We start from the raw sequence: 55,828 nt of genomic DNA, 5'->3' as shown, positions 1-55,828 counted from the left end.
CAAGTCGACCTGCAGGCTGGCGGCCCAGCCGTCCTCGTCATCGGCCATGCCGTAGCCGGTGGCGTTGTTGACCAGCACATCGATGCCGCCGAGCGCGTCGGCGGCGGCCTGCAGCCACGCCTGGATCTGGCCGGGATCGGCCAGATCGGCGGAAAACGTGTGCAGTTCGAAGCCCTGCGCCCGTGCATCGGCGCGCAGGCCATCCAGGCCCACCTGGCCGCGCGCGCAGACCGAGACCTGCGCACCGGCGCCGGCAAACGCCAGTGCCATTTCACGGCCAATACCCTTGCTGCCGCCGGCGATCAACACGCGGCGGCCGGCGAAATCGAGGGTCGGAGCCCCTGCGGGCGGCCGACCCTTTTCTGGGATCAGATCCCCGGAGGGGCTCTGACCCATGGACGTGGCCGGATCCGTTGCCATCACAGATCGAACTTGATGCCCTGGGCCAGCGGCAGCGAGTCCGAATAGTTGATGGTGTTGGTCTGGCGGCGCATGTAGACCTTCCATGCATCCGAACCGGACTCGCGACCACCGCCGGTGTCCTTCTCGCCACCGAAGGCACCGCCGATCTCCGCACCGGACGTGCCGATGTTGATGTTGGCGATGCCGCAGTCGCTGCCGGCCGCCGACAGGAACTTCTCGGCGGTCTTAAGGTTCTGGGTGAAGATCGAGGACGACAGGCCCTGCGGCACGCCGTTCTGCATGTCGATGGCTTCGTCGATGCTGTCGTACGGCATCACGTACAGGATCGGCGCGAAGGTCTCGTGCTGGACCACGGCGTCGCTGTTCTTCAGGCCCGAGACGATCGCCGGCAGCACGAAGTTGCCTGCGCGATCGATGCGGGTGCCGCCGGTTTCGATGGTGCCGCCGGCGGCCTTGGCCTGGGCGATGGCATCGAGGAACTGCTGCACGGCGCCATCGCTGTTCAGCGGGCCCATCAGGTTGGCGGCATCAGTCGGGTCGCCGATCTTGCCTTCGACCTGCTTGTATGCCTTGACCAGCGTGGCCAGCACGTCGGCATAGATCGAGCTGTGCACGATCAGGCGGCGGGTGGTGGTGCAGCGCTGGCCGGCGGTGCCGACGGCGCCGAACACGATGCCCGGCACGGCCAGCTTCAGGTCGGCGGTTTCGTCCAGGATGATGGCGTTGTTGCCACCCAGCTCCAGCAGGCAGCGGCCGAGGCGGCGCGCGACCTTCTCGTTGACGGTGCGGCCGACCTGGGTCGAGCCGGTGAAGCTGATCAGCGGCACGCGACGGTCATCGACCAACTTCTCCGACAGCGCGGTGCCGGCATCGTTGATCAGGAAGAAGATGTCCGGGAAGCCGGCTTCGCGCAGGGCGTCGTTGCAGATCTTCAGCGAGGCGATGGCGGTCAGCGGCGTCTTGTTGGACGGCTTCCAGATGCACACGTCGCCACAGATGGCGGCCAGGAACGAATTCCAGCTCCACACCGCGACCGGGAAGTTGAAGGCCGAGATGATGCCGACCAGGCCCAGCGGGTGGTACTGCTCATACATGCGGTGGCCGGGGCGCTCGGAATGCATGGTGTAGCCGTACAGCATGCGGCTCTGGCCGACGGCGAAATCGGCGATGTCGATCATCTCCTGCACTTCGCCATCGCCTTCCGGCTTGCTCTTGCCCATTTCCAGCGCAACCAGCGAGCCCAGGGCGTCCTTGTGCTTGCGCAGCGCTTCACCGCACAGGCGCACGGCTTCACCGCGGCGCGGGGCCGGCGTGGTGCGCCAGACCTTGAAGGCTTCCTGGGCGCGGGCGACGACGGTCTCGTACTCGGCCTCGGTGGTCGCGCGGACCTGTGCGATCGGCTCGCCGGTGGTCGGGTTGACCGGGGTGATCAGCTCACCAGCGGTCGCGCTCGACCACTCCCCGTTGCCCAGGTACGTGCCAGCGTTGATCGCGTCCAGGCCAAGGGACTTGAGCAGCTCGGAAGACATGCAGACTCCTGTGTTTCGTTACGTTGTTTGGCGCCATCGCGGGCAGGTGGGGGACGCGATGAACAGAACCGCCGATGGTAGCAGAGGGGGGGGATGGGGCTTTGGTGCGGTGCGGGGTGAGATCACGCCGAGACGCCATCCCAGTGCGGGATGCCTCATCAGGCAGGCAGGGCTTCCTGCGGGCTGCGTGCGGTGTCAGGAACGGCTGGCTGTGGCGACCACGCGGGCGGGTTGCGATGCCATTGCCAGGCACTGGCGATGATCGGCGCCAGCTCGGTCCAGCGCGGCTGCCAGCCGAGGACATCGCGAGCGCTTGTGGAGGATGCGACCAGACTGGCTGGATCGCCCGGCCGACGGTCCGCCATTTCAAATGGAATCTCGCGCCCGCTCACCGCGGCAGCGGCGGCGATTACTTCGCGGACTGAGAATCCTTGGCCATTGCCGAGATTGAAGGCGTGCGCACCGGGCGCGTGCTCCATGTACTCCAGTGCCAGCGCGTGGGCCTGGGCCAGGTCCTGCACGTGTACATAGTCGCGCACGCAGGTGCCATCGGGCGTTGCGTAGTCATCGCCGAACACCTTCATGGCCTTTCCGATGCCCAGTGCGGCACGCAGGACATTGGGAATCAAGTGGGTTTCGCAGGCATGGGCCTCGCCGATGCCGTGGTCGGGCAGGGCGCCTGCTGCATTGAAGTAGCGCAGGCAGGTCGAACGCAGGCCATAGGCTGTGGCTGCGTCGGCGAGGATCCGCTCTGCCATCAGCTTGCTGGCGCCATAGGGGTTGATGGGCGCCTTGGGGTGGTCTTCATCGATCACATCCGACTGTGGATTGCCGAAAACCGCAGCGGTGGAGGAGAACACGATGCGATCGATGTCGTGGCGGCGCATGGCCTCCAGCAGGTTCAATGTGCCGGTGACGTTGTTCGCGTAGTAGGTATAAGGAGCGGAAACCGATTCGCCCACCAGCGAACGTGCGGCGAAGTGCATGACGGCGTCGAAATGGCGGCCCTGGAGGGCGCGCTCGAGCGCCTCGGGGTCCAGCAGGTCAGCTTCCAGCAGTTCGCCCCAGCGGACCGCGTCGCGATGGCCGGTGGACAGGTTGTCGAGCACGGCTACGGAGTGGCCGGCCTCGGCCAGGTACTGGGCCATGTGGCTGCCGATGTAGCCGGCGCCGCCGCAGATGAGGATATCCGACACGCATCTTCCTTGTTGCAGAACTGGTCACGAGTCTATCAGTGGTGATGAATCCGGGGCGGGTCCTAGCGGCGGACGGATGCTGCTTCTGACGCAAAATGACGTAATTGGATACAATTGGACATATTTAAAATTCGTAATATTTTCAATGGTTTGCGTTTAATTGTGTGGATGGGTGGGGGTTCTCCCGACTTGAGGTTCCTATCTTTTGCTGCAGACATCATTCACAATTCAGTCACGCCTGATTGACAAACCTCTGACAATCGCGTGCTGGCTGGGGAGTCCATGCACGTGAAGACGAACAATTCAGCGTTCGGTCGAGTCGTGAATGGAGAAGTGCTTTGCTACATGGATCAGTAGAAGACCTCCCCGCAGCGCGGGCCCGGTCGGGCCGACGCCGCGTAGAAGCGCGGGCTGCCCTCGAGTTGGGCTTGCGGCTGGGCGATCTGTTGCTGCTGCCGGGCATGGCAGTGCTTTCCCATACCCTGTTGTACGGTGCAGCTGCGCCGGACTCTTCCCAGCGAATCGTCTTTGGCGCGGTGATTCTCAGCGCCATCGTGTGCTTCTCCGTTGCGCCCCTGTATCGGAACTGGCGGATGCGCGGGTTGCTGGCCGACCTCTGGTTGCTGCTGCTGGCCTGGTCCGCCACCTTCGCGTTGTTCTCGCTCTACGCCGTCGTGGTCGGGCTTGCCGATGCGGTACCGTCGACCTGGCTGATTGGCTGGTATGCCTTTGGCCTGGGGGCGATGGCGGCGCTGCGTGTGCTCCTGAGGGTGCAGCTGCACCGGCTGCGTTCGCGCGGCATGGATCATGAGCGGATCCTGCTGGTGGGGCTGCGGGCCCCGGCATTGCGGCTGCATCGCCTGCTGCGCGGGAAGCCGGAACTCGGCAAGGACGTCATCGGCTACTTTGCCAGCGCGGGTGATATCGCGACCCGCCGTGGCGGGGGCGCCCCGTGCCGGCTGGGGGGGCTGGAAGATGTCCCGCAGTACATGGATCAGCACCGCGGCGAATTCGATCAGGTGTGGGTGTCGCTGCCAATGGGGCATGCTGGCGCCATCAAGGACATGCTCAAGCAGATCGAGCGTTTTCCGGTGCCTGTACGCCTGATTCCCGATACCACGGGCCTGGGTGCGCTCAATCCCGGCGTGCACCAGGTGGGGGATGTGCCGATGATCGGCGTCCGCCAAGGCCTGGCGGATCATCGTTTCCGGCTGTTCAAGCGGGTCGAGGACATCATCGTTGCCGGCACAGCGGTGGTCCTGCTGGCGCCGTTGTTCGCCGTGCTCGCCATTGGCGTGAAGCTGAGCTCGCCGGGGCCGGTGTTGTTCCGCCAGAAGCGCCATGGGCTGGGCGGCAAGGAGTTCTGGATGCTCAAGTTCCGCTCCATGCGCGTGCACGCGGAGGGGGAGGGGCAGATCACCCAGGCAACGCGGGGTGACCCGCGCGTCACCCGGTTTGGCGCCTTCCTGCGCCGCAGCAGCCTGGATGAACTGCCGCAGTTCTTCAATGTGCTGGGCGGGAACATGTCGGTGGTCGGGCCGCGCCCACACGCGATCCAGCACAACAACCACTACGAGCGCGTGATCGAGCGCTACATGCATCGTCACTACGTCAAGCCCGGGATCACCGGCTGGGCGCAGGTGCACGGCCTGCGTGGCGAGACGCCGGAGCTGCGCTCGATGAAGAAGCGCGTGCAGTACGACATCGATTACATCCGGCGCTGGAGCCCGACGCTGGATGTGCGGATCATCGTGCTGACGGCACTGAAGGTGCTGGGGCAGAAATCGGCGTACTGAGGTGGCCGATTTCTGGAACTGAGACGTAATCCCATGAATCTGTTGGCGATTTCATCGCCTGTAGTGCGCTTGTAAGGTATGCTGTGCGGCTGCCGCCGGCCTTGGGTGTTCTGGTCGCGTGCGCCGCAGGGAATGCCACAGGATCCAGGTCAGTGTTCAAGAACGTTCTTTTTGTATGTGTCGGCAACATCTGCCGCAGTCCGTCCGCAGAAGTGATGCTGCGGCAGGCGGTCGAGGGTAGGGGCATCCAGGTGTCCTCCGCGGGTCTCGGTGCGCTGGTTGGGCACGGCATTGATGCCACGGCGCAGGAGCTGCTGGTCGAGCAGGGCATGGATGGCCTGGCCCATCGCGCGCGCCAGATCGATGACGCCATCCTGGGAGCCGCTGACCTGGTGCTGACCATGGAGCGCAAGCACGTGCGCCGCATCGCCGAGATCGCGCCGCAGGCGTCGGGAAAGACCTTCCTGCTTGGCAAATGGCAGCAGGATCGGGAGATTCCCGATCCGTACCGCCAGCAGCGCCCGGCGTTCGAGCATGTCTACAAGTTGATGGCCGAGGGTGTGGAGAGCTGGGCGCGGCACCTCTGAAGTCCGCTGCGAACTCCTGTCCTGCAACTCTTTTCCCGCATTGAAGATTCCCAATCCATGACCACTGAAGCCCGTACCTCCGCACCGGAAGACAGCGACGAGATCGATCTGCGCCAGCTGCTTGGAACCTTGATCGACTACAAGTGGTGGATCGTCGGCATTACCGGGCTCTTCTTCGTGGTTGCGGTGGCCTATGCGTTGCTGGCCACGCCGATCTATCGCGCGGATGCAATCGTCCAGGTTGAATCGAAGGTGCCTTCGTTGCCAGGCCTGTCGGATATCAGTCAGTCGCTGGGCATGGGCACCGGATCTGCAGAGGCAACCACCGAGATCGCACTGATTACTTCACGTGCGGTGGTCGGCAGCGCAGTCGATGCGTTGAAGCTGGATATCACCATCGAGCCCAATCGCTTCCCGCTGCTGGGCGGCTATGTCGCGCGCAAGGCGGAGCGTGCCGATCCGGACGCTCTGGCTGATGTTCGCTTTGGCATGAGCCGTTTCGGCTGGGGCGGCGAGAGGCTGGAGATCTTCCAGCTGGACGTGCCGCGCGCGCTGCTGGCACGACCGATGACTCTGGTGGTCGGCGAGAACAGCAGCTATGAACTGTTCGACGAAGACGACAATCTTCTGTTGAAGGGACAGGTCGGCAAGGTCGCCAGCGGAAAGGGGGTGACCGCGCAGGTTGCCGAGATGCGGGCGCATCCGGGCATGCGCTTCGAAGTGTCGCGCCAGCGCCATCTGACGGTCATCAACGACCTGCAGAAGGACATTGCCGTGAGCGAGTCCGGCAAGGACTCTGGCATCCTCACCCTGGCCTATGAGAGTGCCGACCCGGTCCTGGCGCAGAACTTCCTGCAGCAGGTGGCGCAGGCTTACGTCCGCCAGAACGTCGAGCGCAATTCGGCCGAGGCCTCTGCGCAGTTGACCTTCGTCAAGGAGCAGCTGCCCAATGTCCGCAACCAGGTGGATGCGGCGCAGAAGGCGCTGAGTGCCTACCAGACACGTGCCAACTCCGTGGATCTGACCCTGCAGACCAAGGGCCTGCTGGATCAGGAAGTGGCCGTGGAAACCAGCATCCAGCAACTTCGCCTGCAGCAGGCGGAGATGGACCGCAAGTTCACCCGCGACCACCCGGCCTACCAGGCGCTGATGCGCCAGATCGGCGAGCTTGAGGGGCGCAAGAGCAACTTCCAGGGGCAGGTCAAGCAGCTTCCGGAAGCGCAGCAGGAGTTGCTGCGCCTGACCCGCGACCTCCAGGTCAGCAATGAGATGTATACCGGCATGCTGAATCAGGCGCAGCAGCTGGACGTGGCTCGTGCCGGCACCGTCGGCAATGTGCGCATCGTCGATGCTGCCGAAGTCGATGCCACTACGCCGGTCAAGCCGCGCAAGGCGGTGGTGGTGCTGATCGGTACCGTTCTGGGCGCGTTCCTGTCGGTGGCGCTGGTACTGCTGAAGCAGCTGCTCAATCGCGGCGTGGAAGACCCCGCGCAGATCGAAGAGCTGGGTCTCCCGGTATATGCCTCGATTCCGGTGAGTACGCAGCAGCAGACCGATTCGGTCCGGGGCAAGTTCCGCGCCGACGGCAAGTTGCATCTGCTGGCGGTGAAAGACCCGGCCGACCTGGCCATCGAAGCGGTGCGCAGCCTGCGCACGAGCCTGCACTTCGCGCGTCTGGAAGCCAAGAACAACATCGTGCTGATCTCTGGCGCGAGCCCCAACGCCGGCAAGACATTCGTGTCCTCCAACCTCGCGGCGGTGATCGCGCAGGCCGGGCAGCGCGTGCTGATCATCGACGCCGACATGCGCAAGGGAACCCTGCACAAGGCGTTGGGTGCAGCGCAGACCCCGGGCCTGTCTGACCTTCTGGTGGGCAAGGTTGATCGTTCTCAGGTGGTGCGAAGCCTTCCGGGTTTGGACAATCTGAGCTTCATCACGCGTGGCGACGTTCCGCCGAATCCGTCGGAACTGCTGATGCACGCCAACTTCACTGCGTTGCTGGAAGAGCTGGCACCGCAGTACGACCTGGTCATTGTGGATACGCCGCCGATCCTGGCCGTTACCGATGCTGCGATCATTGCCCATCACGCCGGTACCTGCCTGATGGTGGCGCGCTTTGGCCTCAACCAGGCGAAGGAGCTGGCGCTCGCCAAGCGCCGCTTTGAGCAGAACAACGTGCGCATCAAGGGTGCGATCTTCAACGCGGTACAGCGTCGCGCTACGGGCTATTACAGCTACGGGTACTACGAGTACAAGTCGACCGCATCCTGAGGCCGGGAACGCGGGTTGGCACCATGAATCGTTCCGTCAAGCACGCCTCAGTGATCGGCCTCTTTACTCTTGCAGGGGCCGGTCTTGCGTTTTTCACCCAGATGCTGGCTGCACGCGTCCTGGGGCCGCGTGAATACGGGATCTTCATGGCAGCCTTCACGACGATCAACATCGTCTCGCCACTGACTGCTTTTGGCTTGCAGGCATTCTGGCTTAAGGCCTTTGGGCGGGAAGGCTGGCATGCCATGCGCTGGATCCGGCCAACCTTCGTGTTCTGCCTGCTCAGCACCGTGCTGACCATGCTTGGCGTGGTGGCTTGGGCATTGTTGGGCCTGGGCATGGAAGACCGTGTGGCGTGGTGCCTTTTGATCCTGTCCACCAACCTGCTTTCCGTTGCGAGCATCGAGGTGGTGACCACCCGTTTCCTGCTGGAGGAAAAGCCATTGCCATTGATGGTCTGGCAGACCTTGCCGCAGGTGGTGCGCTTTCTTGTCGTAGTTGGTGTGCTGATGGCGACTACGGCGCCTGACGCCGTGACTGTCGCTTGGCTCTACGCATTTGTGGGCGGAGGTCTCGCACTCGCGAGCGTTCCCAGCATGATGACGTTGGCGAGGGGGCGAATGCACATGGTTGGACACCAGAAGCCTGGTGCCATCTCCCTGGATGTCCGCCCAGGTGTTCTGGCCGTCGCCAAAGAGACCTGGGCATTTGGCCTCGGGAACCTGTTCTTTCTCGTCTACTTCCAGAGTAGCGTCATTTTCATCAGTCACTATCTGGGAGCGGAGTCTACCGGCACGTTTGGTGTTGCAGTGACGCTGTTGGCAGCGTTGTATCTGCTGCCTACTACCATCTACCAGAAGCTGCTGATGCCTCGGCTTCACCGTTGGGCCTATCAGGACCCAGTCGCGTTTCGCGGTGCCTATCACGCCGGCAACAAGTACATGTTGTTGCTGGGCCTGGCAGCCGCCGTCTGTACGGCGCTACTTGCTCAGTTCCTTGTGCCGCTGCTGTTCGGGAAGCTCTATGAGCAAGCTGCTTGGCTGCTGGCCTGGCTGGCTCCCTGTATTCCCATGCGATTCGTTTCGACGAGTGCAGGTGCAGTTCTGAGCACGGGTGACCGGATGCGGATAAAGATCCGCATCATGGGGCTGGTCGCGGTTCTCAATCTGGTCATGAACTTCCTGTTCATTGGTTGGGCCGGTCTACGAGGCGCCGTGGTTGCGGCTATCGCGACCGAAGCACTCTTGATGGGGCTGTACCTCTTTACCGCCAAACGCTCTCTCCGCATGGACGCTCAGGCATGAATAAGGCTGTAACTATCGGAAAGGTCGTTCGTGGCGGCTACTGCGTTGGCTGTGGTGGATGCGCCTCTGGGAAGTCGGGTGTCACGATGCGCATCAATGACATCGGCATGCCAGAGCCCGTGCATCCGAAGCTGGACGACATTGCGGCTGATTCCTGCCCGTTTGGCGATGCGCCGGACGAGACGCGATTGGCCAATGCACTGTTCGCGGGGATTCCTGGAATCGAGCATCACCCCTCCACCGGATTCCATTCATCACTCTATGCAGGGCACGCCGTGGTTGGCCCGCACCGTACTGCGGGAAGTTCCGGCGGGCTGACGTCCTGGGTCCTGGAAGAACTGTTGACCCGCGGTGAGGTGGATGCAGTCATTCATGTCGGTCGTGGGCCCGGCGATGGCATTTTTGAATATTTGATCTCCAATTCAGTCGAGGAGATGCGGCCGCGGGTGAAGTCGCTCTACTACCCGACCGGGTTCCATGATGTTCTGGAACAGGTACGTAGAGAGCAGGGCCGAACTTTCGCAATCACCGGTGTTCCTTGTCACATCAAGGCGCTGCGCCTGGTCGTCGAATCAGATCCGCTCCTGCGCGGCAAGATCAAGTTCTTCGTCGGGATCTTCTGCGGCCACATGAAGTCGCGTGGTTTCGTCGAGTCCTTTGGCTGGCAGTTGGGAATCGAGCCGGATCAGGTCACAGACGTGGACTTCCGCGTGAAGGACGAGACGCGGCCAGCCAATGACTATTCCATTCAGGTGAGCTCGGCGACACGGGTCGAACGCACAGAGAATTTTCGCCTGTATGGATCGGACTGGGGGCTGGGGCTGTTCAAGCCTTTGGCATGCGATTTCTGTGATGATGTCGCCTGTGAAACGGCCGATGTCGTGATGGGTGATGCCTGGCTGCCCGAGTACGTGAAGGACAGTCTGGGAACGAACGTGGTTATCGTGCGCCATCCGTTGATCGCGCGTCTTCTCAGCGAAGCGCGTGACCGCGGTGATATCGCTTTGGATCCGATCGAACCGGCGAAGATCCATCAATCCCAGGCCGCTACCTTCCGCCATCGTGGCGAGGGCCTCCAGGTCAGGCTCGCGCACATGGACGCCATGGGCATCTGGCGCCCGAGCAAGCGTGTGCAGCCGGGAGATGCGGGGCTCCCCCGCCTGCGGCAGCGTCTTTACATAACCCGCATGCGTCTATCGCAGGCTTCCCATCGTGCCTTGCGCGATGCAAAGAAGCGCGGTGGGTTGGCGTGGTACTTCCTGCGTCTATTGCCCTATGACGTGCTCTACAACTACCAGAATCGCCAGCTCCTGCGTAGGACCTACCGTACATTGAGGGCGATGCTGCAATCGCTCGTCCTCCGCCCCTTGGGAAGGAAACCATGACTCAACGAATCGGGCTGCTGACACTGCCCCTGCATTCCAATTACGGCGGCATCATCCAGATTGCAGCGCTCAGTGCTTTCGTACGCGCGCTTGGCTTGCAGCCGGTTTTGCTCCGCAAGGAGCACCAGAAGGCGGGCTGGAAGCGAATGGTCATCGAGGTGCTCAAGCGGCTCCCGGGACAGAACATTGCGAACTATCGCAACCAGTATCTCAAGCTGCAACGGCACGCCGCGTTCATGGAGGCGTTCCTACCTGAGCAATCCAGGGTCAGCCGCTCGCCTGCAGAGCTTCGCATGGAGTGTGATCGACTCGGCCTGGATGCAGTCGTGGTGGGAAGCGATCAGGTCTGGCGCCTGGACTATATTGACGATGGTGCTTACGACGCCTATTTCCTCTCGTTCCTGGTGGGGTCTCCGATTCGCCGCGTGTCCTACGCTGCGTCGTTCGGAACCGACCGGTGGCCCGATGCGTCCAGGGTGGAAGATGTGTCTCGCCTGTTGGCCGGATTCCAGGCGGTGTCGGTCCGTGAAGACAGCGGCCAGAAGTTGTGCGCCGATCGCTTCGGTCGCAGTGACGCTGTACACGTGCTTGATCCTACTTTGCTGGTCGATCGCAGCTTCCATGAGGAAGTGATCGCAACGTTGGCCCCCGGGCGCGGGGAGGGTGGGTTGTATGCGTACGTGCTGGATCGTTCTGCGGCCAAGAAGGCGATCATCGACGCTGCCGGGCAGTCGGAGAATCTCTCGAAGATCACCATTGCCGAACCGGAGAATGATCTGGCAGGGTACGTGGACCTCGGCGAGTGGGTGCGGCGCTTCCGTGACGCGGAATTCGTGGTTACCGACTCCTATCACGGAATGATCTTCTCGATCATCTTCGAGAAGCAGTTCGTGGCTATAGGCAATGCGGGGCGCGGCCTGACCCGGTTCAAGTCCCTGCTGGCCCAGTTGGGTCTGGAGGATCGATTGGTTGAGGTGGGTGATGAGCGGGTGCAGCTGCCCGGTGCGCAGATCGACTATAGCCGGGTCAATCGACGCATCGCAGAGCTGAGGATGAAGTCACGTGCCTTCCTGTCCGATGCGCTCGACGTGGAGGCTCGCTCATGATCCCCAAGACCATTCATTACTGCTGGTTTGGTGGAAAGCCGCTACCACCTCTCTATCAGCGCTGCGTCGATAGCTGGGCCGAGAAGCTCCCAGACTATAGGGTTGTTCGCTGGGATGAAACGAACACGAAGTTCGATACGCCTTTCCTGCAGGATTGCCTGCGAAAGCAGCAATGGGCGTTTCTCTCCGACTACATCCGGCTGCGTGCAATCGCCGACGAGGGCGGCATCTACCTGGATGCCGATATCGAAGTGGTGAAATCATTCGATCCTCTGCTGGCGAATCAGTGTTTCCTGGGAATGGAAGCTCCGGCCCGCCCGACCACGGGTGTTATCGGCTCGGTTGCCGATCACTGGTTCCCGCGCGCCTGCATGCGTCTGATCGACGAACGCCACGCAGCTCGCAAGCCGTATCTGATTGCTCCGGAAGTGGCCATGGCGTGTGTCGAAGCTGGGGAGGCCGGCAGCATCGCGGTTCTGTCCGAAGAGCACTTCTATCCCTACAACCCGTACGATGCGTCGCGTCCGGTAAAGGAACTCATGTTCAGCAGCATTACGCAGGACACCTTCGCGATCCACCATTGGGGGAAGTCCTGGCGACAGGGTCTCGTCTCCCGCATTTTGAAGAAGCTCGGTTTCTGACCATGCCAGCCAATGCCATCGCCACCCTGTACGAGCTCGCAGGACTGTTGGGCCGCTCAGCGCCGGACTGGCGTGAATTCCGTGCGGGCCAGCCCGAAGCGTGGCTGGTAACGTTCGCCAATCCCCATTCGGTGCGGTTGATGATGGACCGGCAGGACTACTCCTCGACGCTGGCACAGTTCGATGTGGTGCTTCCTGATGGAAACCTGCTCGCTCAAAGTGCGACCCGGCAGCTGGGTCGCACGATTGAACGGAAGTCGTTCGATGGCAACTCCCTGGCGCCGGAGGTACTGTCCTTCTGCCAGCGCAATGGGCTCCGTGTTGCGCTGGTGGGTGGAGTTGAAGGCGTCGCGAGTGCGGCTGCATCGTTGTTCCGAAAGGAATTCGGCGTAGAGGTGGTGTTCACTCGATCTGGCTTCTTCGCCAACGCGGAGCAGCGGAATCAGTGCTTCCAGGCATTGCGTGAGCAGAACGTCGACGTGGTCATCTGTGGGATGGGGGCGCCGCACCAGGATCGGTTCCTGTTGGAGCTAAAGGCCTCGGGTTGGAGGGGGCTTGGCTTCACCTGCGGCGGGTATCTGGACCAGGCGCTTGCATCCGGCGTGAAGTACTACCCGGACTGGGTGAATCGCTTCAACCTGCGCGCGCCCTATCGGCTGCTGCGCGAGCCGCGGCGGCTGTGGCGTCGCTATCTGATCGAGTACCAGCCCTTCTTGCTCGCCGATGTTCGCCTTCGTCTGCGCAATGTTCGTCATCAGCAGGAACAGCGCTCATGACAACACTGTCAATCGTCGTACCGGTCTACAACGGTGCCGCATTCCTACCGCCATTCATGGCCTCGGTCCAGGGGCTGTTGGATGAGGGGGACGTGGAACTTGTCATGGTCAATGACGGCTCCACTGATGGCACTGCAGAGATGCTGGATGCGATTTCCTCGGCGAACCCGTCGATCCGTGCCTTGCATGTGGAGAATGGAGGGCAGGGGCGTGCCAAGAATCTGGGTGCTGCGGCTGCCAGTGGCCGGTACCTGTGGTTTGTGGATGTGGATGATGTCTTTGAGACCTGCGCTCCTTCAAGATTGTTGAGGCGGTTGCGGGACGGGAGCTGTGATCTGGTTGTCACGGGCTTTCGCCGTGTGAACGTGGAGATGGGTATCGAGCTGGACCGCTATCAGCCGGCGCGAACCTCACATGATGTCACCTCTGACTCAGTACAGCAGCTTGAGGCAATGGGGCATAGCGCTTGGAACAAGATCGTCAGTCGTGAACTGTTCCTGCGCAGCGGCATGCAGTTCCTCGAGGGTGTTATTCATGAGGACCTGGCGGTAGTGCCGCTCTGGATTGTCGCATCTCGGTGCATTCATCTTGATGCGGACGTTCGCTATTGCTATGGCGTCCGAGGAAACTCAAGTATCCACGGCAACTTCAGCCGTGGTTCGGACCTACTGGTCGCGCTGTCTCATCTGGGGCGATACGGAGCGGGAGACGGCGATCGGATCGGGCGTTGCATTGCGAAGGAGGTCTACTTCTACACTTTGCCACGTTGGGCAAGTGGAATGCGGGCCGGCAGGATTGCACGAGCCTCGTATCGTGACTACTACGCGCGGCTGACATGTTTTTGTGAGCAGCTCCCTGCTGCTTTCCGGGACCGCCGGGCGCAGGGCTTTGGACTCATGGCCCGCTTCTACATGGAGATGGTCCAGCGTGGAGTGGTCGGGCTGCCACTTGTCTACTACAAAGCGCGCGGAAAGTTTCAGGAAATTCGCGGTAGGAAGGTTCCTGCATGAGCAATGTGATCAAGGCAAAGCTGTCGGATCGGATCCTTCTATACGCGTGGATTCCACTGTCGATCGGGCCGATGCTATGGGGAATCGAAGGCGTTGGCGGGATGCAGCTGCACCATGTGGCGGTACTTCTCGTGTATGGGTACGCGTTCATTCTCTCTTGCATGCGCGGAACGATCTTGACGGTTAACAGGTACCTTCTGTTCCTTCTTGCCTACATTCTCGTTCTCGGGCTGGCGCTCAACGCGGAGTCGCTGGATTTCTGGCTCAAGTATGCGTCCTACATCGGCGTCATCGTTGTTGCGAATCACCTAGTAAAGGTGATGCCGTTCGAGGTTTTTGTCGGGCAAGTGACTATTGCCATGAAGTCGATTCTGGCGATGTGCCTTGTCCTCGCCCTGATTGCACCAGTGGTGGCATTTCATGTCATCGATGGACAGAATTCTCTCAATGGCATCTATGCGCAAAAGAACACGTTCGGACGCCTGATCTACTTTCTGTTGTTCTTCGTGGGTTTGCAGGCAGTCATGCAGTCGCGTCGATTGACCACGCGCGACATGATGTGGATGGCGCTTTGTGCCGTCAGCCTTTTTTTGTCCAACTCACGAACTGCTCAGGCGATGGGGTTGATTCTGGCATTCGTGCCATTTGCCTTCCAATGGAAGATCATTCGCCTGTCTCTGGTCCCGTTCCTGGTATCTATCGTGGGCCTGATTGTTCTGGGCTTTGCAACCAGCCAGATCTCGTTCGGCGAAGTAGGCAGTAATCACGACTACATCCGGGTTCTTGGCATGGAAGTGCCGTTGACCGGTCGGGCAACCATCTGGCAGGGCGCTCTGGATGGAATCAACAAGGAAGGACGTTGGCTGTTCGGATTTGGGCTGGACGGCTTCTACGGGAGTAGCTACAGATCCTACGTATCCAATATCGGGCTTGGAGTTTTCGTGCCCGAAGATTCTCACAACGGCTACGTTGACCTGCTGCTGAATCTCGGTCTGGTTGGGGCGATCATCTACTTCATCATCGGCACCAAGCTCTATGTCAATGCTTCCCGGTTCCCGGTCAGCGGGGAGAAGATTGCGATCCTCTCCTTTCTGATCCTCTATCTCGGATCGAACCTGACCGAGTCCTACTTCGTGAAGACATCGAACATCACATCATTCATGTTTATGGTGATGTTCATGTACTCCTATTCCTATCGACGGTTTCAGAAACAGTCATAGTGATTCTGGTCGCCGAGGGTTTGAACGGGCAAGACGGGGCCAGCCGCGTTCGCCTTAGGCGGCATCCCTGGGCTTCCAGGCACTCTCGGAGCCTGCCCGCAGGGCAAGCAGGGGGTTGCCGGAGCATCCGGTGACCCCCTGTGCGCGTGGGGCTTCAGTCAGATATCGATCTGATGTTGTTGTAGAACGAGCGTTCGTCACGTTCCCCCGTGATGCTGTAGAGCGGGTACTTGCGGCCGAGCATCGCACCACCGTCGCGGATCAGTGGAGCCCAGTTGATGGTAGCGCTGCCACGGGTGGATCGGGGCAGGACACTGTCGAAGGGGATGCTGAAGTAGATCCCCTTGTCAAAACTACCTTCGCCGAAGTCCTTGGCCGACATGTCGGTCTTGGTGACATATGCGCCCATGCTCATGCCATTGTCGAACACGCGTGCGACATTGATGGTTGCGCCATAGTCGCCTGCGAGGTAACGGCCGACGGAAAGAGAGCCGACGATACGTTCTTGTGCATCAAAAGAGTAGTAGAACGAGGCGTGCCCGGTCGTGATCCGGTAGTCGCGGAGACCGAAGTGTTGATCGAAGTCGCGCTGCCGCACGTGATTGAGATTTGCGCCAAGGGCCCATGCTTGCCCCATGGGGCGATAGAGAAGCTCTCCGCCAACGCCGGCATACATCCATTCCAGATAGCCGGCGTACGCAATGCCATACAGATCCTTACCAAGCTTTCCCGCCACATTGACCTGTAGGTTCGGCATGGTGACTTCTGATGTGTCCAGGTACTTGCGGATGTCCGTGCGGACCCTCTGCACCCTGCTCGGTGCATCGTACCGGAACTTGTCGTAGTTGTTGATGATGTCTGCGCTGAGCGCACCGGTAAGCCAGATGTTCGGGCGCAGAAAGACGCTGCCGCTCGCGTTGGCGGATACTTGGTAGAGGATGAACCCATCGGGGCCGCCGAGGTTCTGACGATAGCCGAAACTGAATCCGCCACCCCAGGGGCGATAGGTAGCGCGATAGAGGTTGTCCGCCCGGATATCTGCAGGTGCGCTGATCTGAGTGCCGCGCCGCATGTCGTCCTCGCTTACACGCCCCTCTAGATAGCTTTCAAATGTCTCACGCTTGAGCGACATGTCTACAGTGGGCATGCCCAAGCGCGTCGTCCGGAACGTGTACCAGTCGTAGCTGTCGTCCAGGTTATTGCCCAGAATGCGAGCTGCCCGTCCTATTCCCTTTGGGGCGCTGGCATAGAGATTCTGATAGCCATCAATGATCAGCTCATTGCCGCGACGAGAGATGCTGTCGACTCGGAAGCCTGCATTGTGGCCCAGCTCTCCAGCAATGTGCGCCCAATCCGGCTCCACATCTGCTGATGGAGCGTGGAGATTGGCAGCACTGCGCTCGATCTTGATCGGTGGTGGGTCGAAGGGCTTTGGCGCAGCCGGTGCATGACCCGGATTGCCACGCAGCGTGAGCGAGAACATCGCGGCTTCGCCTCGTTCCCAAGCCGCTGTCAGTTCAACGTTGCGGTTGGGGGCATAGACCAGGCCCACATTGACTGGCGAGCTCTGCTCAAGATGATTCCAGCGCGGTTCGCGCTTGTAGTCATTGCCGTCGTATTCAACTTTGAGCAGCAGCGCGTCCCAGGGGGTCTGGTAGGTGATGCCACCAAAGATGCCAACCGGACCCTTGAACATATTGCTGAGTCCAAACTTGCCTGCCTGATTGATGTCGCTGCCAGGAATTGGGCGACGGTCCTTGAAGCGATCGTCGACTGCACCCAGTGGGTTCGAGAAATCACCTCGATTGCCAATGTAACCGGTCGCAAGACCGATCGACGCGTCGACCGGTCCAAATGTCTTGCTGGCAACAAGATACTCGCTTGAGAAAAATCCCGTGCCACCGAGATCTCGAACACCGAACGCAAGATCAGGTGCCCAGCGGGTTTCACGCCACAGGCGGACCTTGAAGTCGATCGACTTGTCCTTGTAGTTCTGGTTCCCGCTGAAGTCAGAGGCACCGTAGCGGATGTTGGAGACGTTGATGTATCGGAACGAGCTCTCGAGCCAGGAAAACGGCTGCAGCGTCAGGTTGTATCGACTGTACGGAGAATTGTGTGATGCAGTGAACGCGATATCCCCATCCTCGGCCATGCGTGCTGTCGGTGTCTGCAGCAAGCCGATGCCACCCCATTCGCTGGCAGTCGGGGGCGGAGCCTGTTGTGCATGCAGTTCGGCTGCCAGCGACAGGGCGAGCAGCGACAGGGCGAAGGCGGTAGGGCGCGTAGTGCCGGCGGATGAGAGGGTGGAGCGAATCACGGTTGCAGGGCCTGGGTAGCGATGAACGCCGCGAACTCGGCATTGAAGGTGCTGTCGACTGCAGCGACGGCGTGCTGGCGCAGTGGCACGAAGATGACGCCGCCGGGGGCGACTGGCTGCGGATCGGCGCGGTTCCATAGCGCGATGCCGATCTTCTGGACAGTCATGTCTGGCTGTACCACATAGAGTTCATCAGGGTCTGCGGCAGGTGTGGCAGCACATTCGCGCAGGTATTCATGCGCATCACGCAGCGGCTGATGAGTCAGCTCACAGGTTGATTCCACCGCACCCACTACGGTGATCGTGGCAGGTCGGCGAGGAGCGATCAGCACATCTCCCTGTTCCAGCACTGGGTCGCTGCCTGCCTGAACCTGCATCAGTCGCATGTCGTTGACGGGCAGTCGTATGCGACCCGATGCCGGATGGTCCTGCAGCCAACGAGAAAGCCCGGCGGCTGCGTCTGCGATCTGCGGATCCTGATGCTCCTCAAGTAAGTCGAGGTCGTGTTGCAGGCCCGCACGCAGTCGAACCTGCTGCAGGCGTGCATGCGGCCGATACAGCGCCAATGCGGGCAGATAGGCGTCTGCAGTGGGTTGCGTGGTTGCGAGAAGCCGGGAAAGCCGGGTGCCGACAGCCACCGTGTAGCTTCCCGGTGCAGACAGCGCTCCATCAGCGACGACCTCAAGATTGCCGGGCGCCGGCGATTTGTTGGCCAGGGCAGGACCAGCAGCCAGCAACGCTGCCAGCAGCGGCAAGAATCGAAATCCCATGGTCAGTCCTTTGCGGCGCGGTAAGGTTTGAGCTGCACCAGCTCCACGGTGTAGGAGGGTCCCAGCTGCTGCCGGCTCTTCCAGATAAAGCCTGTGCTGGGATCCGCCCAGTAGATGTTGTGGGCATGGAAGCCGCCTTCGATTCGCTCATCGAAGCGAATCAACGACCGTTCCTTGCCGAGGATGCTCACCGACTCGATACCGCCACGCGTGAGGGTGCCGGTGGCCCTGACCCCCATACGGTAGCCAGGAATCCAGTCGTACTCGCGCTGTACAGTGGTGGTGCTGTTGAGCGTATGCAATCTGGTAAAAGGCGAGGCTCCTGCGATGCGCGCCTGAATCTGCCGGTCTGAGCTCGAAACGCCCGTTACCAGGCCTGTGTCGTCGAGTTGGAATACCGCGTTGCTTCCGGCGTACCAGCTCTGGCGCCCCCCGTCGACGTAACCCAACACCATCACGGCACTCAGGTCGGGGGCTTTCAACTGCGCCTGTGGGAAGCGGTTCGCGGCGACCTGTTCAGGAGTAGCTGTCACCTGTCGCTTCAGCAGCAGGCGAAAGGAATCGCTGGTCGCACGGCTGGCCGTTGTGCAGCCTGCCAGCAGAGCCAGCATGGAGAGGGTCATCATCCAATGGAGGGCGCGCCGCAATCTGCGGCGCGCCAAGAGCACATCCATGCGCATCATGTCACTTGTTCCCGACTTCGTTCTCCGTGCGGGCGGCGGTGTACAGGATGTTCGTGAATGGCAACAGCTGGTTCACGAAGCGGTTCCAGCGCGTGACGCCGGCCGCGCCAACAAAAACCACATCTCCAGGCTGCAGCATGAACTGGCTGCCAATGGCGAAGGCAGCCGGTGAACGAGCTTCGAGCTGATAGACAGTGGAAGGCACTGACTCCAGATCCCTGCTGCCGCGGATCACATAGACTGCATTACCCGCTGAGGTTTCCTGGGTCAGTCCGCGGGCGCGGCCGAGTGCTTGGTTCAGTGACACGTCGCCGGTGCGGAAGCTGTAGGCGCCAGGAAGATTGACTTCACCGACTACGAAAATTTCCTTTCGATCCAAGTAGGGGATGAAGATTGAATCCCCGTCCTTCAGGAACAACTGGCGGCCGCCATGCTGGGTGGCCAGTGTTTCCAGATTGATCGTATAGGTGGCACCGGCGCGGCTGAGGCGGACGCCGGACAGGTCAGCTTGATTGACGTTCAAGCCACCCTGACTGATGGCGTCAGCCAAAGTCAGCGGCGAGGTACCAAGTGCAATCGGGGCTGAGCGCTCGGCAGCACCCGTGACCCAAACGCGCTGGCTACCGTAGGTAAGGATGGAAACGTCGACCTGGGGCGATTCGATGTACTGCGCCAGTCGTCGGCTGATTTCCTCGCGCAGGGCAACCGGAGTCTTGCCCTTGGCCTGAACCTTACCGATGTAGGGGTAGAACAGTGAGCCGTCGCTCTGCACCAGTCGTCCGGCAAGATTGCCCTGCTGCTGCGAGCCGGCGGGAACAGTCAGTTCCGGATGATCCCAGACGGTGATATACAGAATGTCGCCAATACCAACCGTGTATTCCGGTGGCTGGTAGTCAAACAGTTCCGAGGGAAGGACCTGCTCACTCTGCGTTGCTCGATCCATGGCGATGAGCTTGGGCGTGATGGTGATCAGCTCAAGCTGGCGATCGTCGCTCTGGCGGCCGCGCGAGACATCGCTATGGCGCAGGTGCTGGCCGGGGGCCAGCAGGCAGCCGGACAGGGTGGCGGTTGCCAGTAGAGCAGCCGCGAGACAGGTCAACTTCTTGGTCATGGGAGTAAGAAAATTCGACAGGCATAAAAAACCCTCGCCAAGCAGTTGCCCGGCGAGGGCTTGAAACCGGAAACGGTTGGATCAGCGGCCAGTGCCGCCAGTGCCGCCAGTACCACCCGTGCCGCCGGTGCCACCGGTGCCCGGCTCTTCCGGATTACCCGGGTCGCCGCCCGGATCGCTTGGGCCACTGGTGCTGTCACCGGCGACGCTGTACAGCACAGCGCCAGCAGCAACGGCGATGACGCTGGTGCCGACAATGGCGGCGGTCGACAGGCCTGCGGCCTCGGTGCCCGCTACAGCGGCGGTGGTGCCTTCTGCGGCGGCTTCCGTTGCCGGAACCTCCTGAGCGAACACCGGGGAGGACAGACCCAGCAGGGCCAGGGCGGCAATCATCTTCTTCATCTACGGGGTCTCCTACTCCGTGAGGTAAATTTTTCCACGCGTATGGTGGCGAATAGTCATCTGCCCTGTCAAGGAAGGTGAAGGGATTGTGCAAGCAAATCGACGGCCTTCAACTTCAGTGGTTGGTCTCGAGGCAGCCCTCCAGGGCCTCGGCAAGCGCTGTGACCAGCTGATGTGTGCGTAGATCTGGAAGGCCGAGTGGAAGGATGAGGCCGATGAGCAGGGCAGAGGCCAGGATCCGCGCGCTGGGGCGGTTGCACGGAGTTCTGGTGGAAAGCGCCCAGGCGCCGCTGCCCAGCCCAAGCGCCAGCCCGGCAATGACCTCCGAAAGGCTGTGCGCATGCAGCGGGATTCGTGACCAGGCAATGGCGGTGGCCAGCAGCACACCGATGACCAGGCCGAACGACCGAGCGCGACTGCCGGGGCCGGCAAGCAGCACGCCAACAACTGGGTAGATGGCGCTGGACATTGCCGCATGCCCGGAGAATCCAGTGAAGTGCACGCTCTTGATGCCAATCCCCCAGCCCATGAAGGCCAGCTTTGAGGCAAGCGTGACGCCGGCGGTGACGGCGATGGCCAGCAGCCATCGCCATTTCAGGCGTACGTCTGCGCGGGGCAGGGTGATCAGCAGCACCAGGGCCACCGGCAGCAGCCAGCGGCTGTCGCCAAGGGCGGAGAGGGTTCGCCAGACGTCGGACATCCAGTTCACAACGGGTCGCGGCGGGTCAGCATATCGAGTCCGGGCGCTTCGCAGAACGACGCGCGCTTGGTCCATTCAACTGAACGCGGTATCCTGTGGCGCTGCCAATGGCCCCGTAGCTCAGCTGGATAGAGCGTCCCCCTCCTAAGGGGAAGGTCGCCCGTTCGAATCGGGCCGGGGTCACCATGAATCAGCGACTTACGCGCGCCCCGTGGTTGCTTGACTGCTTTATTTCGCCCCATTCAGGACGAAAAATGGCACAGGTGGCACAGCGATATAGCCACCGCCGGTGCCTCGCCCAAAGGGGCGCACTCAACAGTGGCTTGCGGTGGATCGCGAGCGCCGATGCCCTGTTGCTGCACTCAGATGATTGATCTAGTTTCTTGATCACAATAGTTAAAATACTTTAGTACGGGGGCAGAACGCGTGGTGGATCAGCATGGAATCAAGCCGGAGCGGATAACGAAGCCGATTCAGTTGCTTGCCGCCTGGCTCGTTGGGCTTTTCGTTACCAATGCGTCGTTTTTGCTTGCAGCCAAGCAGATTGGCAATCCGAGTTGGGGGGCTGCGATGCTGCTGATCGCTTCAGTCGTCAATGTGCCAGTTTTCATTGTTGCCCTCTTTTTGCTGCAGACGAAATTTCGCCCGCAGATGCAGGAAGATCAGTACTACTCCAAGTACCTGGACGATGAAAGAAAAAGTAAAGGTAGTAAGGATCCCGAGCGCGACATTGAGCGAGAAATTGCCCGGACCGTAGAAAGAATCGTTGCTAGCATTGGCGCTCCCGCTAAGGGAAAAGAGGCGCCTATCAGCGATATTCTTCACCAAACTCAGGTGGAGATGCTTGCTGGCAAACATGGTGACACTAGGGCGCTTTCCCAGTTGTATTCGTCTCCATCAACGTGGGGGGAATTTTCTAGGAGTTTTCGGAAGAGCATTGCATTTCGAAGGGAGCTTGATGGCCTTGTTCAGGACGGGCTGGTAGTCCTTCAGGACCAGGATACGGAATCTGCAGAGCTCACGAAGTTGGGCGAATCTGTGGCTGCCTTCGCTAAAAAATCTAACTCGCTTTTCTCGCAGAAAAATGCAGCCCTGTGGAGGCGTATGCAGAGTCGGCTCCACGGCGATATTGGGTCCGTTAGTTCGGAATAAGCAGCCGGCGTCGTATGGCTACGCTGGTGCTGTACTACCTGCTAGAACTTCAAGTTCGCGACCGCCGAGACGTCGCCCGCGGGTGTGAGGTGGGCGTAGTACTTCTCAGTGGTGGCGTAGTCGGCGTGGCCGGCTAGGGCTTGCACGCGCCTTAGCGGTACACCTGCCATCACCATGTGTGCGCAGAAGGTATGTCTCAGACGATGCAGATGGCCGCCGATCTCCGCTTCAGCCGCGTCCTTGGCAAACCAGTCCGAGACCGTATCCTTGTGGACTGTAACGATCGGATCGGGCAGGTGCCGCAATGCCCAACGCGCGTAGCGGTTGAGTGGCACCTCACGCCACTTACCTGACTTTGTCCGGCCTTCGCCACTTTCGTCTGGATCGCTCTCCACCAAAAGGCGGCCGGCCACGACTGAGCTTTTCTCCAAGCCGATGATCTCGCCCCGCCGCAGCCCGGTGTGGGCCATGAAGAGCCACAAAGGCGCCCGCCCAGGGTTCGCCCGATACAGCCGGCGCATTGCCGCCCGGTCATAGAACTTGACTGCCACGCTCCGCACGCCGCGAGGCGCCTTCACCGAGGACAGCGGGTTCACGTCCAGCTCTTTCCATTCGACGCCGCGGTTGAACGCCGCCTTCAGCCGTCGAATCTCCTTCCCTACAGTTTCCTTTGCAGCCTTGTCGTCCAGCAGCCTGGCGCGTTTGTACTGCTCCACCTCGACCGCTCGGATGCTGTCGATCGGCCGGTGGCCGAAGCGCTCGATAAAGCGCTTCACCTCGCTCCTGGCCTTCGAAATCGTGGTCGGGTGCTCGGCCTCGTACCAGTCCAGATACCACTCCAGGTAGTCGCGGACCTTGGGCAGGCGCGCCAAGATCCGGACCCCGTGGGTCAGTTCTGCTTCTTTCGCGGCACGTATTCTCTCCGCCTCACGGGCGTCAGGTTCCCCAATGGACCTGCGAAAGCGCTCGCCGCCTTCCGCCCAGTCGAGGTAGGCCTTGCTGCCGCGCCAGTAGAGCCGAACCTTTGCCATTCCTCTGCACCTTCGATCGCGGCATAGTGCGCCGCCTTTTCGTACAACCGCTTCCCATGAACCGGCGAGGCGTCAGCCCGTAGCCCATGGCGTTCTTCCTGAACTGGCTGTTGGAGACGCCGCAGTAGTGGGCGGCTTCCTCGACGGTGAGCCAGTCTTTCCCTGATAGGTCGAGCCTTTCAGCGGCGCCCATTGGCGCCTCCCGCGGCTATTCTCCTGGCCGGCGCCTGCTCAGCGAGGCCGAGGTTGAATTGCACGACGTTGTCGGCGACAGCCGGCAGGGCGGGCGCTCGCGCGCTGCGGGTGGGGCGGTTGAGTCGGCGCCGCGCTGCGATGGCCATGTCGGGATCGGCATGCTTGCTGGTCAACCTGCAGGCGCACGCGACCAGGTGGCCACCGCCGACGGACGCACAGCGCTTGTCGTGGATGTCGCGCGCTCGGTGGAGCAACCCATGCAAGCCCTCAACACGGTTCTGCCGACCGCACCGAGCAGCTCGAACAGCAGTACTACGCCCAACGCCGAGGCGGTGGCCACGGTAGCGGTGCTGGGTTCGAACTAGGCGATGTGGTCGACGCCGAGTTTGCCGTCGTCGGCTGAAGGCTCAATGCTGGCCGATCAGCACCTTGGAGTCGCTGCCGACCCAACGGTGGCTACGGAATCTTCTTCTCGCACGATGCTTTCGGGTTCAGAGCAAATGGTTGCACAGTGCTTGTTCCAAATCGAGCAGGATCCGGCGAGGTCGCACCGGTAGGGAAGCTGGTGGCTTTTCAGGTTGCTCAGTCCGGCTCATGCACGGACTGCGAGGTTCAAGATCAGACGAATAGCGCTATTCTGCAGCGCTTCGGCGGGCCCAACATCAGCACGAGCAACATCACAGGTAGGCGTGAGTCCTACACGTACTCTCAGGCCCAGCCAATCCACAACAGGAAGCCATTCTTAGCCAAAGGCATTTAGTTCGGTACTAAGGATTCAAATCCCGATGAGCAGCTTGAAACGTTCGGTGCCGTCGGCTTCTCTGTCCCCAATCGCGCCAGATTTAGAATTCTGAGCAACTACGAAGGTGACAAGCAGTCAATACTGGTGGAGCGGCTGCAACGGGGCGATACCCAGTTTCGGAACTCCACAATCTCGCCCATCCTCGGGACGATCGACGCCGGTTACAGGTTCTGGGACACATCCTTGGGTAAGCCGGTGTTCTGGAGTGGATCGCGATGGGTAGACGCTATGAGGGCACCGGTCTGAAGAGCGGCCCTTCTGGCAATCCGCCTGCGGCGTGCTATAAATGCGCGCCGCTGAGAATTCAAGGGATGTAATGAGGAATCTGTACTGGGACGTTTGGAAAGGCATTGCCATCGTGGCTGTTGTAGCCATCCATGCCTGCGGTAGCGCATTGGCCTTTCCGGATGGAAGCGCGAACCAGACATTCGCCGTAGTTCTCCGGCAGTTCATCAACTTCCCGGTCGCCCTCTTCGTGTTCCTCTCGGGCATGTTTGCATTGCAGGGCCGTCCGGCCAATTCGTACGTCTCCGCCGTGAGGAGTAGGGCATCTCGGCTGCTTGTCCCGTACCTGGTATGGGCGGCGGTGTACTCAGCTGCGAAAGCGATCACTGGCAAGCTGGTACTTGCTGAGCTACCGGAGATGTTGGCCACAGGGACTGTTATATCGGTGGGCTATTACGTGATCGTGATGCTCCAGATCGCCGTTCTCTCGCCGGCTCTTGAGCGCTTGTCGAGCAGGGCGTTGAAGGTAGCCATCCCGGTGTCGATCGCGGCCTCCTGCGCCTTCACCTATGGGATACGCGCCGGTGGTCTCGACGGAACGTGGTCACACTTCCCGTACAGCGCGCTGCCGTTCTTCCTATGGCTTCCCTTCTACTTGGCCGGCTTGGTTGCAGGTAAGAGCGATTCGGCCTTGAATGTCGGCCGCTGGCAGATTGCAGTGGGCTTGGCGTCTGTTGCGGTTGCCTGTGCTGTTGTCGAAGCGTTCTATTGGATTCCAAGCTCAATGGAGCTGGCGATCTCGCAGCTGAAGCTGTCTTCGATGATTACGTCGTTGCTGGTGTGTGCCTTGACGGTCTGTGTCGCGCGCACATGGGTCACAGCGAGCGGCTGGCGCTGGGTTCTTGCCTGGCTCGGTGCGCGAAGCTTCTATTTCTATCTCTCTCACATGCTGGTGCTCGGGGTTGTTCAGGCGGCCCTGCGTAGTGTGCCGGGCCTCGACGCTCTGCAGCCCGCGTTTGTGCTTCTGGCCGTGATTGCCACGCTCGCCGTGTGCGCTGCTGGCGCCTTCGTGTTTGAGCGGCTGGTGAAGGGGAACAGGTCGATACTTCGCTGGGTCGGGATTGCGTGACCCCATGCCGCCTTACCGGCTCTCGATGGGAGCCGCTCAAGCTACCTGCGTCAGCAGGTCCTCGCGGTTGTTCCGCAGCGTGTTCACTGCCTGGCTGACGCGGAACGCCTCAATGGACCTGAGAGGCTGCTCGCAGTAAGAGCGTTGCTCCAGTTCGTGCTGCAACGCTCTAATCAAAGAGAAAGGCCGTTACATGCCTATTTCAATCTTCCCCAGGTCTTCAGAGTTCTGGCACATGAACTTGAATCGAATTCCCGTTCCAGGGTTCATCGTTCGGTCTGGGAATCGACCGCTTCCAGGTGCGCGAAGGATGTTTCCTTCTTTGTCGAAGCAGGTGTAGCTAAAAGAGCGTTCCGGAACGATCAGGTTGGAATCGTTCTTCACTGTGCATACCGGTGATGCGGCGCTGTGGTCGCGTTTGCACTTGCCGATCTGTAGGCCTGCTTTTGAGATGCCCTCTGGCACCGAAAGCTCAAAGTTGCCTCCACATCCAGTGAGTACGGCAACGACAAAGGCGCTGAGTGCGAGTACTTTTTTCATCCTTAATCCCCCTTCCATTTTGGAGGCGAGATGATAGCCGTTCCCGCGTTCAGGTTCCATCCGAGAGCATGCCCTTTACGGCGCTTGCGCCCCCCGGACGCGCATAATCTTGCACAGCATTGGCACAGATCGCACTAAGAGCATTGGCGGATATAGCCGGATCGCCCCCCTCCTAAGGGGAAGATCGCCCGTTCGAATCGGGCCGGGGTCACCATCCACCACTGCTGCACGGCAGCCGTCGCCTGGGGCTTCACAACAACCCCAGGCCACCGAGCACCGCCGCCACGTCCTCCCGCTCGCCATCCCGCAGCCCCTGCAGCGGCAGTGGCAGGCAGTCTTCGCCGCACAGCCCCAGCAGGGCCGCTGCGCAGGCCATGACGCGAATCCCGCCAAAGCGGTCATACAGCGACCACAGCGGCGCCAGTCGTACGGACAGGGCAATCGCACCCGCTTCATCGCCGTTTCCCACGGCCCGCACGATCTGCAGTGCAACCTCTGGGAACAGCCCTGCTGTCACCGAGTACCAGCCATCACATCCCGCCAGCAGACCATGCACCGCAGAGGCGTCGCCACTGACGCCCAGCGTCACATGCGAAGGGACGCTGGCGCGCAGTGCCGCGACACGTGTGGCAGCCTCAACCGGATCATCAGCGAGGCGCGGAATCTTGATCGAAGCGATGTTGGGCAGCGCGGCAATCCGGCCATGCAGTGCATCGGTGAAGCGGAAGTGCGTGGTGCCCGGGTTGTCGTAGACGCAGATCGGTGCACGCACCGCTGCACAAACCGTCTCAAACAGCGCCTGCACCTCATGGTCCTTCAGGGGCTGGTAGGACACGGGTGCGAGTAGCAGACCCGCTACACCGGCATCTTCGGCATCCAGGGCCAACTCCAGCACATCCCGGGTGCGTAATGCACCGATGCCGGCGATGACCGGTACGCCTCCGGCGTGTGCCAGGGCTTCGCGCAACACGCGCTTGCGTTCATGCGTCTGCAGATAGGCATAGCTGCCGGTGGAACCAAGGACGCCCATCGAATCAACACCGGAATCGACCAGGCGCTCGACCAGGCCGGTAAACGCACGAAAGTCGATACCTGCTTCAGAGAGCGGGGTCAGTGGAAACGCGCTGAGGCCTTTGAACATGGAATCTCCCGGGAGGGGAAGGGGCTGGACGCCTGGCATTGTTTATTGTCCTATGACAAAACTCAAGTGCCGTCCTGCAGCGTGTCTGCCCAGTGCAAATGGCGCACCATGAGCGTCATGGAACCGAACCTTTACGCTGTCCAGCCTTCCCACTACGCCACCATTGCCGGCTGGCTTGATTCCGCCGAGGCCACCCAGCGCTGGGCGGGCCCCGGCGTGCCGTTTCCCTTGCCGCCGGAACGGTTCGCGCAGGTGCTCGAGCTTGGGGCGCGGCCAGGCTGGGCGCTGCTGGACGAGAAGGGCCAGTGCCTGGGATTTGGCCAGTACTGGATGACCGACGCCGGCACCGCGCACCTGGGCCGCATCATTGTTTCCCCGCTGGCACGCGGGCGCGGCCTTGGCCGGCTGCTCATGCAGGCCTTGAGTGCACAGGCCATGCACGGAGCCGGTGTGCAGCGCCTCACGTTGCGCGTCTATCGTGACAACGCAGCTGCCGTGGCCCTGTACCGCGATCTCGGTTTCCAGCAGGTTGATGCGTCCTCGACGCCAGAACTTCTGTTCATGCAGCGCACGTCGGCCTGAACTCCGCTCATGCTGGCAAGGTGGCCTGCAGGGCAAACCATTGCTCGCGGGTGATGCGGCTGATGTGCTCGGTGCGGTAGTCGCCGAGGAAGCTGTTGAACTTGTTGATTTCGGTGTGGTGATGCTGGAAACCGCATTTGCTCTGCGCGCTGAGCGATTGCAGGTTGTCAGCGAAGTAGCCGCACCACAGTGCGTCCAGTTCCAGCTGCATGAAGGCGTGCCGCATCACTTCGTGCACCGCTTCGGGCACCAGTCCGCGGCCCCAGTACGGAACGCCGATCCAGTAGGCGATCTCACCCTCTCGATCGCTGATCTCGAAGTTGCTGTCGGTGCCGATCAGGATGCCGACACAGCCGATCGCGTGGCCGTCCTCGCGGCTCTGCAGCGCGTAGACCTCTGGCCGGTTGAAGACGGTGCGGATGATTTCGGTACTTTCCTCAACGCTGGTGTGCACCGGCCAGCCGGCGATGGGGCCCACGCGCGGGTCGCGGGCGTACTCGTACAGATCGGCAGCGTCGGTGTCGCGCCAGGGGCGAAGGATCAAGCGTTCGGTGTGCAGCTGCATGTCAATTCCACGGGAACAAAGAGAGTGCACAGGCTAGGTCGAAAGGCGCGATCGGCCCAGAGCGGGACCTTGATGGTTTCGGTACTTTTCACAACGGGTGGCCGAGCCCGGGTATGCTGGGGCCCGGAATACAGCCGGATCGGCCCATGGATCGCGTACCCCAGCTCCTGGACCAGGACGAATCCATGCGCCTGGAGGTCAGTACGCTGGCCGAAGGGCAGGGCGTCCCGTTGTCGTTCGGCCGCGCTTATCTGGCGGTGCTGGTATGCGTATCGGGGCGCGCACGCTTTGCACTGAACTTCCGCGAGGTAGCGGTGCAGCGGCACGATGTGCTGGTGCTGGCAGAGGACACGCTGGCGCTGCTGCGGCAGCGCTCACGCGGCTTTCTGGCGGTGGTCTGCCTGATGCCCAAGGCGCTGGCATCGGAGGTGGCCTATGTGCTTCCCAATGCACTGTTCAAGTTCCTGCACGATCAGCCCCACTGCGTGCCGTCGCCGCTGGACGTGCCGCTGCTGCAGGGCTGGCTGCAGCAGTTGATGGATGCACAGCACAATGGCGGCCGCTATCGTCACGTGATGCTGCGCAACCTGCTGCAGACGTTCTTCCTCAAATTCGCAACGCTGTTGCCGGCGCGCAGTGTGGCCGTGGCGCAGGTCAGCCGACGCGAGCGCTTGGCCTGGAATTTCTGGGAACTGGTCGGTGAGCGCAGCACGCGCCAGCGCGACGTGCAGTCCTATGCCGACGCGCTGTGCATCACCCCGTTCTATCTTTCGCAGCTGACCCGCGAGTGCTTCAACGAAACGCCAAAGGCGTTGATTGATCGCCAGGTGGTGCTGGAAATCAAGGCGCTGCTGACCTACAGCGAATTGCCGATCGGTCGCATCGCCGAGCGACTGTGCTTCGAGGATGCGTCCTACCTGTGCCGCTACTTCCGGCGGCACTCCGGGCAGTCGCTGACCGGCTATCGCCGGGCAGGGCAGGGCGGTACTAGTGCGACACGAACAAGGGCGCCGGTACTTCAGCCAGCAGATCCTCGGTGACCCCGCCGAGCACACGCTCGACCACCCGGCTGCGGCTGTAGGGGCCCAGCACCAGCAGGTCGGCGTCGGCATCGAGCACGTGCTGGCGGATGGTCGCGGCAACGCCGCCCTGGCTTGAACTGATCGCCTGGATCTCTACTTCGACGCCGTGCCGCGCCAGGTGCTGGGCCATCTCGGCGCCGGGTGTGGCCTCGGCCTTGGGCGTGTCGACCATCAGCAGGTGCACCGCTTTTGCACGTGCGAGCAGCGGCAACGCATCGGCTACCGCACGACGTGCCTGCTTGCTGGCATTCCAGGCCACCACGATGCGATGGCCGACCTGGTCGCCTTGCCAATGTGGTGGTACCAGCAGCATCGGCACGCCGGTCTGGCGCAGCGTTCCCAGCGGGTGCCAGCCAGAAGGGGCGCCGGGAGTACGCGGATAGCCGGCGATGATCAGGTCGCAGTACAGCGACTGCAGGGCCAGGTCGGCGCCGCCGAGATAGTCCGAGACGATGCGCAGTTCGGTGCTGATCTGCAGCGGCTCGGACACGGCACGCAGGTTCTGCATCAGCTGCGCGGTGCAGGCGGCATCCGCGCGCGCCTCATGGTCGAGCGCGGCGGCAATGCCGGCACCGCGTGCGAAACCGTTGGCGATGTCGGTGGGATGCTGGGCGGTGGAGACCGCGACCAGATGGGCCTGCTGTGCCTGCGACAGATGGGCGGCGATGTTGAGAACGCGGTCCCCGGTGTCGCTGGCGTCGAACAGCACAGCGATATCGCGTAGTGGATGCAGCATGGCGTTGTCTCCTTCGATGCCTGTGACGCGTTCCCTGCCGTGCACCGACCCGGGTGCACCGGACGCATCCCTGTTTTAGCGCATCGGTGATCCGAATGAATCATCTTTGATTCAGTTTATTAATTGGTGATTCATGCTAGCGTGAGGGCGAACCCACACCTCAGCGCTTTCATGCGACCTGCTGCAGCACGCACCCGCCGCGACCTGCCCCACGCGCTGGCGGCCACCCTGGTCAGCCATCCACGCTGCACCCTCAGCGAACTCGCGCGCGGGGCCGGTATCAGCCGCGCGACTCTGTACCGGTTTGCGCCCACCCGGGAGGCGATCGACGAGGCACTGTTCGGGGCCGGCTTCGAGCGCGTGGAAGCGGCGGCGGTCTGGTTCGATGAGGGCGGTGATGCACACCACGTGCTGGAGCAGGTCACCGCCACGCTGCTGGCGGACTGGGAACTGGTAACGCTGCTGTTCGCGCGGATGATGGAAGAGCAGCAGCGCCAGGGTGACCTGCATCTGCTGCCGGAGCGCTGGGCGCCGATCGGCGAGCGCTTCGAGGCCTTCTTCCTGCGTGGTCAGGCGGCCGGAGAGTTCAATGTTGGTTTCACCGCAGTGTGGCTCGCGGACTTCTACTGGACCTGCTTCTACGGCATCACCTGGTCACTGGCGCGCGGTCGGCTGGCGCCGGCAGCGGCAGCCTCTACGCTGCTGGCTTCGTTCCAGCGGGGAGCGATGAAGGGTTGACCGCAGGGCCCTGCTGCCGGGGCACCGTGCCTTACGCTTGCTTCAACAACTGCACCAACTGGCGCAGCCGATACGGCTTGGGCAGGAATTCCACCTGTTCCGGCAGGGGCGGCAGTTGCGAGCGCGCATAACCGGACGACAGGATCATCCGCGCCTGCGGCTGTTCGCGCGCCACATGCTCGCTCAGTTCGATGCCGGACATGCCGTTGGGCATGCTGACGTCACTGAACACCACGTCGAAACGCGCTTCGCCCTTCAGCAGGGCGGCGGCCTCATGCGCATCGGCGGTCGTGGCCACGTCGATGCCGAGGTCGCGCAGGGCCAGGCCGATCATTTCACGCAGATCGGTCTGGTCTTCCACCATCAATACGCGGATCGGGTCATCGGTCATCGGCAGGGTCCTCCATTGCGGGGAGCAGCAGGCTGACCGTGGTGCCGACACCGGGCGTGGTGGACACGTCGACGAAGCCGCCGCTCTGGGTAGTGAATCCGAACACCTGGCTCAGGCCCAGGCCGCTGCCTTTGCCGATGTCCTTGGTGGTGAAGAACGGCTCGGTCGCCCGTTCGGCGATGTCGGCCGCCATCCCGTGGCCCTCATCGCAGACGCTGAGGGTGACATAGCCACGTTGCAGCGTGGAGTCCGCATCCGGGTCGAGGCGATGCTCCAGCGCGGTGCCGATCAGGATGCGGCCGCCTTCAAGGGTAGCATCCGCGGCATTGGCGACCAGATTGGCCAGCGCCGTCTGCAGCTGCAGCGCATCGGTGTTGATCGCAGGCAGGTCGGGCGCCAGCTGGGCATCCAGCACCACCGTGGGCGGGCAGGCGCGTTGCAGGTCCGGCAGCCACTGCCGTATCAGCGCATTGATATCCAGTGGTTCGCGGATCAGGGTCTGGCCGGTGCTGAAGGCCAGCAGCTGGCGGGTCAGCAGCGCACCACGATCGGTCGCGGTCTGCGCCGCATCAAGCAGCTCGGCGGCGCGTGCATCGTCACCGTTCACGCGCAGGGACAGCAGGTCCAGGGCGTTGCCGATGGTGGTCAACAGATTGTTGAACTCGTGCGACAGCCCGCGGCTGAGGCGGCCGACGGTCTCGAACTGTTGGGTATTGCGCAGCGCACGCTGGGCATCACGCAGCAGCCGCTGTGCCTGCCACTGCTCGGTGATGTCGCGGGTGATCTTGACGAAGCCGAGCAGCTCGCCTGCTTCGACGACCGGCTCGATGACCACGCTGGCACGGAAAGACGAGCCATCGCGGCGCACCCGCCAGCCTTCACTGGCGACGTGACCGTGCTGCGCTGCGAGGCGGAGCAGGCGCTGCGGTTCCCCGGCTTCGCGATCGGCAGCCAGATAGAAACGGCCAAAGTGCGTGCCGACCACTTCATCGGCTGAATAGCCCTTGATGCGCTCGGCGCCCGGGTTCCAGCTGCAGACGATGCCTTCGGGATCAAGCAGGTACAGCGCATGGTCGCGCACGCTGTCGATCAGCAGTCGCAGTTGTCGGGAAGGGTCCGTCAGCACGGACGTCGTAGAAGCGGCAGCGTCCACGTGGAAATAAGTGTTACCCCTGAGAGGGACGTGAAGCTAGGCAGTGCAGCGTGAAGGATGCGTGCACGACGAGCACGTGCCATAGGTCCTGTGCGGCTGAATGCGACACGGAGTACCATCACCCACCCTTTGCCTCTGGAACCGACCTGCATGCGTCCTGGTGCGACCACGCGTGACCGCTGGATCTGGATGACCTCCGCCGTACTGCTGGCGGCGACCATCGCGCTGGAGCTGGTGGTGCCGTTGGGCTACGCGGTGTGGCTGGCCTATTTCCTGGCCGTGGGCGTGACGGTGTTCCAGCGCAGTGCGCGGGCGCCGTTCATCGTAGCTATCGTCGCCTGCATTCTTCTGATCGTTGGCTACAACGTTGCACCGGCCAGCTCCAATTCGGCGTTCTCGTTCGTCAATCGCAGCATCGGTGGCTGCGCCTTCCTGATGATCGCGCTGATCGTTTCCCGTGCCATCCAGGCACGGCGTGAGGCAATGCGTGCACTGTGGCTGCAGGAAGCCGAGAACGCGGTGGCGATGAGCCTGCGGGGCGACCTGGGCCCGGAGCAGATCGCCGAGGCGGCCGCGACCAGCCTGGGCGCACAGCTGGAGGCTGAGGTCGGTGCCATCTACCGCCTGGAAGGGGGGCGGCTGCAGCTGACCGGCGGTCTGGCGTTGCCAGCCGGCATGCCGGCGTCGCTGGCGTTGCAGGAGGGGTTGGCCGGGCAGGTGGCCCGTGATGAACGCGTGCGTCACCTGCACGGGGATGATGCAGTGATGCTTGAACTGCAGACCAGCCTGGGCCGGCTGCCGGTGCGCGAACGTATCCTGGCGCCGATCAGCAGTGATGGCGCCGTGGTTGGTGTGATTGAACTGGGCCGTGCGCGGGTGGGCGAGCAGCGCGAGCTGGATCGTGAGTTGCTGGAGCGTTGCGCCGAGACCATCGGCATGGCCCTGAGGGCCTCGTTGCTGCGTGCACAGCTGGTGGTGCTGCTGGAGGAATCGCAGCGCCAGGGCGAGGAGCTGCAGGCCCAGCAGGAAGAGCTGCGCGTGGCCAACGAGGAGCTGGAAGAGCAGAGCCGCAGCCTGCAGCACTCGCAGGCCCATCTGGAAGAACAGCAGGCCGAGCTGGAACAGAGCAACGTCCAGCTGGAGGAGCGTACCCACGAGCTGGAGGCGCAGAAGCAGGCGCTGCTGGTCGCGCAGGGCCAGTTGGTGCGCAACAGCAACGAACTGGCCGCCACCTCGCGCTACAAGTCCGAGTTCCTGGCCAACATGTCGCATGAACTGCGCACGCCGCTGAACAGCTCGCTGATCCTGGCCAAGCTGCTGGCCGACAACAAGGACGGCACGCTCACCGAAGAACAGGTGAAGTATGCGCGCGCAATCCTGTCGTCCAACAACGATCTGCTGGCGCTGATCAACGACATCCTGGACCTGTCGCGCATCGAGGCCGGCCACGTCGAGCTGGCCGATGAAGTGGTGGTGACGGGCAGCGTACTGCAGCGCCTGCGCGAGACCTTCGAGCCGATGGCGCGGCAGAAGGGCCTGGCCCTGCAGATCGAGGCCGATGCGCTGGCCCCCAGCCAGCTGGTGGTCGACAGCCAGCGCCTGCAGCAGATCCTGAAGAACCTGCTGGCCAATGCGGTGAAGTTCACCGAGCATGGCAAGGTCAGCCTGCACGTGCGTGCGGGCGGTCAAGGACGCATCCGTTTCGAGGTCTGCGACAGCGGTATCGGCATTGCCCGCGAGCAGCTGCAGGTCATCTTCGAAGCCTTCCGCCAGGCCGATGGCAGCACCCGCCGCCGTTACGGTGGCACCGGCCTGGGCCTGTCGATCTCGCGCGACCTCGCCGAGCGCATGGGTGGCAGCATCCAGGTCGACAGTGAACCGGGTCGTGGCAGCTGCTTCATGCTGGAACTGCCGTTGCAGGGCGCGCCGGTTTCGGAACCGGGCGAAGTGCCTGCCGCCGCCTCAATAGCGCCTGCGCCGCAGCCTGCGCCGCCGATCGCTGCGCGCACCGCTGTCGCACCGACCGTTGCATCCGTGGCGCCGGTAACCGCCAACGTGGCCGATGACCGTGGCCGCCGCCAGCGTGCCGGGCGCCTGATTCTGGCAGTGGAAGACGACGCCACGTTCGCCGAAGCGCTGGTGGCCCTGGCGCATGAACTGGATTTCGACTGCGTGGTGGCCGGGACCGCCGAAGAGGCACTGACCCTGGCCAGCGAGCTGCGCCCGAACGGCATCCTGTTGGATATCGGCCTGCCCGACGTGTCCGGCCTGAGCGTGCTGGAGCGCCTGAAGCGCAACCCCGATACCCGGCATATCCCGGTGCACGTGGTTTCGGCGATGGATCGCAGCCAGGTGGCGCGCGAGCTGGGCGCGATTGGTTTTGCGATCAAGCCGACCACGCGCGAGCGGCTGGTGACGGCCATCGAGCAGCTGGAACAGACCAGCCAGCGCGACGTGCGGCGCCTGCTGATCGTCGAGGACGACAGCGAGCTGCGCCACAACCTGGAACTGCTGCTGGGCCGCGAGCAGCTGCAGATCGTCGCAGTGGGCACCCTGGCCGGTGCGCTGGAACAGCTCAGTACGGTCACCTTCGACTGCATGGTGATGGACCTGTCGCTGCCGGATGGCAGTGGCTACGACCTGCTCGAGCACATGGCCGGCAACGATGACGTCGGCTTCCCGCCGGTGATCGTCTACACCGGCCGCGCGCTCAGCCGCGAGGAAGAGCAGCGCCTGCGCCGCTACTCCAAGAGCATCATCATCAAGGGCGCGCGCTCGCCCGAGCGCCTGCTGGACGAAGTGACCCTGTTCCTGCACAGCGTCGAGGCCAGCCTGCCGAGCGACCAGCAGCGCCTGCTGCGCGAGGCCCGCCGTCGCGACACCGTGCTCGACGGCCGGACTGTGCTGCTGGCCGAGGACGATGTGCGCAACATCTTCGCGTTGTCCAGCGTGCTTGAGCCGCTGGGCGTGACCCTGGAGATCGCACGCAACGGCCAGGAAGCGGTGGATCGCCTGACCGAACGCGAGGTCGACCTGGTGCTGATGGACATCATGATGCCGGAGAAGGATGGCCTGGCGGCGATGCGTGAGATCCGTGCGCAGCGCCATCTGCAGGACCTGCCGATCATCGCGTTGACCGCCAAGGCGATGCCGGACGACCGTGAGCGTTGCCTGCAGGCCGGCGCCAACGACTACATCGCCAAGCCCATCGACGTCGACAAACTGGTTTCGCTGTGCCGGGTCTGGTGCTCGCGGCAATGAATGAACAGGCGCTGTTCGACCTGGAACTGAAGGTCCTGCTGGAGGCGCTGTACCAGCGCTACCACTACGACTTCCGCAGCTATGCGGTGTCGTCGCTGCGGCGACGCATCCACCAGGCCATGCAGCGCTACGAGTGCGAGCGCCTGGTCGACCTGCAGCATCGCCTGCTGCACGAGCCGGAGCTGTTCGCGCAGGCGATGCAGTTCTTCACCGTGCAGGTCTCGGAGATGTTCCGTGACCCCGCGTACTTCCGTGAGCTGCGCGAGCAGGTGGTACCGGTGCTGCGCACCTATCCATCGGTGAAACTGTGGGTGGCTGGCTGCAGCACCGGCGAAGAAGTGTGGTCGCTGGCGATCCTGCTGCACGAGGAGGGCTTGCTTGAACGCAGCATCCTCTATGCCACCGACATCAACCCGGCGGCGCTGGCCACTGCCGAAGCAGGGGCCTACGGCATCGATCGGATGGCGCAGTTCAGCCGCAACTATCTGGCGGCCGGTGGCACGGCGTCACTGTCCGACTATTACGCCACGGCCTACGACGGCGCGGTGTTCGACCGTCAGCTGCGCCGCAACGTGGTGTTCGCCGACCACAGCCTCGCCACCGATACCGTGTTCTCCGAAGTGCACCTGGTGTCGTGCCGCAACGTGCTGATCTATTTCAACCGCGACCTGCAGGACCGCGCGGTCGGCCTGTTCCGTGAGGCGCTGGTGCATCGAGGCTTCCTCGGTCTTGGCAGCAAGGAATCGCTGCAGTTCGGATGCCACCATGACGCCTTCGAGGTCTGCTCGCGCGAGCACCGCCTGTACCGGAAGATTTCCTGATGGCGGTGCAGTCTCGCCCTGCGGTGGTGGTGGTCGGCGCCTCCGCAGGAGGTGTTGCCGCGCTGCAGGCGGTGCTGGGTGCACTTCCGGCCCGGCTGCCGGCGCCGGTGCTGGCCGTGCTGCACCTGCCGCGTGATCGCACCAGCCGCATTGCCGAGGTGCTGGCGCCGTACTGCGCGCTGCCGGTGCGCGAGGCGGAGGACAAGCAACCGCTGCAGCCGGGCACGGTGACGTTCGCGCCTCCGGATTACCACCTGCTGGTGGAGGATGCCGGCTCGGTGGCGCTCTCGGTGGATGCGCCGGTGCTGTTCTCGCGCCCGGCCATCGACCCGCTGTTCGAATCGGCCGCCGCGGTGTTCGGTGCGCAGGTACTGGCGCTGCTGCTGACCGGTGCCAGCAGCGATGGCAGTGAAGGCGTGGCCGCGGTACGCGCCGCCGGTGGCCGTGCCTGGCTGCAATGTCCCGAGGAGGCCGAGGCATCGATGATGCCGGCCTCCGCCCTGCAGCGCGCCGGTGCCGATGCCGTGCTGCCCCTTGAACTGATGTGTCGTCGCCTGAAGGAGTTGTTTGCATGAACCTGTTGCCACCGGACCCTGCGCAGTCGCAGTCCCCGGTCAACCTGCTGATCGTCGATGACGTGCCGCAGAACCTGGTGGCCATGCAGGCGCTGCTGCAGCGCGAGGGCGTGAATCTGCTGCTGGCCGGTTCCGGCGCGCAGGCGCTTGAGCTGCTGCTCGAGCACGAGGTTGCACTGGCCCTGCTGGACGTGCACATGCCGGAGATCGATGGCTTCACCCTGGCCGAGCTGATGCGCGGTTCGCATCGCAGCCGCACGGTACCGATCATCTTCCTGACCGCCTCGCCGGACGATCCGCTGCGTGCGTTCAAGGGTTACGAAACCGGCGCGGTCGACTTCCTGCACAAGCCGGTGGCGCCGCAGGTGATCCTGAGCAAGGTCAATGTCTTCATCGAGCTGTACCAGCAGCGGCAGCTGCTGAAGGCGCGCAACGAGGCGCTGGAACGCGCGCTCAAGCTCAACGAGACGATGGCCGCCGTGCTGACCCACGACCTGCGTACGCCGCTGTCGGCCATCCTGTTGTGTGCGGACAAGCTGGCGCTGGAGCTGCCGGAGGACAATACGGGGGCACAGCAGACGCTGCAGTTCCTGGAGGCCAGCACCCTGCGCATGGCGCGGATGGTGGAGCAGTTGCTGGACTTCTCGCGTATCCGCAGCGGCGGCCTGCGACTGCAGGCGACCGCCTGTGACCTGCGCGAGGTCACTCACGCGGTGATCGCCGAAGCGGGCAGCGCCCATGGCCATGAGCGCATCCGCCTGGACGTCGTCGGCGATACCCGGCTGCAGGGCGATATGGATCGCCTGGGCCAGATCGCGGCCAACCTGGTGGGCAACGCGTTGACCCATGGCAGCGAGGCGCAGGTGCAGCTGGATGGAAATGACGCCCGCACCGTCGTGCTGCGGGTAAGCAATGCCGGCCACATCGATGACGCGCTGCTGCCGCGGCTGTTCGAGCCGTTCAAGGCCAGCTTCCACCAGAGCAAGGGCCTGGGTCTCGGCCTGTACATCGTGGATCAGTTCGTCCGCGCCCATGGCGGTCGTATCGGCGCACGCAACGAGGCCGGGCAGGTGGTGTTCGAGGCGGTCCTGCCGCGTCGATGGGATGGAGCCGGCGCGGTCGCAACCTGAATTCTTCAGGAAGTGCGCGGGTGTATTGAGACGGGCTCGTCCGCAACTGCTACCGTGGGTGTACATCTTGTCAAGGAAGCACCATGCCACTGCGTGCCATCGCCTACGTCAGCCAGGCGTTGCCGGATCTTTCCGCTGAACGGTTGCAGGCGCTGGTCGACGATGCCGCCCGCTTCAACAAGATGGCGGGCGTGACCGGTGTGCTGCTGCATGACGGCGGGCGATTCCTGCAGTACATCGAGGGGCCGCCGGACGGTATCGATTCGGTGTACGAGCGCATCCTGCAGGCCGGCAGCCATGTCGACATCATCGAGCTGGCGCGCGGCCGCCTGGGCCAGCGTCAGTTTCCGTACTGGTCGATGCGCGCGTTGCCGGTGGATGCGGCGCTGCTGCGCCAGCTGTCGGCCAGCGACTGGTCGGGTTTCAGCCGGGCGCTGGAAGGTGATCGTTCGGCGCCGACCCCGGTGGATCTGCTCGACAACGTCGTACAGCCTGCCCTGCACGCCGGCTGAGCGTCAACGCGAAGTGCCGCCGCAGTAGGCGGCATGCAGCGCCTGCAGCACGCCCAGTGCGGGCCCTTCAATCACGCGGTAGTGGATTGCCTGCGCTTCGCGACGCGTCGCGACGATATCCAGTTGGCGCAGCACCGCCAGATGCTGTGACAGCGCTGATGCGCTGAGGCCGGTCAGTGCCTGCAGTTCCGGCACCGGTGCCTCACCTTCGACCAGGCGGCACAGCACGCGCAGCCGCGCAGGATGGGCCAGGCTCTTGAGCAGCGTTGCAGCCTCGGCGGCGTGTTCGGCCATGGCGGCGCTGTCGAGCGGGGTGCGGGCCATGGTTGACCTTTTTGTTTAGAAGTGTCTAATTTAGATAAATCTAAATCAAAGGGCAATCCCATGAGCGGCGCAAAAGAGGGCAGGGCATGAACCTGCCATGGACTGCGGTGGCTGGCGGTGCGCTGATCGGTGCCGCCGCGGTGTTGCTGCTCGCCACTGTCGGGCGCGTGGCGGGTATCAGCGGGATCGCTGCGGGCAGCCTGCGTGCAGCGAAAGGTGAGCGCGGCTGGCGCTGGGCATTCCTGCTGGGTCTCCTCGCAGCAGCGGGGATGGCGCTATGGTGGCAGTCGCTGACCGAAGCCTCGCCACGCGTGCTGTTACGCGATGCCTTGCCCGCCTGGCAGTTGATCGGCGCCGGCCTGCTGGTGGGCTTCGGCACGCGCCTGGGCAGTGGTTGTACCAGTGGGCATGGTGTCTGTGGCATGGCCCGCGGCTCGAAGCGCTCGCTGCTGGCAGTGCTGGTGTTCATGGCCTGCGCGATGCTGACCACGTTCCTGGTCCGTCACGGCGGAGGCCTGGCATGAGCCGCGCGGTCGTGGCCGCCGCGGTGGCAGGTGCGCTGTTTGGCGCGGGGCTTGCGCTCTCGGGGATGACCGACGCGCGTCGGGTACTCGGCTTCCTCGATGTGGCCGGTGATTTTGATCCGACGTTGATGTGGGTGCTGGGCTCGGCACTGCTGGTCAGTGCCGTCGGGCAGCGCTGGGTACTGCGACGCGCGCAGCCGTGGTTCGCGCTGCGCTTCCAGCTACCCAGTGCACGTGATGTCGATGCTCGCCTGCTGTTGGGTGCTGCACTGTTCGGTATCGGCTGGGGATGGGCTGGTTACTGCCCCGGACCGGCCATCGCCGGGCTGGCTGTCGCATCGCGTGAAGCGCTGTGGTTCGTGCCTGCCATGGTGGTGGGCTTCTGGCTGCACGATCGCTTCGTGCGCTGAGACTTCACCCCTGTGTCACCATGGATCGGGTCAGATCGACGGATCACGGGGAAAGGAGCGTAACGACATGGCACGGATGAAGTGGAAGGGAAAGGCAATGCTGGCCATGGCGCTGGCATCTGCGATCACGCCGGCACTGGCCTGCACGCGTGCGGTGTATCGGGGCGACAACGGCGATGTGATCACCGCGCGCTCGATGGACTGGAAGGTCGATGTGGCGACCAACCTCTACGTGTTGCCGCGTGGCATCGCACGCACCGGCCTGGCCGGTCCGAAGTCGCTGGCCTGGACTGCGCGCTACGGCAGCGTGGTGGCTACCGGCTACGACGTGTCGACCACCGATGGCATGAACGAAAAGGGCCTGGTGGCCAACCTGCTGTGGCTGGTGGAATCGGAGTATCCGCAGCAGCGAGGCAACAAGCCGGGACTGGCGATCTCGCTGTGGGCGCAGTATGTGCTGGACAATTTCGCCACCGTGGATGAGGCGGTCGCGGCGCTCAAGCGTGAACCGTACTCGATCGTCACCGACGAGGTGCCGGGCGAAGACCGCCAGGCGACGCTGCACCTGTCGCTGTCCGATGCCACCGGCGACAGCGCCATCGTCGAGTACATCGGCGGTCGCCAGGTGATCCACCATGACCGGCGCTATCAGGTGATGACCAACTCGCCGATCTTCGAGCAGCAGCTGGCCCTCAACAGTTACTGGCAGCAGATCGGTGGCACGGTGATGCTGCCGGGCACCAATCGCTCCGCCGATCGTTTCGCGCGCGCCTCGTTCTACATCAACGCCATTCCCAAGGCCGAAGACCCGGTGGAGGCCCTGGCCAGTGTGTTCAGCGTGATCCGCAACGCGTCGGTGCCGTATGGCATCACCACGCCGGGTGAGCCGAACATCTCATCCACGCGCTGGCGCACCGTGGCCGACCACAAGCGGCGGCTGTACTTCTTCGAGTCGGCGTTGACCCCGAACACCTTCTGGGTCGATCTGAACAAGGTCGATTTCGGCGGCCAGGTGCTCAAGCTCGACCTTGGCAAGGACCAGCGCAACACCTTTGCAGGCGATGCGCTGGGTCACTTCGTGCCCAGTGCACCGTTCACCTTCCTGGGCGTCGACGGTTAGTTCGACGTCTGGCTGGAGGCCGGGTAGACCGCCTGGATCGCGCAGCTGCCGCGGGTGTACTGCGGCAGCGGGGCGATGCTTTCACCGCGCAGATCGTCTGTCTCGAACTCGGCAGTCATGATCCGATCGCCGGGATTGCCACAGATCAGGCCGTTCTGCAGGCCCGAGTGGAAGCTCAGCTGCGGCGCACGGTCGAGCTGGCGGCAGTGGCTGCCGAGTTCGACCCGGTAGTAGCGGTGGCCGCCATTGCGGCGCGGATTGGTCTCCACCAGCATGCCCTGCGGGTCGGACGACCACGCGCGGACGTTGCGGGTGGCGAAGCAGTACGACGGCGAGCCACCGAAGCTGCGGCGGATTTCCTTGCGCTCGCGGATGGTCACGGCGGGCAGGGTGGCCGTGCGCAGGCGGTCGCTGTCGCGGGCGACGCTGGCGTAGTCGCGATCCTGCAGCGGGGTGACCGCGCTGATGCCGCAGCGGCGGCCGTCGACCACGACGCGTTCGCTGGGGCGACCACAGGCCCAGCCGGCAGGTGCTTCCAGCTTCAGCGAGGTAGCACCGCGGACGCCGGGGCAATCCTCGCTGAAGTCGATGCGATAGGCCTGTCCGGAGGCGGCGCGCAGTGCGATCGAGCGCGGTGATGCCTGCTCCACTTCCTGCACGCCGACCGCGTCCATGCAGTGCGGGGCCGGGGGCGTACGCTCCTGTGCGGACGCCGAAGCTGCGAGCGCCAGGCCGAGGCTGGTGGCGAGCATCAGTGACACCTGCCGATGGGTCATGTCCTGCACTCCCTGCGTTGGATGACGGATCGACTATAGCAGCGGTTTGCACGGCCGTTGCTACACGCGCACACTGCGCGGATGGGCGCCATCTTCCATCTGCGGCACTACGGCCAGGCCACCGGCCTGGACCGCCATGACTACGCGCAGTGGGTGCTGCCGCTGCAGGGCGAACTGCACTTCGAGATGGAAGGCCGCGGTGGTCGCCTCGACCTGCTGCAGGGGGTTTTCGTCGCGGCCGGCGAAGCGCATGACCAGATGGCCGATGGCCCGAACGGTTTCGTGATCGTTGATTGTCCTCCGGGCGTGCTTGATGACGGCACGCAGGAGCATCTGTGCCGGCAGCGCTGGCTGCACCTGCCGCTGGCGCTGCGCCGCGGCCTGGCCGAGGTGCAGGCAGGGCAGTCGATGCCGGCCCTGCTGCCGCAGCTGCTGCAGGTATTTGCACCGGCCGGCAGTGGCGCGCGCATGCAGGGACTGTGTGCAGCGGTGCAGGCCGATCCGGGCCAGACGTGGCCGGTGGCGCGCATGGCCGCGTCCGTCGGGGTCAGCGAGAGCCGGTTGCACGCGCTGTTCCAGCGTGAGTTCGGGCTCAGCCCGCAGGCGTGGCTCAGTGCAAGCCGGTTGCGTTGGGCCAAGCACCAGCTGCGCTCCAGCACGGCGCCGATCAGTGATATCGCGCTGGCCGCAGGCTATTCCGAGCAGAGTGCACTGACCCGCGCGCTGCGTCGTGAGTGCGGGCAGACCCCGGCCGCGTGGCGCAGGGGCGCCGGACTGTAGCGTCGAGCCACGCTCGACTGCCGTTCGCGGGATGGTCGGTGCAAAATCAGTCGAGCATGGCTCGACGCTACAAGCGCCGGTGTCCTGTAGAGCCGAGCCCATGCTCGGCTTCCCATACGCGCGGCCGGCCAGGGCAGTAGCCTCGGTCAAGAGCGCCCAGCGGCCAGCGCTTACACTGCGCGGCCTGTTCTCTCCCCCGAAGAACCCGAATGCGCAACAACCCGATGGCCCTGGGCATCGCCAATGGCGTTGCCGCTGGCGCACTGTGGGGCGTGGTTTTCCTCGCGCCCGCCGTACTGCAGTCGTTCAATGCCCTGCAACTGTCCGCCGGTCGCTATCTGGTCTACGGCCTGATCGCCGTAGCCCTGCTGCTGCCACGCTGGAAGCGGTTGGCGCCACGGCTCGGCCGCGCCGAGTGGATCGGCCTGCTGTGGCTGAGCCTGGCCGGGAACCTGGTGTATTTCCTGCTGCTGGCGACGGCGGTGCAGTGGGCCGGCGGTGCGGCGGCGTCCTTGATCGTCGGCCTGATTCCGGTGGTGGTGACCCTGGTCGGTGTGCGCGAGCAGGGCGCTGTACCGCTGAAGCAGCTGCTGCCGGCACTGGGGCTGTGCGTGCTGGGCGTGGCACTGGTTGGCTGGGAAGCACTGATGTCCGAGCATCTGGCAACCCCGTGGCGGCAGCGCCTGATCGGCCTGCTGTGCGCATTCGGCGCGCTGTTCTCGTGGGCGTTGTACTCGATCGGCAACAGCCGCTGGCTGGCGCGCCGACCGGACCTGTCCAGCCACGACTGGTCGCTGCTGACTGGCGTCACCACCGGCGGCCTGGCTCTGCTGTTGGTGCCGATGGCCTTCATCGGCCACGCCGGCGGGCACACGGCGACGCAGTGGAGTGGTTTCTGGGCGATCAGTGCGGGTGTAGCGGTGGTCGCCTCGATCCTTGGCAATGCGTTCTGGAACCGTGCCAGCCGCCTGCTGCCGTTGACCCTGACCGGGCAGATGATCGTATTCGAGACCCTGTTCGCGTTGCTCTACGCATTCGCCTGGCAGCAGCGCTGGCCCTCGCTGCTGGAAGCGCTGGCGATCGTGTTCCTGGTGGCCGGCGTGATGCTGTGCGCGCATGCGCATCGCACGCCCCGTGCGATCGCCGAACATGCCGGCTGAATGCGGCCGTCAAGCATGCTGATGGCCGCTTGGTCTCAGATGCAACCAAATGCCGGCACGTTGGCCGATGATCGCGGCAACGATTTTTTGCATCGCAGCACTTGACAGCGGCCCGGCGCACGGTGTTTTCTGTGCGTCATGGTTCTTGATGCCGCCCACGCCAGCCTGATCGCCCCCGCCACTGCGGGCCGTTCGACTGCGCCGGTCGCCACCACCACCATTACCACCACCACCGTCACCACTGCCCTGGTGCGGCCCGTCGTCTTCGTGTAACTCCCGAAAACCACGGCCCCGCACCATACAGGTGGCGGGGAAACTCGACACCTGCATGCGACGGGGCCTCCTACCGAGGTCTGCATGTCTTCCCACGCCCCCGCTCATCCCGTTGCCCCGGCCGATCTGGCTGCACCGTCCATCGTCGTGCACAAGTTCGGCGGCACCTCGGTGGCCGATGCCGAACGCTACCGCCATGTCGCCGGCCTGCTGCTGGCCCGTCCCGAATCGCTGCAGGTCACTGTCGTCTCGGCGATGAAGGGCGTCACCGACGCACTGATCGATCTGGCCCAGCTGGCAGCCAAGGGTGACGAAGGCTGGCGCGAGGCCTGGCATGCGCTGCGCGCGCGCCATCGTGGCGCCGCCGTGGCCCTGCTGGGCGAGCAGGTGGGCGAGACCGTCGAATGGATCGACGCCCGCTTCGATCAACTGGCCGAAGTGCTGGCGGCGCTGGCGGTGATCGGCGAGCTGCCGCGCGAAGTACTCGACCGCGTGCAGGGCCTGGGCGAAGTGTTCTCCGCGCAGCTGCTCGGCACGCACCTGCAGGCGCTGGGCGCAGACTGTGCAGTGCTCGATGCGCGCGACGTGCTGGTGGTGGGGCATGGCGAACTGGGTGTCGATGTCGACTGGGAAGCCAGCGCCGACCGCCTCGCCAAGTGGCGCCTGCAGCATCCGCAGCCACGCCTGGTCGCCACCGGCTTCGTCGCCCGTGACCGTCATGACCGCATCACCACGCTCGGCCGCAACGGCAGCGATTACTCCGGCGCGATCTTCGCCGCGCTGTTCAACGCCGATGAACTGCACATCTGGACCGATGTCGACGGCGTGCTGTCGGCCGACCCGCGGCTGGTGCCCGAGGCGGTGCAGCTGGAGTCTCTGAGCTACGACGAGGCCTGCGAGCTGGCTTATTTCGGCGCCAAGGTGGTGCACCCGCAGACGATGTCGCCGGCGATCCGCCTCGGCCTGCCGATCTTCATCCGCAATACCTTCCAGCCGGCGCATCCGGGGACGCGCATCAGCGCCGAGCGCTCGCCGCGCGGGCCGGTGAAGGGCCTGACCCTGAGCCCCGGCTTGGCCCTGTTGAACCTGGAAGGCACTGGTCTGATCGGCGTGCCGGGTACCGCAGAGCGCGTGTTTGCCGCCCTGCGCCAGGCGCAGGTGTCGGTGGTGATGATCTCGCAGGGGTCGTCGGAACATTCGATCTGCTGCGTGGTGCGTGCCGCCGAAGCCGCGCGTGGCCGCGAGGCGCTGCTGCATGCGTTCGCGCATGAGCTGTCGGTGGGCCAGGTGCAGCGCGTGCAGGTCAGCGAAGGGGTCAGTGTGCTGGCCGCGGTCGGTGACGGCATGGCCGGCCAACCCGGCGTGGCGGCGCGCCTGTTCGAGGCGCTGGGCCATGCGCAGGTGAACATCCTGGCGATCGCGCAGGGCTCGTCCGAGCGCAACATTTCAGTGGCGGTGGACAGTGCCGATGCCACCCGCGCCTTGCGCGCCGCGCATGCCGGCTTCTGGCTGTCGCCGCAGACCTTCGCGGTGGGTGTGATCGGGCCGGGTAATGTTGGTGCCGCACTGCTGGACCAGCTGCTGGCCGCACGCCCGCAGCTGCTGGCCAAGGCCAATGTGGATCTGCGCCTGCGCGCGCTGGCCTCGCGTTCGCGCATGCGCCTGGAAGTGGATGGCCTGCACGCCGACTGGCGGGAGGCCTTGCAGGAAGCGGGCGAGTCCAGCGATCTGGATCGTTTCACCGAACACCTGCTGGCCGCCCACCTGCCGCATGCGGTGGTGATCGATTGCAGTGGCAGTGCCGAGGTGGCCGAGCGCTATGAGGGCTGGCTGGCGGCCGGCATCCACGTGGTCACCCCCAACAAGCAGGCCGGCGCCGGGCCGCTGCCGCGCTACCAGCGCATCCGCGCCGCGGCGGCGGCCAGTGGTGCACGCTTCCGCTACGAGGCCACGGTCGGCGCGGGCCTGCCGGTGATCACCACGCTGCGTGATCTGGTCGATACCGGTGACGAGGTGCTGGCGATTGAAGGCATCTTCTCCGGCACGCTGGCCTGGCTGTTCAACCGCTTCGATGGCAGCCAGCCGTTCTCGCAGCTGGTCGCGCAGGCGCGGTCGATGGGCTACACCGAGCCGGACCCGCGCGATGATCTTTCGGGTGTGGATGTGGCGCGCAAGCTGGTGATCCTCGCCCGCGAAGCCGGCCACGCGCTCAGCCTTGAGCAGGTTGAAGTGGAAAGCCTTGTGCCGGCGCTGCTGCGCGACGGCAGCGTGGATGAGTTCATGGCGCGGCTGGGTGAGTCTGATGCCAGCCTGCTGCAGCGCCTGCAGGACGCGCGGGCGCGGGGGGCGGTGCTGCGCTATGTGGCACAGCTGGGTGCCGATGGCGCCTCGGTCGGTCTGCAGGAGCTGCCGGCCGATCACGCCTTCGCCAACCTGCGGCTGACCGACAACGTGGTGCAGTTCCGCACCCGTCGCTACTGCGACAACCCGTTGGTGGTGCAGGGTCCGGGCGCCGGCCCGGAAGTCACCGCGGCCGGTGTGTTCGCCGACCTGCTGCGGGTCGCGGCCGGTGAAGGGGCGCGCCTGTGATCGCACGTGCGTTCGCGCCTGCCTCGGTGGCCAACGTGGCGGTGGGCTTCGATATTCTCGGCCATGCCATTGCCGGTGTTGGCGATACCGTGAGCGTGCGCCGCATCGATGAGCCGCTGGTGCGCATCGAGGCGATCCGTGGCAGTGCCATTGAGTTGCCACTGGATGCGGCCGGGAACACCGCAGGTGCAGCCTTGATGTCGCTGCGCGCAGGGCTGGGCCTGGACTTCGGTTTCGCGGTGGAAATCGACAAGGGCATTCCGTTCGGTTCCGGCATGGGCGGTTCGGCAGCGTCATGCGTTGCTGCGTTGGTTGCCGCCAACGCGCTGCTGGATGTGCCGCTGCCGCGTGAGGCGCTGTACCCGTTTGCGCTGGATGGCGAGGCAGTGGCCAGTGGTGGCCGTCACGGTGACAACGTCGGCCCGCTGCTGCTGGGTGGCCTGGCGTTGTGTACGGCTGATCGCCTGTTGCCGATCCCGGTGCCGGCCAGCTGGCACAGCCTGCTGGTGCATCCGCACGCGGTGCTGGAAACGCGCCGTGCCCGCCAGGCCCTGCAGGGCAGCTATGTGCTGGGCGAGTTCGTGGCACAGAGCGCGAACCTCGCACTGGTGCTCAGTGGTTGCCATCGCAGCGATGCCGCACTGGTGCGCGCGGGATTGCGCGACGTGCTGGTGGAGCCGCGCCGGGCCGGATTGATTGCCGGCTTCGAAGCTGCCCGTGATGCGGCGCTGTCGGCCCATGCAATGGGCGCAGGCATCTCCGGTGCCGGACCCAGCGTGTTTGCCTGGTTCGAGGATGCCGACCAGGCACTTGCCGCCGCCACATCGGTGCAGGCCGCATTTGCAGCCGCAGGTTTCGACAGCGATGCCTGGGTGTCACCGCTGGATGCACCGGGAGCCCGCTTGTGCTGAATCCTTCCCCTTTACTGGATACCCAACCCATGCAATTTGTTTCGACCCGCGGCCAGTCTCCGGCCGTTGGCCTCAGCGCGGCGATCGCCGCCGGATTGGCGCCCGATGGCGGGCTGTATGTCCCCGTGCTTCTGCCGGCCGTCCGCGAACTGCAGGCCGGGCCGACCCTGGCCGATACCGCCGCCGATCTGCTGGCACCGTTCTTTGCTGGCGACGCACTTGAGACCGCGCTTCCGGCGATCTGCCGCGAAGCGTTCGACTTCCCGGTGCCGCTGCGTGCGCTCGGCGATGGCGACCACGTGCTGGAGCTGTTCCATGGGCCGACGGCGGCGTTCAAGGACATCGGCGCGCGCTTCCTGGCCGGTACGCTTTCGCGGCTGCAGGCCGGCAAGGGCCGTGATCTGACGATCGTGGTCGCCACGTCCGGCGATACCGGTGCCGCCGTTGCGGCGGCCTTCCATCGCCAGCCGGGCGTTCGCGTGGTGGTGCTGTATCCGGATGGCCGCGTATCTCCGCGCCAGGCGCACCAGCTCGGTTGTTTCGGCGACAACATCCAGGCGCTGCGTGTGGCGGGCGCATTCGACGATTGCCAGGCGATGGTCAAGCAGGCGCTGGCTGACCGCGAACTGCAGGCGCAGGTGCCGTTGAGCTCGGCCAACAGCATCAGCCTGGGCCGGCTGCTGCCGCAGATGAGCTACTACGCGCATGCAGCGTTGACCCACTACGCCGCGCATCGTCGCCGGCTCAATCTGGTGGTGCCGACCGGCAACCTGGGCAATGCGATGGCGGCGGTGCTGGCGCGCGCGCTGGGCGTGCCGATCGGTCAGATCGTGCTGGCCACCAATGCCAATGCCGTGTTGCCGGCGTACTTCAATGGTGGCGACTACCAGCCGCAGGCCAGTGTGGCGACGGTGGCCAATGCAATGGACGTGGGTGCGCCGAGCAACTTCGAGCGACTGCGCTGGCTCTACCACGGCGACGACGCGGAACTGCGTGCTGCGTTCCGTGCGTTCGCGGTGGATGACGTGACCATCCGCGCGACGATTGCGGCAGCGCATGCCAGCCGCGGCGAGCTGTTCTGCCCGCACACGGCGACGGCGGTGAAGGTGCTGCAGGACCTGCGTGCGCGCGGTGCCAAGGGCGACTGGGCGGTGGTGGCCACGGCGCATCCGGCCAAGTTCGAGGCCGTGGTCGAGCCGCTGATCGGCGAAACGGTGGCGGTGCCGCCTGCGCTGGATGCGTTGCTGCAGCGACCGGCGCACGCCGAACCGCTCGCGGCTGACTATGCCGCGCTGCGCGACGTGCTGCTGCGCTGATCGGAGAGGGGCGCGGTTGCCGGCCAGCGGCCGGCACTACCAGGGAATTGCATTCGGGTAGTGCCGGCCGCTGGCCGGCAACCCCACGGACCGCGATGCGGTCAGATCAATCCTTCACCGGCCAACGTGCGCAGCCCGTCCTCGTCGAGGATCTCCACCACATTCAGGTGGGGCAGGGCGATCAGCCCCTGCTGGCGCAGCTTGGTGAAGGTGCGGCTGACCGTTTCCATGGTCAGGCCCAGATGGTCGGCGATATCGCCGCGGCCCATCGGCAGCGATACGCGCAGGCCGTCGCCACCCAGCTTGGCCTCGCGCGCGGCCAGGCGCAGCAGGAAATCGGCCAGCTTCTCGGCCGGCTGCAGGCGCGCCAGTGCCAGCGCGGCATCCTGTGCGGCATCCAGCTCCTGGCAGGCACGTTGCAGCAGCTTGCGCTCCAGGTGCGGGAAACGGCTGCGCAGGGCCTTCATCTGTGGCAGCGCGACGCGGCAGACGCGGCTGTCGGCGATGGCCTCGATGTCGTAGCGATGGTGGTCGCTGCCGCTCAGGCCCAGGTAGTCGCCGGGCAGCACGAAGCCGTTGATCTGGCGGCGGCCGTCGGCCAGGGTGCGCACCAGGCGCAGTGCGCCGCCGGTCAATGTATAGACATGGTCGCGCTCTTCACCGGTGCGGGCCAGCGTGCTGCCCATGCTGACCTGCTGCGAGACGGTGACCTGCTCCAGCGCCTGCACTTCATCGGGCGACAGCGCCGAGCACACCGCAAGGTGGCGAACCGAGCAGTGCAGGCAGTCCAGCGTGGTGCAGGACGGCGAGGCGGGATCGTTGGTGGCGGGCGGAGCGCCGGAAGGCCGTGACATGTTGCGGGGGGCGTATCGCGGGCGGGGAGGGCCTTATGATACTTCAAGCGGCCGTTCGACCCTGCCCGCGGCGGGGGCGCTAGAATGTCGCCCCCTCCCACGTCCCGTTCCAGCAGGAGTTCCGCCCCGTGATCAAGCCCCGTACCCCGCCCGGCACCCTTGAACTGCTGCCGCGCGAGCAGATTGCGTTCCAGCGCATGCTGGACGTCATCCGCCGCAACTACGAGCGCTTCGGGTTCCTGCCGGTGGAGACGCCGGTGTTCGAGCTGTCCGACGTGCTGCTGACCAAGTCCGGTGGCGAGACCGAGCGCCAGGTGTACTTCGTGCAGTCCACCGGTGCGCTGGCCAACGCCGCCGAATCGGGCGACCGTTCGCTGCCGGAAATGGCGCTGCGCTTCGACCTGACCGTGCCGCTGGCACGCTATGTGGCCGAGCACGAACACGAACTGACCTTCCCGTTCCGCCGCTACCAGATGCAGCGCGTCTACCGCGGCGAGCGCGCCCAGCGCGGACGTTTCCGCGAGTTCTACCAGTGCGACATCGATGTGATCGGCAAGGACAGCCTGAGCGTGCGTTACGACGCCGAAGTGCTGGCGGTCATCCATGCGGTGTTCTCGGAACTGCGCATCGGTGACTTCAGCATCCAGCTGAACAACCGCAAGCTGATGCGCGGCTTCTTCGAGAGCCTGGGCGTGGCCGAGGGCGAGCGTCAGCTGGCCGTACTGCGCGAAGTGGACAAGCTGGACAAGCGCGGCGCCGATTACGTGCGCGAGACGCTGGTGGGCGAGGGCTTCAACATCCCGGCAGAACAGGTCGAGAAGATCCTGGCGTTCGTGGCCGTGCGTTCGCAGGGCCACGACGACGCGCTCATGCAGCTGGCCCAACTTGAAAAGCTTGCACTGAACAGCTCATTGGTCGGAGAGGGTGGAGTCTCCACTTTGGCCCAAGGTGTCGCCGAACTGCGCGAAGTGCTGCAGCTGGTGCAGGCGCTGGGCGTGCCGGAAACCGCGTATTGCCTGAACTTCTCCATCGCGCGCGGCCTGGACTACTACACCGGCACCGTCTACGAGACCACGCTGACCGACCACCCGCAGATCGGCTCGATCTGCTCGGGCGGCCGTTACGAAGACCTGGCCAGCCACTACAGCAAGTCGAAGCTGCCGGGTGTGGGTATCTCCATCGGCCTGTCGCGCCTGTTCTGGCAGCTGCGCGAGGCCGGCCTGATCGACGGCATCGAAGCCAGCAGCGTGCAGGCGCTGGTGGCGCTGATGGACGAGCAGGGCATGCCGCAGTCGCTGGACATTGCCCGCCGCCTGCGTGCCGGTGGCATCAACACCGAAGTGCAGATGGAGCCGAAGAAGATCGGCAAGCAATTCCAGTACGCGGCCAAGGCTGGCATCCGCTTCGTGGTGCTGGCGGGTGAGGATGAACTGGCGCGCGGCGTGGTGGCAGTGAAGGACCTGCTGCGCGAACAGCAGTTCGAAGTGTCGCGCGACGAACTGGCCAGCACCCTGCTGGTGGAGCTGGAGCAGTCGAAGGCGATGGTGTGAAGCCTGCCGCCGCAGGAGTGCTGAGCGTGCTCCTGCTGGCGGGCTGCCAGAGCGATCCGTCGCTGCACAGCACGCGGATCGGGCCGGCGCAGTACCGGCTGGCGGTTGATCGCTGCCATGCGATCGACCGCGCACAGCTGGAGGACGATCTGCAGGCCCTGGCCTCGCGGACGTGCCGGGCGGGAGCGGGGGCGTTGCAGAACATCCAGTCCCTGCCGAGCCGGCAGGGCAGCCTGTTCGGTGAATGCCTGCGGCGCGGGGCGCTGCAGGCCGAGGTGCACTGTCTGCCCTGAGTCGGGCCAGGTTGTTGATTTGAAAGCAGAACGCCCACCCTTTGGTGGGCGTTCTGCGTTTCTGAACGAAGCGCAGTCGAGCATGGCTCGACTCTACAAAAGCCGTTCTCGATCACTTTCCCAGCGAGATCCAGCAGATCGCGGCCAACTGTCGAAGGCGGGGAGGGTTCGGTGGCAGGGGTGTGAGCGGCATGGATGCCGCGACCAAGCCCCCACGGATGGGTTTACGGCGTCCCCTGCCACCGGACCCTCCCCGCCAACGCTCAGGAAATCAGCATTTGCTTTTGCTCTGGCTCTTGGCGGGTGCAGGGCAGCAGCCCTGCCGTCCCCTCAATCCTCGATTTGACGCACTGCGCAAGAATGCGCTAATGTACTAACGCGCTATTACATTGATGCATGGAAACCACCCCGTGAAAGCCCGCCCCGAGATTGCCGCCAAAGACCCGAAGGCCGACCTGGAAGCCCTGGCCCAAGCCTTTGCCGCCCTGCGCGAGCCGGAACAGGTCGAGGCCTTCCTGCGTGACCTGTGCACCCCGGCCGAGCTGGAAGCCATGGCCGACCGCTGGAAAGTGGTGCCGCTGCTGCAGCAGGGCGTGCCGTACCGCGAGATCCACGAGCGCACCGGCGTCAGCGTGACCACCACCGGACGGGTGGCACGCACGCTTGAGCATGGCCATCGAGGCTATGCCGCCGCCATCGACCGCCTTGCCTCGCGCTGATCCGCGCCCCGTTCCGAACTTCGAGACCTCCCCCATGAGTGCAACCCAGGCAGCGCCGGCACGAGACCGGCTGCGTATCGCCATCCAGAAGAGTGGCCGGCTGGCCGAGCCCGCCCGCAACCTGCTCAGCGCCTGCGGCCTGAGCTGGCGCGAGAGCCGCGACAAGCTGTTCTGCTACGGCGAATCGCTGCCGGTGGACCTGCTGCTGGTGCGCGACGACGACATCCCCGGCCTGATCGCCGACGGCGTCTGCGACCTCGGCATCGTCGGCCGCAACGAGCTGGACGAACAGGCCGCGGCACGCCGTCAGATCGGCCTGCCGGACGCCTATCAGGCGCTGCGCGGGTTGGGCTTCGGCCAGTGCCGGTTGATGCTGGCGGTGCCCGAGGAATGGCAGTGGCAGGGTCCGGCGCAGCTGGCCGGCACCCGCATCGCCACCAGTTACCCGGCCATCCTCAAGCAGTGGCTGGCCGAGCAGGGCGTGGACGCACAGGTGGTCGAGCTGTCCGGTTCGGTGGAAATCGCTCCGCGCCTGGGCACCGCCGACCTCATCTGCGATCTGGTGTCCAGCGGCGCCACCCTGCGCGCGAATCAGCTGACCCCGGTGCACAATCTGCTCGACAGCGAGGCAGTGCTGGCCGGTGCGGTGCGCGTGCCGGATGATGCACGTGCATCGCTGCGCGCGATGCTGCTGCGCCGCCTCGACGGTGTGGTGCAGCGCCAGGACCGCAAGCTGCTGATGTTCCGTGCCAGCGAGGACCGCGTCGACGCGCTGGCGCAGCTGCTGGCCGATGCCGAGCCGCTGGTGCGGTTGCCGGCCGATGGCGGCGCGCTGCGCCTGCAGACCATGTGCCCCGGCCCGCTGAGCTGGCAGCGCATGGAGGAACTCGAGCGCGCGGGTGCGCAGGGCCTGATGGTACTGAGCGTGGAGCGGTCGCTGGCATGAACCGTCTGATCTGGTCCCGACTTGATGAGGCCGCGCGCAGCGCGGCATTGACCCGCCCGGTGCAGACCGTGGCGCAGCAGACCCGCGATGCGGTGGCGGCCCTGATCGCGCAGGTGCGTGCACAGGGCGACGATGCGCTGCGTGCGATCACCGCGCGCTTCGATGGTGTCGAGCTGGCCTCGTTTGAAGTTTCCGAAGTCGAATTCGCCGCTGCTGAAGCTGCCGTGCCCGCCGAACTGCGCCAGGCGATGGTGGACGCCGCCGAGCGCATCGCGCGCTTCCACGCCGCCGGCATGGGCAAAGGCTATGCAGTTGAAACCGCGCCGGGCGTGGTCTGCGAACGCATGCTGCGTCCGATCGGCCGGGTGGGCCTGTACGTACCGGCCGGCAGCGCGCCGCTGCCGTCCACCGCATTGATGCTGGGCGTTCCGGCGCAGCTGGCCGGTTGCCCGCAGGTGGTGCTGTGCACGCCTCCGCGCGCCGATGGCAGTGCAGATCCGGCGGTGCTGGTGGCCGCGCGCCTGACCGGTGTGCAGCGCGTGTTCAAGCTGGGCGGCGCCCAGGCGATCGCCGCGATGGCCTATGGCACGATCAGCATTCCGGCCTGCGACAAGCTGTTCGGGCCCGGCAACAGCTTCGTCACCGAAGCCAAGCAGCAGGTCGCACAGGATGGCGCCGCCGCCATCGACATGCCGGCTGGTCCCTCCGAAGTACTGGTGATCGCCGATGCCGGCGCCAATCCGGCGTTCGTTGCCGCCGACCTGCTGTCGCAGGCCGAGCACGGTCCGGATTCGCAGGTACTGCTGTTGACCGATGATGCCGCGATGCTGGCGGCGGTCGAGGCTGAGGTGGAGCGCCAGGTGGCCCTGCTGCCGCGCCAGCAGATCGCGCGCCAGGCGCTGTCGGCGTCGCGCCTGATCCAGGTCGATTCGCTGGCCGAGGCGTTCGCGATCAGCAACCGCTACGCGCCCGAGCACCTGATCCTGGCCCTGCGCGATCCGCGCGCGTGGCTGGGAGAGGTGCAGGCAGCCGGCTCGGTGTTCCTCGGCGACTACACGCCCGAGGCACTGGGTGACTATTGCAGCGGCACCAACCACGTGCTGCCCACCGCCGGTGCCGCACGTGCCTACAGCGGTGTCAGCGTGGCCAGCTTCCAGAACCTGATCAGCGTGCAGAGCGCCAGCGCCGCCGGCCTGGCAGCAATCGGCGGCTGCGCACGCATCATCGCCAGCGCCGAAGGCCTGGATGCGCACGAGCGTGCAGTGGCCCTGCGCATGGAGGCAGCGGCATGAACGCGGCTATCGATGAGGTGCTCGCACTGGTGCGCCCGGACCTGCAGGCCTTCGCTGGCTACAGTTCGGCGCGCAGCGCGGCGGTGCAGGGCGAGGTCTGGCTGAACGCCAACGAGTCAGCCTGGGCCAATCCGGCTGATGTGGCGGGCAACAGCCGGCGCTATCCGGAACCGCAGCCGTTGGCGTTGCGTGAGGGCCTGGCGGCGTTGTACGGTGTTACGCCGCCGCAGCTGCTGATCGGTCGCGGCAGCGACGAAGCCATTGATCTGCTGGTGCGTGCCCTGTGCGTGCCGGGCCGCGATGGCGTGCTGGTCACGCCGCCAGTGTTCGGCATGTACGCGGTCTGCGCACGCCTGCAGGGCGCCGCACTGATTGAAGTGCCGCTGGTGGATGCCGAAGACGGCTTGCGTGCCGATCTGGATGCTGTGATCGATACAGCCAAGGCGCGCAACGCCAAGCTGGTCTTCCTGTGCGCACCGTCCAACCCGGCCGGCAGTGACATCGCCCTGGTCGAGATCGAGCGCGTCGCCACTGCTCTGCGTGGGCAGGCGCTGGTGGTGGTGGACGAGGCCTATGTCGAGTATGCGCAGCGCCCGTCGGCGACCACGTTGCTGGCCGCGCACGCCAATCTGGCGGTGCTGCGCACGCTGTCGAAGGCGCATGCACTTGCGGCCGCGCGCATCGGCACCCTGATCGCCGCGCCGGAACTGATTGCCGTACTGCGCCGCTGCCAGGCGCCGTACCCGGTGCCGACCCCGTGCGCCGAGCTGGCCGTGCAGGCGCTGCAGCCGGCCGCACTGGCACGTACCGCCGAGCACGTGGCCACGGTCATCGCCGAGCGCGAACGCCTGTTCGCTGCGCTGCCGGGCCTGCCTGGCGTTCGTCGCGTGCACCGCTCGGCCGGCAACTACCTGCTGGTCCGCTTCGCTGATGCGCAGGCAGCGTTCGACACCTTGCTGGATGCCGGTGTGGTGGTGCGCGACCAGCGCGCCGCGCCGCAGCT

At 64.3% G+C, this 55,828-nt stretch carries 55 protein-coding genes and 1 tRNA gene (2 of these 56 only partly in view); 35 read left to right on the top strand and 21 right to left on the bottom strand.

Features of this window, described 5'->3' with window-relative positions; translation table 11 throughout:
• The 3 genes from VPH47_RS11830 to galE form a co-directional block, all read right to left on the bottom strand.
• Nucleotides 1-420, bottom strand: the beginning of a protein-coding gene (locus VPH47_RS11830; RefSeq protein ID WP_368850876.1) for an SDR family NAD(P)-dependent oxidoreductase. It extends 420 nt beyond the left edge of the window; only the first 420 of its 840 coding nucleotides appear in the window; the start codon lies at nt 418-420; its stop codon lies beyond the left edge, outside the window.
• Nucleotides 420-1,952 carry an aldehyde dehydrogenase family protein gene (locus VPH47_RS11825; RefSeq protein ID WP_180859302.1) on the bottom strand — a complete coding sequence of 511 codons (1,533 nt, stop codon included), beginning with the start codon at nt 1,950-1,952 and terminating at the stop codon, nt 420-422. The genes VPH47_RS11830 and VPH47_RS11825 overlap by 1 nt, the downstream gene beginning before the upstream one ends.
• Nucleotides 1,953-2,110: 158 nt before the next feature.
• Nucleotides 2,111-3,148, bottom strand: coding sequence for a UDP-glucose 4-epimerase GalE (galE, locus tag VPH47_RS11820; RefSeq protein ID WP_368850875.1), 1,038 nt, complete (start codon nt 3,146-3,148; stop codon nt 2,111-2,113).
• A 338-nt stretch (nt 3,149-3,486) separates the two neighbouring features.
• Here galE and VPH47_RS11815 point away from each other — a divergent pair, with 338 nt between their 5' ends.
• The 10 genes from VPH47_RS11815 to VPH47_RS11770 all read left to right on the top strand — a co-directional run bounded on the left by VPH47_RS11815 (nt 3,487) and on the right by VPH47_RS11770 (nt 15,244).
• Nucleotides 3,487-4,944 (top strand): undecaprenyl-phosphate glucose phosphotransferase, encoded by a 1,458-nt coding sequence (locus VPH47_RS11815; RefSeq protein ID WP_368850874.1) that lies wholly within the window; start codon nt 3,487-3,489, stop codon nt 4,942-4,944.
• An 83-nt stretch (nt 4,945-5,027) separates the two neighbouring features.
• Nucleotides 5,028-5,531 (top strand): low molecular weight protein-tyrosine-phosphatase, encoded by a 504-nt coding sequence (locus VPH47_RS11810; protein WP_368850873.1) that lies wholly within the window; start codon nt 5,028-5,030, stop codon nt 5,529-5,531.
• A gap of 57 nt (nt 5,532-5,588) precedes the next feature.
• Complete coding sequence (locus VPH47_RS11805; protein ID WP_368850872.1) at nt 5,589-7,802, top strand: polysaccharide biosynthesis tyrosine autokinase; 2,214 nt, start codon at nt 5,589-5,591, stop codon at nt 7,800-7,802.
• A 23-nt stretch (nt 7,803-7,825) separates the two neighbouring features.
• Entirely contained in the window at nt 7,826-9,106 is a 1,281-nt protein-coding gene (locus VPH47_RS11800; RefSeq protein WP_164161386.1) for an oligosaccharide flippase family protein, read from the top strand.
• Nucleotides 9,103-10,491, top strand: coding sequence for a Coenzyme F420 hydrogenase/dehydrogenase, beta subunit C-terminal domain (locus VPH47_RS11795; protein WP_368850871.1), 1,389 nt, complete (start codon nt 9,103-9,105; stop codon nt 10,489-10,491). Before VPH47_RS11800 ends, VPH47_RS11795 begins: the two co-directional genes overlap by 4 nt.
• Nucleotides 10,488-11,597 (top strand): polysaccharide pyruvyl transferase family protein, encoded by a 1,110-nt coding sequence (locus VPH47_RS11790; RefSeq protein ID WP_368850870.1) that lies wholly within the window; start codon nt 10,488-10,490, stop codon nt 11,595-11,597. The genes VPH47_RS11795 and VPH47_RS11790 overlap by 4 nt, the downstream gene beginning before the upstream one ends.
• On the top strand, nt 11,594-12,238 hold the full coding sequence (locus tag VPH47_RS11785; protein WP_368850869.1) for a glycosyltransferase family 32 protein: 645 nt from the start codon (nt 11,594-11,596) through the stop codon (nt 12,236-12,238). Before VPH47_RS11790 ends, VPH47_RS11785 begins: the two co-directional genes overlap by 4 nt.
• A gap of 2 nt (nt 12,239-12,240) precedes the next feature.
• Nucleotides 12,241-13,014 carry a WecB/TagA/CpsF family glycosyltransferase gene (locus VPH47_RS11780; protein ID WP_368850868.1) on the top strand — a complete coding sequence of 258 codons (774 nt, stop codon included), beginning with the start codon at nt 12,241-12,243 and terminating at the stop codon, nt 13,012-13,014.
• The gene (locus VPH47_RS11775; protein WP_368850867.1) at nt 13,011-14,024 is read left to right on the top strand and encodes a glycosyltransferase family 2 protein; all 1,014 of its coding nucleotides are present in this window, start codon (nt 13,011-13,013) and stop codon (nt 14,022-14,024) included. Before VPH47_RS11780 ends, VPH47_RS11775 begins: the two co-directional genes overlap by 4 nt.
• Complete coding sequence (locus VPH47_RS11770) at nt 14,021-15,244, top strand: O-antigen ligase family protein (RefSeq protein WP_368850866.1); 1,224 nt, start codon at nt 14,021-14,023, stop codon at nt 15,242-15,244. The genes VPH47_RS11775 and VPH47_RS11770 overlap by 4 nt, the downstream gene beginning before the upstream one ends.
• A gap of 154 nt (nt 15,245-15,398) precedes the next feature.
• On the opposite strand, the gene VPH47_RS11765 is transcribed toward VPH47_RS11770, so the two are convergent.
• From VPH47_RS11765 to VPH47_RS11740, 6 genes are all read right to left on the bottom strand, one after another.
• On the bottom strand, nt 15,399-17,561 hold the full coding sequence (locus VPH47_RS11765) for a YjbH domain-containing protein (protein WP_368850865.1): 2,163 nt from the start codon (nt 17,559-17,561) through the stop codon (nt 15,399-15,401).
• Entirely contained in the window at nt 17,558-18,331 is a 774-nt protein-coding gene (locus VPH47_RS11760) for a capsule biosynthesis GfcC family protein (RefSeq protein ID WP_368850864.1), read from the bottom strand. Before VPH47_RS11760 ends, VPH47_RS11765 begins: the two co-directional genes overlap by 4 nt.
• A gap of 2 nt (nt 18,332-18,333) precedes the next feature.
• Nucleotides 18,334-19,014, bottom strand: a complete 681-nt coding sequence (locus VPH47_RS11755) for a YjbF family lipoprotein (RefSeq protein WP_368850863.1) — start codon at nt 19,012-19,014, stop codon at nt 18,334-18,336.
• 1 nt (nt 19,015) lies between these two features.
• Nucleotides 19,016-20,125: a polysaccharide biosynthesis/export family protein gene (locus tag VPH47_RS11750; RefSeq protein WP_094001882.1), complete on the bottom strand. Its 1,110-nt coding sequence runs from the start codon at nt 20,123-20,125 to the stop codon at nt 19,016-19,018.
• A gap of 81 nt (nt 20,126-20,206) precedes the next feature.
• Nucleotides 20,207-20,527, bottom strand: a complete 321-nt coding sequence (locus VPH47_RS11745) for a hypothetical protein (RefSeq protein ID WP_164161403.1) — start codon at nt 20,525-20,527, stop codon at nt 20,207-20,209.
• 115 nt (nt 20,528-20,642) lie between these two features.
• Nucleotides 20,643-21,227: a phosphatase PAP2 family protein gene (locus VPH47_RS11740; protein WP_368850862.1), complete on the bottom strand. Its 585-nt coding sequence runs from the start codon at nt 21,225-21,227 to the stop codon at nt 20,643-20,645.
• A gap of 109 nt (nt 21,228-21,336) precedes the next feature.
• Between VPH47_RS11740 and VPH47_RS11735 the strand changes: the two genes are divergently transcribed.
• Together VPH47_RS11735 and VPH47_RS11730 are read left to right on the top strand one after the other, a co-directional pair.
• Nucleotides 21,337-21,413, top strand: a tRNA-Arg gene (locus VPH47_RS11735).
• 243 nt (nt 21,414-21,656) lie between these two features.
• On the top strand, nt 21,657-22,379 hold the full coding sequence (locus tag VPH47_RS11730) for a hypothetical protein (RefSeq protein WP_368850861.1): 723 nt from the start codon (nt 21,657-21,659) through the stop codon (nt 22,377-22,379).
• Nucleotides 22,380-22,420: 41 nt separating this feature from the next.
• On the opposite strand, the gene VPH47_RS11725 is transcribed toward VPH47_RS11730, so the two are convergent.
• Both VPH47_RS11725 and VPH47_RS11720 read right to left on the bottom strand, forming a co-directional pair.
• A complete protein-coding gene (locus VPH47_RS11725) occupies nt 22,421-23,410 on the bottom strand; it encodes a tyrosine-type recombinase/integrase (RefSeq protein ID WP_368850860.1) in 990 nt (329 codons plus the stop codon).
• 179 nt (nt 23,411-23,589) lie between these two features.
• Nucleotides 23,590-23,859, bottom strand: coding sequence for a hypothetical protein (locus tag VPH47_RS11720; protein WP_368851585.1), 270 nt, complete (start codon nt 23,857-23,859; stop codon nt 23,590-23,592).
• 864 nt (nt 23,860-24,723) lie between these two features.
• On the opposite strand from VPH47_RS11720, the gene VPH47_RS11715 reads away from it, so the two are divergent.
• Nucleotides 24,724-25,761, top strand: coding sequence for an acyltransferase (locus tag VPH47_RS11715; protein WP_368850859.1), 1,038 nt, complete (start codon nt 24,724-24,726; stop codon nt 25,759-25,761).
• A gap of 189 nt (nt 25,762-25,950) precedes the next feature.
• Here the strand turns inward: VPH47_RS11715 and VPH47_RS11710 are convergent, their stop codons facing one another.
• Together VPH47_RS11710 and VPH47_RS11705 are read right to left on the bottom strand one after the other, a co-directional pair.
• On the bottom strand, nt 25,951-26,301 hold the full coding sequence (locus tag VPH47_RS11710; RefSeq protein ID WP_368850858.1) for a hypothetical protein: 351 nt from the start codon (nt 26,299-26,301) through the stop codon (nt 25,951-25,953).
• Nucleotides 26,302-26,551: 250 nt separating this feature from the next.
• Nucleotides 26,552-27,442, bottom strand: a complete 891-nt coding sequence (locus VPH47_RS11705; RefSeq protein WP_368850857.1) for a dihydrodipicolinate synthase family protein — start codon at nt 27,440-27,442, stop codon at nt 26,552-26,554.
• A gap of 117 nt (nt 27,443-27,559) precedes the next feature.
• Here VPH47_RS11705 and VPH47_RS11700 point away from each other — a divergent pair, with 117 nt between their 5' ends.
• The gene (locus VPH47_RS11700) at nt 27,560-28,024 is read left to right on the top strand and encodes a GNAT family N-acetyltransferase (RefSeq protein WP_368851584.1); all 465 of its coding nucleotides are present in this window, start codon (nt 27,560-27,562) and stop codon (nt 28,022-28,024) included.
• 7 nt (nt 28,025-28,031) lie between these two features.
• Here the strand turns inward: VPH47_RS11700 and VPH47_RS11695 are convergent, their stop codons facing one another.
• A complete protein-coding gene (locus VPH47_RS11695) occupies nt 28,032-28,589 on the bottom strand; it encodes a GNAT family N-acetyltransferase (protein ID WP_368850856.1) in 558 nt (185 codons plus the stop codon).
• 146 nt (nt 28,590-28,735) lie between these two features.
• Between VPH47_RS11695 and VPH47_RS11690 the strand changes: the two genes are divergently transcribed.
• Entirely contained in the window at nt 28,736-29,629 is an 894-nt protein-coding gene (locus tag VPH47_RS11690) for a helix-turn-helix domain-containing protein (RefSeq protein WP_368850855.1), read from the top strand.
• On the opposite strand, the gene VPH47_RS11685 is transcribed toward VPH47_RS11690, so the two are convergent.
• Entirely contained in the window at nt 29,577-30,407 is an 831-nt protein-coding gene (locus tag VPH47_RS11685) for a universal stress protein (RefSeq protein ID WP_368850854.1), read from the bottom strand. The two genes, VPH47_RS11690 and VPH47_RS11685, sit on opposite strands and share 53 nt — an antisense overlap.
• Before the next feature lie 171 nt (nt 30,408-30,578).
• Here VPH47_RS11685 and VPH47_RS11680 point away from each other — a divergent pair, with 171 nt between their 5' ends.
• On the top strand, nt 30,579-31,145 hold the full coding sequence (locus VPH47_RS11680; RefSeq protein ID WP_368850853.1) for a TetR/AcrR family transcriptional regulator: 567 nt from the start codon (nt 30,579-30,581) through the stop codon (nt 31,143-31,145).
• Between the two features lie 31 nt (nt 31,146-31,176).
• Here the strand turns inward: VPH47_RS11680 and VPH47_RS11675 are convergent, their stop codons facing one another.
• Nucleotides 31,177-31,536: a response regulator gene (locus tag VPH47_RS11675; RefSeq protein WP_010482617.1), complete on the bottom strand. Its 360-nt coding sequence runs from the start codon at nt 31,534-31,536 to the stop codon at nt 31,177-31,179.
• The gene (locus VPH47_RS11670; RefSeq protein ID WP_368850852.1) at nt 31,526-32,662 is read right to left on the bottom strand and encodes a nitrogen regulation protein NR(II); all 1,137 of its coding nucleotides are present in this window, start codon (nt 32,660-32,662) and stop codon (nt 31,526-31,528) included. Before VPH47_RS11670 ends, VPH47_RS11675 begins: the two co-directional genes overlap by 11 nt.
• A 177-nt stretch (nt 32,663-32,839) precedes the next feature.
• Between VPH47_RS11670 and VPH47_RS11665 the strand changes: the two genes are divergently transcribed.
• The 5 genes from VPH47_RS11665 to VPH47_RS11645 all read left to right on the top strand — a co-directional run bounded on the left by VPH47_RS11665 (nt 32,840) and on the right by VPH47_RS11645 (nt 38,988).
• The gene (locus VPH47_RS11665) at nt 32,840-35,950 is read left to right on the top strand and encodes a response regulator (RefSeq protein WP_368850851.1); all 3,111 of its coding nucleotides are present in this window, start codon (nt 32,840-32,842) and stop codon (nt 35,948-35,950) included.
• Nucleotides 35,947-36,771, top strand: a complete 825-nt coding sequence (locus VPH47_RS11660) for a protein-glutamate O-methyltransferase CheR (protein ID WP_153854939.1) — start codon at nt 35,947-35,949, stop codon at nt 36,769-36,771. The genes VPH47_RS11665 and VPH47_RS11660 overlap by 4 nt, the downstream gene beginning before the upstream one ends.
• The gene (locus VPH47_RS11655) at nt 36,771-37,346 is read left to right on the top strand and encodes a chemotaxis protein CheB (RefSeq protein ID WP_110712110.1); all 576 of its coding nucleotides are present in this window, start codon (nt 36,771-36,773) and stop codon (nt 37,344-37,346) included. Before VPH47_RS11660 ends, VPH47_RS11655 begins: the two co-directional genes overlap by 1 nt.
• Nucleotides 37,343-38,476: a hybrid sensor histidine kinase/response regulator gene (locus VPH47_RS11650; RefSeq protein ID WP_153854937.1), complete on the top strand. Its 1,134-nt coding sequence runs from the start codon at nt 37,343-37,345 to the stop codon at nt 38,474-38,476. Before VPH47_RS11655 ends, VPH47_RS11650 begins: the two co-directional genes overlap by 4 nt.
• A gap of 83 nt (nt 38,477-38,559) precedes the next feature.
• On the top strand, nt 38,560-38,988 hold the full coding sequence (locus VPH47_RS11645) for a BLUF domain-containing protein (protein WP_032127425.1): 429 nt from the start codon (nt 38,560-38,562) through the stop codon (nt 38,986-38,988).
• 3 nt (nt 38,989-38,991) lie between these two features.
• On the opposite strand, the gene VPH47_RS11640 is transcribed toward VPH47_RS11645, so the two are convergent.
• Entirely contained in the window at nt 38,992-39,312 is a 321-nt protein-coding gene (locus VPH47_RS11640) for an ArsR/SmtB family transcription factor (protein WP_368850850.1), read from the bottom strand.
• A gap of 86 nt (nt 39,313-39,398) precedes the next feature.
• Here VPH47_RS11640 and VPH47_RS11635 point away from each other — a divergent pair, with 86 nt between their 5' ends.
• From VPH47_RS11635 to VPH47_RS11625, 3 genes are all read left to right on the top strand, one after another.
• Nucleotides 39,399-39,836, top strand: a complete 438-nt coding sequence (locus VPH47_RS11635) for a YeeE/YedE family protein (RefSeq protein ID WP_368850849.1) — start codon at nt 39,399-39,401, stop codon at nt 39,834-39,836.
• A complete protein-coding gene (locus VPH47_RS11630; protein WP_032127422.1) occupies nt 39,833-40,246 on the top strand; it encodes a DUF6691 family protein in 414 nt (137 codons plus the stop codon). Before VPH47_RS11635 ends, VPH47_RS11630 begins: the two co-directional genes overlap by 4 nt.
• Nucleotides 40,247-40,313: 67 nt before the next feature.
• Nucleotides 40,314-41,366, top strand: coding sequence for a linear amide C-N hydrolase (locus VPH47_RS11625; protein ID WP_368850848.1), 1,053 nt, complete (start codon nt 40,314-40,316; stop codon nt 41,364-41,366).
• Here VPH47_RS11625 and VPH47_RS11620 read toward each other — a convergent pair.
• Nucleotides 41,363-42,142 (bottom strand): DUF6491 family protein, encoded by a 780-nt coding sequence (locus VPH47_RS11620; protein WP_368850847.1) that lies wholly within the window; start codon nt 42,140-42,142, stop codon nt 41,363-41,365. The two genes, VPH47_RS11625 and VPH47_RS11620, sit on opposite strands and share 4 nt — an antisense overlap.
• Nucleotides 42,143-42,223: 81 nt before the next feature.
• Here VPH47_RS11620 and VPH47_RS11615 point away from each other — a divergent pair, with 81 nt between their 5' ends.
• Nucleotides 42,224-42,922 carry a helix-turn-helix domain-containing protein gene (locus VPH47_RS11615; protein WP_368850846.1) on the top strand — a complete coding sequence of 233 codons (699 nt, stop codon included), beginning with the start codon at nt 42,224-42,226 and terminating at the stop codon, nt 42,920-42,922.
• 209 nt (nt 42,923-43,131) lie between these two features.
• On the top strand, nt 43,132-44,082 hold the full coding sequence (locus tag VPH47_RS11610) for a DMT family transporter (RefSeq protein ID WP_153854930.1): 951 nt from the start codon (nt 43,132-43,134) through the stop codon (nt 44,080-44,082).
• Nucleotides 44,083-44,091: 9 nt separating this feature from the next.
• Here the strand turns inward: VPH47_RS11610 and VPH47_RS11605 are convergent, their stop codons facing one another.
• Nucleotides 44,092-44,412, bottom strand: a complete 321-nt coding sequence (locus VPH47_RS11605) for a hypothetical protein (protein ID WP_368850845.1) — start codon at nt 44,410-44,412, stop codon at nt 44,092-44,094.
• A gap of 27 nt (nt 44,413-44,439) precedes the next feature.
• Between VPH47_RS11605 and thrA the strand changes: the two genes are divergently transcribed.
• From thrA to thrC, 3 genes are read left to right on the top strand one after another with little or no spacing between them, the layout of a single operon-like run.
• The gene (gene thrA / locus VPH47_RS11600; protein WP_368850844.1) at nt 44,440-46,944 is read left to right on the top strand and encodes a bifunctional aspartate kinase/homoserine dehydrogenase I; all 2,505 of its coding nucleotides are present in this window, start codon (nt 44,440-44,442) and stop codon (nt 46,942-46,944) included.
• Nucleotides 46,941-47,855: a homoserine kinase gene (locus VPH47_RS11595; protein ID WP_110712121.1), complete on the top strand. Its 915-nt coding sequence runs from the start codon at nt 46,941-46,943 to the stop codon at nt 47,853-47,855. Before thrA ends, VPH47_RS11595 begins: the two co-directional genes overlap by 4 nt.
• A gap of 29 nt (nt 47,856-47,884) precedes the next feature.
• Nucleotides 47,885-49,171, top strand: coding sequence for a threonine synthase (thrC, locus tag VPH47_RS11590; protein ID WP_368850843.1), 1,287 nt, complete (start codon nt 47,885-47,887; stop codon nt 49,169-49,171).
• Nucleotides 49,172-49,272: 101 nt separating this feature from the next.
• Here thrC and VPH47_RS11585 read toward each other — a convergent pair whose 3' ends face one another.
• Entirely contained in the window at nt 49,273-50,025 is a 753-nt protein-coding gene (locus VPH47_RS11585; protein WP_032127414.1) for a Crp/Fnr family transcriptional regulator, read from the bottom strand.
• A gap of 128 nt (nt 50,026-50,153) precedes the next feature.
• Between VPH47_RS11585 and hisS the strand changes: the two genes are divergently transcribed.
• The 6 genes from hisS to hisC form a co-directional block, all read left to right on the top strand.
• Nucleotides 50,154-51,575 carry a histidine--tRNA ligase gene (gene hisS / locus VPH47_RS11580; RefSeq protein ID WP_368850842.1) on the top strand — a complete coding sequence of 474 codons (1,422 nt, stop codon included), beginning with the start codon at nt 50,154-50,156 and terminating at the stop codon, nt 51,573-51,575.
• 26 nt (nt 51,576-51,601) lie between these two features.
• The gene (locus tag VPH47_RS11575; protein ID WP_239496558.1) at nt 51,602-51,868 is read left to right on the top strand and encodes a hypothetical protein; all 267 of its coding nucleotides are present in this window, start codon (nt 51,602-51,604) and stop codon (nt 51,866-51,868) included.
• Between the two features lie 410 nt (nt 51,869-52,278).
• Nucleotides 52,279-52,587, top strand: coding sequence for a YerC/YecD family TrpR-related protein (locus tag VPH47_RS11570; RefSeq protein WP_088025802.1), 309 nt, complete (start codon nt 52,279-52,281; stop codon nt 52,585-52,587).
• A 34-nt stretch (nt 52,588-52,621) separates the two neighbouring features.
• Nucleotides 52,622-53,533 carry an ATP phosphoribosyltransferase gene (gene hisG / locus VPH47_RS11565; protein WP_010482592.1) on the top strand — a complete coding sequence of 304 codons (912 nt, stop codon included), beginning with the start codon at nt 52,622-52,624 and terminating at the stop codon, nt 53,531-53,533.
• Nucleotides 53,530-54,825 (top strand): histidinol dehydrogenase, encoded by a 1,296-nt coding sequence (hisD, locus tag VPH47_RS11560; protein ID WP_368850841.1) that lies wholly within the window; start codon nt 53,530-53,532, stop codon nt 54,823-54,825. Before hisG ends, hisD begins: the two co-directional genes overlap by 4 nt.
• A protein-coding gene (hisC, locus tag VPH47_RS11555; RefSeq protein WP_368850840.1) for a histidinol-phosphate transaminase crosses the window boundary here: on the top strand, nt 54,822-55,828 show its 5' portion. Its footprint extends 88 nt past the window's final position; only the first 1,007 of its 1,095 coding nucleotides appear in the window; the start codon lies at nt 54,822-54,824; the stop codon falls past the right edge of the window. The genes hisD and hisC overlap by 4 nt, the downstream gene beginning before the upstream one ends.

It is taken from the genome of Stenotrophomonas sp. WED208 (genome assembly GCF_040984485.1).
In the GTDB taxonomy this organism is placed as follows: Bacteria; Pseudomonadota; Gammaproteobacteria; order Xanthomonadales; family Xanthomonadaceae; genus Stenotrophomonas; species Stenotrophomonas riyadhensis.
Note: the sequence above shows the minus strand (reverse complement) of the source record. Positions and strands in the feature narration are given on the sequence as shown.

Bases quoted from the DNA above. Each gene is read 5' to 3' on its own strand.
- VPH47_RS11825 (WP_180859302.1), bottom strand. From the start codon at position 1,952: ATGTCTTCCGAGCTGCTCAAGTCCCTTGGCCTGGACGCGATCAACGCT.
- VPH47_RS11805 (WP_368850872.1), top strand. From the start codon at position 5,589: ATGACCACTGAAGCCCGTACCTCCGCACCGGAAGACAGCGACGAGATC.
- VPH47_RS11800 (WP_164161386.1), top strand. From the start codon at position 7,826: ATGAATCGTTCCGTCAAGCACGCCTCAGTGATCGGCCTCTTTACTCTT.
- VPH47_RS11795 (WP_368850871.1), top strand. From the start codon at position 9,103: ATGAATAAGGCTGTAACTATCGGAAAGGTCGTTCGTGGCGGCTACTGC.
- VPH47_RS11790 (WP_368850870.1), top strand. From the start codon at position 10,488: ATGACTCAACGAATCGGGCTGCTGACACTGCCCCTGCATTCCAATTAC.
- VPH47_RS11785 (WP_368850869.1), top strand. From the start codon at position 11,594: ATGATCCCCAAGACCATTCATTACTGCTGGTTTGGTGGAAAGCCGCTA.
- VPH47_RS11780 (WP_368850868.1), top strand. From the start codon at position 12,241: ATGCCAGCCAATGCCATCGCCACCCTGTACGAGCTCGCAGGACTGTTG.
- VPH47_RS11775 (WP_368850867.1), top strand. From the start codon at position 13,011: ATGACAACACTGTCAATCGTCGTACCGGTCTACAACGGTGCCGCATTC.
- VPH47_RS11770 (WP_368850866.1), top strand. From the start codon at position 14,021: ATGAGCAATGTGATCAAGGCAAAGCTGTCGGATCGGATCCTTCTATAC.
- VPH47_RS11760 (WP_368850864.1), bottom strand. From the start codon at position 18,331: ATGGGATTTCGATTCTTGCCGCTGCTGGCAGCGTTGCTGGCTGCTGGT.
- VPH47_RS11755 (WP_368850863.1), bottom strand. From the start codon at position 19,014: ATGATGCGCATGGATGTGCTCTTGGCGCGCCGCAGATTGCGGCGCGCC.
- VPH47_RS11750 (WP_094001882.1), bottom strand. From the start codon at position 20,125: ATGACCAAGAAGTTGACCTGTCTCGCGGCTGCTCTACTGGCAACCGCC.
- VPH47_RS11745 (WP_164161403.1), bottom strand. From the start codon at position 20,527: ATGAAGAAGATGATTGCCGCCCTGGCCCTGCTGGGTCTGTCCTCCCCG.
- VPH47_RS11740 (WP_368850862.1), bottom strand. From the start codon at position 21,227: ATGTCCGACGTCTGGCGAACCCTCTCCGCCCTTGGCGACAGCCGCTGG.
- VPH47_RS11725 (WP_368850860.1), bottom strand. From the start codon at position 23,410: ATGGCAAAGGTTCGGCTCTACTGGCGCGGCAGCAAGGCCTACCTCGAC.
- VPH47_RS11715 (WP_368850859.1), top strand. From the start codon at position 24,724: ATGAGGAATCTGTACTGGGACGTTTGGAAAGGCATTGCCATCGTGGCT.
- VPH47_RS11710 (WP_368850858.1), bottom strand. From the start codon at position 26,301: ATGAAAAAAGTACTCGCACTCAGCGCCTTTGTCGTTGCCGTACTCACT.
- VPH47_RS11705 (WP_368850857.1), bottom strand. From the start codon at position 27,442: ATGTTCAAAGGCCTCAGCGCGTTTCCACTGACCCCGCTCTCTGAAGCA.
- VPH47_RS11700 (WP_368851584.1), top strand. From the start codon at position 27,560: ATGGAACCGAACCTTTACGCTGTCCAGCCTTCCCACTACGCCACCATT.
- VPH47_RS11695 (WP_368850856.1), bottom strand. From the start codon at position 28,589: ATGCAGCTGCACACCGAACGCTTGATCCTTCGCCCCTGGCGCGACACC.
- VPH47_RS11690 (WP_368850855.1), top strand. From the start codon at position 28,736: ATGGATCGCGTACCCCAGCTCCTGGACCAGGACGAATCCATGCGCCTG.
- VPH47_RS11685 (WP_368850854.1), bottom strand. From the start codon at position 30,407: ATGCTGCATCCACTACGCGATATCGCTGTGCTGTTCGACGCCAGCGAC.
- VPH47_RS11680 (WP_368850853.1), top strand. From the start codon at position 30,579: ATGCGACCTGCTGCAGCACGCACCCGCCGCGACCTGCCCCACGCGCTG.
- VPH47_RS11675 (WP_010482617.1), bottom strand. From the start codon at position 31,536: ATGACCGATGACCCGATCCGCGTATTGATGGTGGAAGACCAGACCGAT.
- VPH47_RS11665 (WP_368850851.1), top strand. From the start codon at position 32,840: ATGCGTCCTGGTGCGACCACGCGTGACCGCTGGATCTGGATGACCTCC.
- VPH47_RS11660 (WP_153854939.1), top strand. From the start codon at position 35,947: ATGAATGAACAGGCGCTGTTCGACCTGGAACTGAAGGTCCTGCTGGAG.
- VPH47_RS11655 (WP_110712110.1), top strand. From the start codon at position 36,771: ATGGCGGTGCAGTCTCGCCCTGCGGTGGTGGTGGTCGGCGCCTCCGCA.
- VPH47_RS11650 (WP_153854937.1), top strand. From the start codon at position 37,343: ATGAACCTGTTGCCACCGGACCCTGCGCAGTCGCAGTCCCCGGTCAAC.
- VPH47_RS11645 (WP_032127425.1), top strand. From the start codon at position 38,560: ATGCCACTGCGTGCCATCGCCTACGTCAGCCAGGCGTTGCCGGATCTT.
- VPH47_RS11640 (WP_368850850.1), bottom strand. From the start codon at position 39,312: ATGGCCCGCACCCCGCTCGACAGCGCCGCCATGGCCGAACACGCCGCC.
- VPH47_RS11635 (WP_368850849.1), top strand. From the start codon at position 39,399: ATGAACCTGCCATGGACTGCGGTGGCTGGCGGTGCGCTGATCGGTGCC.
- VPH47_RS11630 (WP_032127422.1), top strand. From the start codon at position 39,833: ATGAGCCGCGCGGTCGTGGCCGCCGCGGTGGCAGGTGCGCTGTTTGGC.
- VPH47_RS11625 (WP_368850848.1), top strand. From the start codon at position 40,314: ATGGCACGGATGAAGTGGAAGGGAAAGGCAATGCTGGCCATGGCGCTG.
- VPH47_RS11620 (WP_368850847.1), bottom strand. From the start codon at position 42,142: ATGACCCATCGGCAGGTGTCACTGATGCTCGCCACCAGCCTCGGCCTG.
- VPH47_RS11615 (WP_368850846.1), top strand. From the start codon at position 42,224: ATGGGCGCCATCTTCCATCTGCGGCACTACGGCCAGGCCACCGGCCTG.
- VPH47_RS11610 (WP_153854930.1), top strand. From the start codon at position 43,132: ATGCGCAACAACCCGATGGCCCTGGGCATCGCCAATGGCGTTGCCGCT.
- VPH47_RS11605 (WP_368850845.1), bottom strand. From the start codon at position 44,412: ATGCAGGTGTCGAGTTTCCCCGCCACCTGTATGGTGCGGGGCCGTGGT.
- thrA (WP_368850844.1), top strand. From the start codon at position 44,440: ATGTCTTCCCACGCCCCCGCTCATCCCGTTGCCCCGGCCGATCTGGCT.
- thrC (WP_368850843.1), top strand. From the start codon at position 47,885: ATGCAATTTGTTTCGACCCGCGGCCAGTCTCCGGCCGTTGGCCTCAGC.
- VPH47_RS11585 (WP_032127414.1), bottom strand. From the start codon at position 50,025: ATGTCACGGCCTTCCGGCGCTCCGCCCGCCACCAACGATCCCGCCTCG.
- hisG (WP_010482592.1), top strand. From the start codon at position 52,622: ATGAGTGCAACCCAGGCAGCGCCGGCACGAGACCGGCTGCGTATCGCC.
- hisD (WP_368850841.1), top strand. From the start codon at position 53,530: ATGAACCGTCTGATCTGGTCCCGACTTGATGAGGCCGCGCGCAGCGCG.